Origin of the sequence: Flavobacterium celericrescens (genome assembly GCF_011392075.1) — a bacterium.
Lineage (GTDB): Bacteria > Bacteroidota > Bacteroidia > Flavobacteriales > Flavobacteriaceae > Flavobacterium > Flavobacterium celericrescens.
In genome coordinates this window covers 115,343-173,013 of record NZ_JAAJBV010000004.1, presented here as the reverse complement: position 1 = coordinate 173,013, position 57,671 = coordinate 115,343, and the positions used below count along the sequence as shown (strand labels likewise).

The window sequence follows — 57,671 nt, the reverse complement described above, 5'->3', positions numbered from 1 at the left end:
TTGTATGAATAAGCAAAGTCTTTAATCCAAGCTGTTGTATCAGGATAAATTTCGATAGGTGGCGCATCTTCGTAGAAGTTTTTACGACCTTTCTTTTTAACAGCTTTATTCAAATCAACTTGATTGTATTTGAATTTTAATTTAGAAGCATCAATAGTTTTTAAACCATTATATGATTCAGATTCTGGTAGGTACATAGAATCCATCACTTCAACATAAAATTCGTCAGGATATTTTCCTGGCTCTTTAATCAATTTGATTTTTTTGTTTAGCTTTCTTCCAGCATAGATATCGTCATCTGTACCAACACTATAATAGTTTTCGTACATATACTTATCATAAGGAGTCATTTTTTCTGGATCTACATCAGCAAATCCAAAATCACCAATACTTCCGCCTTTTCCACTTCCAGAACCTGGTTTCTGACCTTGTTCATCAGCTAAAATTGCTAAGCGAGTTCTGATTGTTGAATCTTTTACCCATTCAACAAATTGACGATACTCACTATTTGTGATTTCTGTTTCATCCATATAGAACGAACGAACAGTAACTGTTTTAGTAGGCGCGTCTTGAATATTAGCTAAATCATCATCTGATTTACCCATAATAAAGGCTCCTCCAGGAACTAATGTCATCCCATAAGGCTTCTCAGGATGCCATTTTCTTCCTTTAACTCCTACTACTTCTCCTTTATCGCCTTTACCACAACTGATAAATAATGACAAAATTGCTGAAAATGCAACAAACTTCTTCATATAAATTTGGGTTAAATGTAACTTCTTTTTAAGGGCGTAAACCTATTCAATAATTTTGAAAAAAACAATTTTTTTTTAAAAAACGTGAAAAAAATATCCATAATTTAAAAAATCATTATTAATTCATTCAACAAAACACAGTAAAACATGCTGATTTACAAGACATTTCTTCGCTGAGCTTTCCACCATCTTTCAGGAATTTCTTGCTCGCAAGCTGCTAAATAATCCTCATTTGTGCAAGGTAATAACGTAATTCTTTTTAATTTATTATTAACATTTGTTAAAAAAGGTATTTCTATCCACCAACGAGCTGTTTTATTGCTTTTATAAAACACTAATTCTTCATCATCAATTGGCACAATATATTTGATATAATTCTCTTTACTTCCAAATGGATATTCATTTGAACGAAAGCTAAATCCCTCAATAAAATACCAAATCATTTGTGCAATTAATACATTTTCTTGTGCTGTAGCATTAAAATTAAAAATTCCTAATGAAGAAACTTTATCACTAATTCCAGCATATCTTGTTAATGCACAAATTTCTTTTCCATTAAACCCATTAGGATTAAATTGTAAGAAATTTCCAGAAAAAGAAGATTGAACAGCCGTAACGTCAATACTAACTAAATCAGCATCTCTAAAAACAGGCTCTGCAACAGCTATATTGTTTGAAACTTCTCCCAAACGATAAGCTTCAAAATATAATTTTTCTATTAAATCAATTTCCTCTTGTGAATTATAATAAGTCTGATAACCCAAATTTGCATAATTAAATAAATTATTAGGTTCTTCAACGACAATTTTTGACAGAAAAGAATTTGACATTAACGAATTTTCTTTAGCAAAATCAAATTGATTATCAACAGCAACTAGATTTACCATTTGATCCAAATTGTCATATGCACGATACATCGCATAGGTTAGATCTTGGCTACCGCCAATTATGATAGGTGTAATCCTCTTCTTTATTAATTCTTCAACCAACTTTTTTACAACAAAATAGGTATCCTCAATACTAGCTCCTGCCTCAATTGTTCCTAAATCAACAATTGATACATTCCAATTTCCAGGATACAAACTATACAATTGTTTTCTGAAATCTTCAAAAGCAAAATCATTGTTTGATTTGTTTGCACCTCTATTTTCGTTAACCGTAATAATTGCCAAGGAAACATTATCTAGAACAGGAAAATCCGTTTGAGTATGCAACGCAACTTTTTTACCTAATGTTTGATTAGATAATTTTGAAATAAATTCTTCAACTGAAGCTGAAACGGGCTGTAAAAAATCAAAAACCATTGATTATTTCTTTTTTGCGGTTGTTTTCTTAGCTGGTGCTTTTTTTGTTGCTGTCTTTTTAGCTGGAGTTTTCTTTTCAATCATTTCTTGAACTTGCGCCAAGGTTAATTTTGAAGCGTCAACATCTTTACTTAATTCAATTTTGATTTTACCTTTGGTAATTACAGAACGACCCCAACGTGCTTTTTCCACTTTGATTCCTTCTTCCTTCCAATCGTGAAGTACTTTATCAATGTCTTTTTGTTGCTTTTCTTCGATTAACTCGTTTAAATCTGATTGCGATAAATTATCGAAATTGTATTTTTTATTTACATTGATGAACATTCCGTTCCATTTGATAAATGGCCCAAAACGCCCCACTCCTTTTTGAATTGGCAATCCATCATAAGTTCCAATTGGCGCATCAGCCTGAACTTTCTCATCAATTAAGCCCTGAGCCTTTTCCATAGTAACATCCATTGGATCTACTCCTTTTGGTAACGAAATAAACTGAGAACCAAAACGAACATAAGGACCAAAACGACCATTGTTTACTTCAATTTCTTCTCCTTTATAAGTACCTAATTGTTTTGGAAGTAAAAATAAGTTCAATACTTCTTCCAAAGTGATATTTCCAATATTTTGGTCTTGACGTAAACTTGCAAATTGTTTGTTTTCATCATCAATGTCTCCAATTTGAGCCATTGCTCCATATTTTCCTAAACGAACCGAAACTTGTTTTCCTGAAACCGGATGTACTCCTAAAATTCTTTCACCGCTTTCTCTGTCTGCATTTTTCTCTACATCAACTACATTTGGATGAAAGTGTTTGTAGAAATCATTCATCATTTTAGCCCAATCCACTTTTCCTTCTGCAATTTCGTCGAAATCTTGCTCCACTTTTGCCGTGAAATTGTAATCTAAAATCGTGTTGAAGTTCTTCACTAAGAAATCGTTCACGATAATTCCAATATCAGTTGGAACTAGCTTTCCTTTATCTGAACCAACATTTTCTGTTAAAACTTGTGATTTTACTTCACTATTTTTTAAAACGATTTGCGTGTATTTTCTTTCTTGACCTTCAAAACTTCCTTTTTCTACATAGGTTCTGGCGATAATCGTAGAAATAGTTGGCGCATAAGTTGACGGACGACCAATTCCTAATTCTTCTAATTTCTTAACCAAAGAGGCTTCAGTGTAGCGGCTTGGTGGACGCGAAAAACGTTCCGTAGCCGTGATATAATTATTGGTAAGTTTTTCGTTTACTTTTAAAGCAGGTAACATTCCTTCTTGTTCTTCATCGTCATCATCGTTTCCTTCTAAATACACTTTTAAGAAACCTTCAAATTTGATAACTTCTCCAGTTGCTGTAAATGTTTCAGAATGATTGCTTGCTTCGATTTTTACATTAGTTCTCTCTAATTCAGCATCGCTCATTTGAGAAGCTAATGTTCTTTTCCAAATCAAATCATACAAACGCGCTTGATCTCTATCAATATCTACTGTGTGACGCGACATATCCGTTGGACGAATCGCTTCGTGCGCCTCTTGTGCTCCTTTTGATTTGGTATTGAAATTTCTTGGTTTCGAAAATTCCTTTCCGTAGTAACTTGTAATTTCGGCTTGAGCTGCCACCATTGCTTCTTGAGATAAATTCACACTATCTGTTCTCATGTAAGTGATAAGTCCAGCTTCGTATAAACGTTGTGCAATTTGCATGGTAATTCCAACAGGCAAATACAATTTTCTAGCTGCTTCTTGTTGCAACGTTGATGTTGTGAAAGGTGCTGCTGGCGATTTTTTTGTTGGTTTGGTTTCTAAATCTCCTACTTTGTAAGATGAACCAATATTTTTAGCTAAGAAATCTTCTGCTTCTTTTTTAGTTGAGAAGTTCTTAGGTAATTTTGCTTTGAATGTTTTTCCAGCTTCGTTAGTGAATTCTGCCGTAATACTGTAAGAAGCTTCTGGTTTGAAATCCTGAATTTCTCTTTCACGTTCTACAATCAAACGAACTGAAACCGACTGTACACGACCTGCAGACAATCCCCCTTTTACTTTTTTCCAAAGCACTGGCGATAATTCATAACCTACTAATCTATCTAAAACTCTACGCGCTTGTTGTGCGTTTACTAAGTTATAATCAATTCCTCTCGGATTTTCGATTGCTTTTTGAATAGCGGTTTTCGTGATTTCATGAAAAACAATACGTTTTGTTTTTTCTGGCTTCAATTTTAATTCTTCAGATAAGTGCCAAGAAATTGCTTCTCCCTCTCGGTCCTCATCGGAAGCCAACCAAACCATTTCGGCATTTTTAGCTAATCCTTTTAATTTGGTTACCAATGCTTTTTTATCAGCCGAAACTTCATATTTCGGTTTAAAACCATTTTCTACATCTACTCCTATTTCTCTCGAAGGCAAGTCGGCAATATGTCCATAACTAGACTCAACTTGATACTCACTTCCTAGAAATTTCTCGATGGTTTTTGCTTTTGCAGGTGACTCAACGATTACTAAATTCTTTGCCATTTCACTTTTTGTTTGTTCGGCAAAAGTATAGGTTTTTTTTAAATTTTAACATCGTGAATATTTTTTTACCTATAATTAACCAAAATATCTGTCAAATTACTCCTATATATATAGGTGTAAAATCCAAGAAAAACGGCTACTTAGAAATAGAGAAAAAAATAATTTAAAATTTCATGTTAAACCTTTTCTGCCATCTTGTCAGATTTTATAATTTAGTATTATCTTTGCAGACTGATTTAATGGAAATCTTTGATATGGAAAAGGTAATTGATGAAAACAAACAAGGTCAAAGTTTAGTGCTTGACCAAAAAGAAGGAAATACAAAAAAACTTTTTATAGAGAGTTATGGTTGCCAAATGAATTTTTCGGACAGCGAAATTGTGGCTTCTATTCTTCATGAAAATGGATATAACACCACTCAAAATCTTGAAGATGCTGATTTAGTTTTGGTAAATACATGCTCTATTCGTGATAAAGCAGAACAAACCATTCGTAAACGTTTAGAAAAATACAACGCAGTTAAAAAAATCAATCCTTCAATGAAAGTTGGAGTTTTAGGCTGTATGGCGGAACGTTTGAAAAGTCAGTTTTTAGAGGAAGAGAAAATTGTAGACATGGTGGTTGGACCTGATGCTTACAAAGATTTACCAAATTTATTAGCCGAAGTTGAAGAAGGAAGAGATGCTATCAATGTAATTCTTTCGAAAGAAGAAACGTATGGCGATATTTCACCTGTTCGTTTGAACAGCAACGGCGTAAATGCTTTTGTATCGATTACAAGAGGTTGCGATAACATGTGTACGTTTTGCGTTGTTCCTTTTACACGTGGACGTGAGCGTAGTCGTGAACCACAAAGTATCTATGACGAAATCCAAGATTTATATGATAGAGGTTTCAAAGAAGTTACTTTACTGGGACAAAACGTAGACAGTTACCTTTGGTATGGTGGTGGTTTGAAAAAAGACTACGACAAAGCAACTGAAATGCAAAAAGCGACTGCGGTTGATTTTGCTCAATTACTAGACAAATGTGCTACGTTGTTTCCAAAGATGCGTTTTAGATTCTCGACTTCTAATCCGCAAGACATGCATGTAGAAGTGATTGAAACTATGGCGAAACACCATAACATTTGCAACTACATTCACTTACCAGTTCAAAGTGGAAGTACTCGAATTTTACAAGAAATGAATCGTCAACACACGCGTGAAGAATACATCGCGTTGATTGATAAAATATACTCGATTATCCCAGACATTTCATTATCGCAAGATATGATTGCTGGTTTTCCAACAGAAACTGAAGAAGATCATCAAGACACGTTAAGCCTGATGGAATATGTAAAATATGATTTCGGGTTTATGTTTGCGTATTCAGAACGTCCAGGAACTTTAGCTGCCAGAAAAATGGAAGACGACGTTCCAGAAGAAGTTAAGAAAAGACGTTTAAATGAAATCATCGACTTACAACAAAGAATTGGTTTAGAAAGAACGCAACGTTTCATTGGACAAGAAGTAGAAGTGCTAATTGAAAAAGAATCAAAACGTTCAGATGCTCATTGGAGTGGAAGAAATTCTCAAAATACTGTAGTGGTTTTCCCAAAAGAAAATTACAAAGTAGGTGAATTCGTAATGGTAAAAATCACAGATTGTACCGCTGCAACTTTAATTGGAGAAGCGGTTGGTTATTCTGAAATAATGAATTAAAAATATAAGCCACGGATTAAAGGATTAACACAGATTTCAATATGGGACTTTATAGAGAAGAAGAAACTTTTAAAATTATTGGAATTTGTATGGAAGTTCATAGAAATCTTGGCCCTGGATTACTTGAAGTAGTATATAAAGATGCGTTAGAAATAGAATTTAAAGCAAATAATATTCCTTTTGAAAGAGAAAAAGAATTTTCAATCGAATATAAAGGAATAATATTACCGCATAAATTTTATGCTGATTTCATTGTAAATGAAGATATTGTTTTAGAAGTAAAAGCAGTAAAAGAATTTTCAGGAGAACATACTGCACAAGTATTGAATTACATGAAACTTTCAGATTCAGAAATTGGATTATTAGTGAATTTTCAAAACAAATCATTACAACATAAAAGATTAGTTTTTTAATTAATCCGTGAAAATCCTTTAATCCGTGGCAAAAAAATAAAAAAAATGGAATCAGTACAAGCTATAAAACAACGATTTGAAATTATTGGGAATGACCCAAAGCTCAATCGTGCCGTGGAGAAAGCCATTCAGGTTGCTCCAACGGATATTTCGGTATTGGTAACAGGTGAAAGTGGTGTTGGAAAAGAAAGTATTCCAAAAATCATTCACGCACTTTCGCACAGAAAACATGGGAAATATATCGCCGTAAACTGTGGTGCAATTCCAGAAGGAACCATTGATAGTGAACTTTTTGGACATGAAAAAGGTTCGTTTACTGGAGCAACTAATACACGTGAAGGCTATTTTGAAGTTGCGGATGGCGGAACTATATTTTTGGACGAAGTTGGCGAATTACCTTTAACTACTCAAGTGCGTTTATTACGTGTTTTAGAAAATGGCGAATTTATCAAAGTAGGTTCATCGCAAGTACAAAAAACGAATGTTAGAATCGTAGCAGCTACGAATGTGAATATGTTTGATGCGATTGAAAAAGGTAAATTCCGTGAGGATTTATTTTATCGATTGAGTACAGTTGATATTATGTTGCCACCACTTCGCGAACGTAAAGATGACATCCATTTGTTGTTTAGAAAATTTGCTTCGGATTTTGCGCATAAATACAAAATGCCTGCTATCAAATTAGATGACAGCGCAGTCGAAATACTTTTAAAATATAGATGGAGCGGAAATATTCGTCAATTGCGAAATGTAGCCGAACAAATTTCTGTACTAGAAACGAAACGTGAGATTTCATCACAAACACTTCTCTCCTATTTACCAATGGAGAATCCGAATTTACCTTCGGTCATTGGAACTAAAAAATCGGAAAGTGATTTTAGTAACGAAAGAGAAATTTTGTACAAAGTTCTTTTTGACATGAAGAGCGATTTGAACGATTTGAAAAAGCTTACGATGGAATTAATGCAAAACGGAAGTTCAAAAGTTCAAGAAACGAATAAAGGATTAATTCAAAAAATTTACGGTAAACCAGAAGAAAATGCTATTTTTGAAGAAGAACCGCGAGTTGAAATGCTTCCAAATCAAAATAATCTGATTCAAGAAGAGTTTGAAGACGATGACGATGAAAATTATTTATTTGCCGAAACCGTTGACGAAGAAGAAACATTAAGTTTAGAAGCAAAAGAAATTGAATTAATCAAAAAATCGTTGGATCGAAACAAAGGAAAACGAAAAGCCGCGGCTGACGAATTAGGAATTTCAGAACGCACTTTATATAGAAAAATTAAACAATACGATTTATAATGAGATATTTAATAATCGCCTTTACTATCACCATTTCACTACTTGTAAATAGTTGCGGAGTTTATAATTTTACAGGTGCAAAACCAGTAGATGCTAAAACTTTTCAAGTCAATTATTTCCAAAATAATGCCGAATTAATAGAACCTGGAATTGAAAGAACATTCACTTTAGAATTGCAAGACATCATTCAAAACCAAACCAATTTGAATTTAGTTTCACAAAGCGGTGAATTATTATATGAAGGCGAAATTGTTGAATATCGAATTACACCTATGACAGCTACAGCTGACCAAAGAGCGGCTCAAAATAGATTAACAATAGCTGTAAATGTCCGTTTTGTCAATAAAAATAAAGAAGATGATAATTTTGAAAAACGTTTTTCTTTTTATTACGATTTTGATGCTAATCAACAATTAGTTGGCTCACAACTTTCATCAGCATTAGATGTAATTTTTGAACGAATTACTCAAGACGTTTTTAATGAATCATTAGCTAAATGGTAATTTTAAACAGCTTTAAATTTTGAATTTGAAGTTGTAATTGAACTTGAAAATGAATATAACCGATTTAACATATCTTTTAAATAAGCCCGAAGCTACTAACGAGAAACAAACGATAGCTTTAGAAAATATTGTCTTGCAGTTTCCATACTTTCAGGCAGCGCGTGCTTTGCATTTAAAAGGATTGTACAATCAGGAAAGTTTTAGATATAATTATGAATTAAAAAAAACAGCAGCTTATACAACGGATAGAACTGTTTTGTTTGAATTTATAACTTCTGAAAACTTTATTGCTATTCAACAGGATAAGATTGATGAAATCCAAAAAGCTCTATTAAATATAGAAGTTCATCAAATTGAAGAAATTGTAGTTTCGCCAAAAACTGAAATTCATTCAGCAGAAGAAACAATAATCACAGAATCTACAGATGAAAAATTAGAAATTGGCAAACCATTACCATTTACGCCAACAGAAAAACATTCGTTTCAAGAATGGTTACAATTGACAAAATTTGCTCCCATAGAGCGTAATTTTGAAGAAAATAAGCCAGAAATTGATTCCGATAAACAAAAAAAAATAGATATAATCGATAAATTTATCGAAGCCAATCCAAAAATTGCTCCAGTAAAAGACATAACCAAAGCACCTGCAAATATTACTAAAAGCGATGAAGAACCAACACACTTAATGACAGAAACATTAGCAAAAGTGTATTTGGAACAAAAAAAATATAACAAAGCAATTCAAGCTTATGAAATATTAATTTTGAAATATCCAGAAAAAAGTAGTTTCTTTGCAGACCGAATAAATGAAATCAAAAATTTACAACAAAATAATAATTAATTATGGGATTTACAGGTTTTTTAATTGCGATAACAATTGTTTGTTTTTTATTAATCTTAGCTATTATGGTTCAAAACCCTAAAGGTGGAGGTTTATCTTCTTCATTTGGTGGTTCTCAACAATTAGGTGGTGTGCAAAAAACAACAGACTTTTTAGATAAAAGTACTTGGACATTAGGAATAATATTAATTGCTTTAATTTTACTTTCTAGTTTGAGTTTTAATGGTGGAAATGCTGCTACAGATTCTAAAATTTTAGGTCAAGACAACGCTGCTCCTGCAACAACTATTCCTACAACACCAGAAGCAAACAAACAAGCTCCTGCAGCTACAACTGCTCCAGTTGCTCAAGATTCTGCAAAATAAGAATTCATGAACAATATAAAAAAATGCCAGCCTGTCAGTGCTGGCATTTTTTATTTCAGCAAAAATGTCAGAAAATTCAATTGGCATAATTTCTGAATATTTTGAAGACGAAAAATTAATCATTAAAAAAAATAAAAATATGTCATTAAACATTAAACCTATTTCAGACCGCGTTGTTATTGCGCCTTTAGCAGCAGAAACAACTACAGCTTCTGGAATTATTATTCCAGATACTGCAAAAGAAAAACCACAAAAAGGAACTGTTGTAGCCGTAGGAAATGGCAAAAAAGATTACACCATGACCGTAAAAATTGGAGATACAGTTTTATATGGCAAATATTCAGGAACTGAATTCAAATATGAAGGTAAAGACTACCTGATAATGCGTGAGGACGAAATTTACGCAATCTTATAGCAATAAGCATTAAGCTATAAGCAATAGGCGGATGAGGGATTTTAAAAAATACGATATTTGGCAATTAAGTCATGAATTAACTTTAGAAGTATATAAAATTACTTCAATTTTTCCAAAGGAAGAATTATTTGGAATAACAAGTCAATTAAGAAGAGCTACTTCGTCTATACCAACTAATATAAGTGAAGGTTGTGGTAGAAATAGCGACAAAGAATTTAACCAATTTCTCAATATTGCTTTAGGCTCAGCTTTAGAAACAGAATATCTTCTTATTCTCTCAAAAGATTTAAATTATCTCAATCAGGAAAAATTTCAAGATTTAGAATTAAAAATCAACAATATTAAAAGTAAAATTTACAAGTTAAAACAAAAATTAACATAGCTTAAAGCTTATTGCTTAAAGCCTAAAACTAAATAAAAATGGCAAAAGATATAAAATTCGATATTGAAGCTCGCGATGGTTTAAAACGTGGAGTTGACGCATTAGCAAATGCAGTAAAAGTAACTTTAGGACCAAAAGGAAGAAATGTAATTATTTCAAAATCATTTGGAGGACCAACAGTAACTAAAGATGGTGTTTCTGTAGCAAAAGAAATCGAATTACAAGATCCATTAGAAAATATGGGTGCTCAAATGGTAAAAGAAGTAGCTTCTAAAACCAATGATTTAGCAGGTGACGGAACAACAACTGCAACGGTTTTAGCACAAGCTATCGTCAAAGAAGGCTTGAAAAATGTAGCTGCTGGAGCAAACCCGATGGATCTAAAAAGAGGAATCGATAAAGCCGTTGAAACTATAGTTGCTGAATTAGGAAAACAATCGGTAGCTGTGGGTGATTCTTCTGAAAAAATCAAACAAGTAGCTTCTATATCTGCTAACAATGATGAAACTATTGGTGATTTAATCGCCGTAGCTTTTGGAAAAGTTGGAAAAGAAGGCGTTATTACTGTTGAAGAAGCAAAAGGTACAGATACTTATGTTGATGTTGTTGAAGGAATGCAGTTTGACAGAGGATACTTATCCCCATATTTCGTAACTGATGCAGACAAAATGGTTGCTGAATTAAGCAATCCATACGTTTTATTATACGATAAAAAAATATCTAACTTACAAGAATTATTACCCGTTTTAGAGCCAGTAGCACAATCTGGAAGACCATTATTAATTATTGCTGAAGACGTTGATGGACAAGCGTTAGCAACTTTAGTGGTAAATAAATTACGTGGTGGTTTAAAAATTGCTGCTGTAAAAGCACCAGGCTTTGGAGACAGAAGAAAAGCAATGCTAGAAGACATCGCAATTTTAACAGGAGGAACTGTAATTGCTGAAGAAAGTGGTTATTCATTAGAAAATACTACTTTAGACATGTTAGGAACTGCAGAAAACATTACTATTGACAAAGACAATACTACAATTGTAAATGGTTCTGGAGATGCAGAAAACATTAAAGCTAGAGTAAATCAAATCAAATCACAAATTGAAACTACAACTTCTGATTATGATAGAGAAAAATTGCAAGAACGCTTAGCTAAATTAGCTGGAGGTGTTGCCGTTTTATATGTTGGTGCTGCTTCTGAAGTAGAAATGAAAGAGAAAAAAGATCGTGTTGATGATGCTTTACATGCAACTCGTGCAGCTGTTGAAGAAGGAATTGTTGCTGGTGGTGGTGTTGCTTTAGTTAGAGCAAAAGCTACTTTAACAAGCATCAAAGCTGAAAATGCTGATGAAGCAACAGGAATTCAAATTGTAAACAAAGCGGTTGAAGCACCTTTAAGAACTATTGTTGAAAATGCAGGTGGTGAAGGTTCTGTAGTAATTGCAAAAGTTACTGAAGGAACTGGAGATTTTGGATTTAATGCAAAAACTGGAGAATACGTTCAAATGTTAGCTGCAGGAATTATTGATCCTAAGAAAGTAACTCGTGTAGCCTTAGAAAATGCTGCTTCAGTAGCAGGTATGATTTTAACTACCGAATGTGCTTTAATAGACATTAAAGAAGAATCATCAAGCATGCCTATGGGTGGAGGAATGCCAGGCATGATGTAATTCAAAATACTTATCATAAAAAAATCCGATTAGAAATTCTAATCGGATTTTTTATTAAAAACTAAACTCAAAAACTATTTACTAAAATCAAAATTTGTTATATATGACAACCTAACCGTTGGATTACTTTCTTGTAAGGTGTTTGAAAAATTCCAAATATTTTGATGAATATAACTCAACTGAATCTGATGATTTTTGTTAAAATTATAACCAACTCCACCAATTATTCTATTTTGATTTAAAAATGTTTTACCAGCATTAGACCCTAAATTCATAAAAACCTCATCTCCAAATAAAGCAAATAATTGTGTGGTTTCGGCATTTTTTATCAAAGGATAATTAAACAGTAACATATATCGCATTCTATTTCGATATTCATAATGATCAATTGCAAAATCACCGTTAGATTGCATTGCAGTAACACCTACATAACGAAACTCATCTCTCAATCGATGTGAAATTTTCAAATCGCCATGATTATAAACAAATGCTCCTTGAATCCAAAAATGATCTTCCGGTATTGCAATTTTGTTTAACGAAGGATTTCCGTATGAATAGGTATTATAATGACTATAACCCAAACTACCCATAAAACTTTTTGTAAATTGATAATCTACTGAAGGTCTAACAAAATATTGTTGCTTTTCAGAAAATCCATTAGCATAACGCATTGTTGCTTCAAAGGAAAATGAAAACTTTTCAGTTATCTTGTTTTTTCCAAAATAATGAAGCCAAATATCATTATTACTAGATTTTTCCTGTCCAAACATCAAAGACGAACAAATCAAGCTTAACATTAATAATAAAGCTAGCTTTTTTTTAGATATAATATTCATACAAATTAAGCTAATACATTTTTTCTAGAAGATTTTGGATGACTTGATAATGGTTTGTGATTATCCAAACCTATTATTGTAACAGAACCACCATCTGGATGCGCTTCATAATCATGCTTAAAATGCTCTAAGTTTTCCAAAACAGAATGATCTACTAATTTTGTTTTTTTCAAACAAATACTAACATGATGCCCTGGTGGAATTTCCTCTAACTTTCTTTTAATTCCTAAAAAATTTGAAAATATGGCTGCTTTATTAATCTCAACTTTATATTCATCACCTTCAAAGGAAACAACTGTTGGCGCTTTAAAGAATGAAGAAATTGGCGTACCATTATACATGTGAATGATCATTTTTAAAATCATTCCTACGGCAATACCAACTAATAAATCTTCAAATAATGTTACCAAAACTGTCACTGTAAAAATCAATAATTGTTCTTTACCAATATGAAGCATATGAATGAATTCTTTTGGATGAGCTAATTTAATTCCAACACTAATTAGCATAGCTGCTAAAGCTGCATTAGGAATCATTTCTAACAATGGGGCAGCTAACAATACAAAAAGTAAAACAAAAAAACCATGAAAAAAGTTAGCCCAACGCGTTTTAGCACCATTATTTACATTTGATGAACTACGCGCAACTTCCGAAATCATTGGCAATCCACCCAATAAACCTGCAAAAGTATTTCCTATTCCTACGGCAATCAAATCTTTATTTGCATTTGATTTTCTTTTGTATGGATCTAACAAATCAATTGCTTTAACAGTTAATAATGATTCTAAAGTTCCTACTAAAGCAAACATAATCACATACTTAATAAATAATCCTGTTTGACTAATTCCTGAAAAATCGGCATTTAGATTAATATTATCGATTAGGCTTCCAATTTTTACTAAAGCGTAAGGTGGTTCAGAATGCGCAAAATCCATGTATAATTCAGCAGGAATTGCAAAAAGCAACACAACTAAAGGCGCCGGAATCATTTTTATGGTTGTATTCTTAATATAGGGCCAACCCAGCATTATAGATAAACTTACTAGACCGATTATACTGGCTTTAGCATCTAAATTTAAAATAAACTTTGGAATATTAACCAATAATTCAATTGGCCCCATTCCTTTTGCTAATGCAGGATTATCATTTAACAAAACAGGAATTTGCTTAGCAATGATAATGATTCCAATGGCTGCCAACATCCCATGAATAGTTGAAAGCGGAAAAAAATCTGCTAATTTTCCTAGTTTAAAAATTCCAAATAGAATTTGAATAATTCCTGCTACAACCATAGCTCCAAGAGCCAATTTCCATCCAAGATTATTATCTCCTTGACCAAATTCTGCAACGGCACCAGCAACAATAACAATTAAACCAGCCGCAGGACCTTTAATAGTTAATCTAGATCCCATAAAAAAAGAAACCACAATACCACCAATAATTGCTGTTATCAACCCCATTATTGGAGGAAATTCAGATGCTTTTGCAATCCCTAAACTTAAAGGTAATGCCAATAAAAACACTACAAAACCAGAAATAGCATCTGTTTTAAAATTCTCTTTTAAGCCCGCTAATCCATCAGCAGGTATATATTTTTTTATTTTTGAATTCATATTTATATAAAATTTTAAGATGATTTATAAGGCAACTCATGATATGTTTTAACATGTGGCCCTAAAAATAAACGTGCATAAATTCGTATTCCTGCGATTCCTGAAACGATGAAACTTGAAGAAACAAAAAATGCTAAAAAAACTTGGTTACTACCTATGTGACTAAAAATCAAATCTTCACCAATAAATGTCGTAGTAATTGGAAAACCAGTAATTCCTAGTGTCGCCAATAAAAAGAAAAATGCAAAACTAGGATGCTCATAAATATGTCCTAAATACTGATTGATTAAAATTCGCATTTCCATCTTTTTCAGTTTTAGTAAAGCCACATATCCTATAATTCCAGCAATTACAATACCAGCTAAGTAAACTAAGATTTCACTAACACTAACCTTTTCATTAAAAACAATAGCTAGCGCAATCCAAAAATGATTTAACACAATTAAAATCCATGCTAAAAAAGGACTTTTTCGTTCTGAAAATGATTTAAAAACAAAAACTAACCCTATGAATGCAAATAGTTCTGGTAAAATAGAAATTAATTGTACTGGTAAATTCAATTTGAATTTATAGGCTAAAAAACCTAAAACATATAGTGGTACAAAGAAATAATACACTCGATTAATATTTAAAAAATCTAATGTTTTTCCAATTGTTTTCAAAGGTTTCCATAAAATTAAATTTTGAAAACTCTCTAAGTTAAATTCTTTTAAAGCTAAAATGTACAATGTGTTTTCAATTTTCTTTGGAAAGAAAAAAGTTGTTTTATTTTCTTTTGGTTGAAAATTATAAAACTGATCTCTGATTAAATAGCTAACAACAGAAGGCGAAACCAACAATTGATACGTTCTTAAAAACGCATTTCCTGCAAAATGAATCAAAGCTAATGTTTCTAAACCAAGTGCTATTTCAATAAATATAATTCCAATTTGAGAAATAGAACTATAAGCAACTTGACTTTTAACAGAAGATTGAACTCTTGCCATCAATGAAGCTGCTACACTAGTGACTAATCCCATCAAGCCAATTGCAATTCGCATTGACGTTTGGTGCTCCCAAAATGGATATGTTCTCAACATTAAGAAAACTCCTAAATGCACAGAGAGCGAACCATAAAAAATTGCAGACGAAGGTGTTGGTCCTTCCATAGCTCTTGGCAACCAAGATGAAAATGGAATTTGTGCAGATTTTGCCGCAGCAGCACAAGCCAAACTCAACGCTATAAAAACACCAATTAATGAATGACTTTGCAAGTGTTCGTTAACCAATTCATAGTTATTTAACTTCATGAATGTAATGTTTTCATGAAATAAATGATGACTTGCCCACATTGTCAAAATCAATCCTACATCGCCTATTCTATAAATTGAAAAAACTTTAAAAGCATTTTTTACAGGTAAATAACGTTCTCTATAAAAAGCAATTAATAGAAATGAAGAAATTCCGATGATTTCCCAACCTATAAAAAGTGTTTCAAAATTTCCAGATAGTATGGCTAAATTATACCCAAAAAAGAAAAATAAAACCGTGTTAAAAAATCGTTTATAACCTTTTTCTCTATGCAAATAATAACGACTATAGGTTGTTATCATTGATGTTAATAAAGCGCCGACAAATAAATAAACCGCAGAAATTTTATCAAAATAAAAATCAATAAAAAATTCATAATTTGCGGTTTTTAGAAAAGTAATTTCTTTTAAATTCAAATCATCTCCACCTTGAAAAATCCATATAAAAATAAAAATTACTAATCCTATTAATTGTATAAAAACTGTACCAAATGCCGTCCAAGAAATAGTTTTTTCTTTCGCTTCAGGTATCAGTAAACTTATTACAAACCCCAATAGAGGTAATAATAAAAAATATTGAAGTATATCGTTCATTGTATTAAGCATTAGTTAGAATTCCTATCGGAAGATTTTCTTTCGTTTTTTCAAATAACTCCTGTTCGTTTTTGATATAATGTGCCTCTTTTGAAACCGTTTTATACACTACAAACTCTTCTTCATTAAAAACAAATATCTCTTTCGATTCTGGATGAATAGCTATTAATTTTACCCAATCGTTCTTAAACCATTCATATGTTGCTGGGTTTTTACTTATCGCATATTTTACTTTATCTGGAAAATGTTCAGCAATAACTAACAATCGAACTGGGTCATGAACTTCAATCATTTGACTTGGCAATCCAGGTCGTAAATCACCGTCGATTCCATTTGCAACGCCGATTAGTCCCATAACATTATGTGGCAATTTTGAACCTGCTCCCAGCTTTTGATTATCAACTCTAGAAAAATAATATTCCAAGTTAATTCCTCCGCCAACTGGTGCAATCGCTCCTAGAATAACTGCTAAATAATCTCCCGATGGATCAACTTTATAATCAAACGAGTTTAAAAACGAGCGTCTATCTAAAAACAATTGTTTCGACAAATTTCTTCTTCCTACAATACACATGGCATTTGTAGCATGATTCAATTCTGGTCTTGGTTCAAATAATGAAAGTGAACGTTTTTTTACTTTCTCATGCACTTTTTCAAGTGACTCGTTCGTTTCTATGGTGTCAAATCGTCTTGAGCGTTCCTTTGCATTATGCTCTAAGGCTTTTGCGAATGTTATTACATTTTGTTGGTGCAATGCTTTATTGATGTCACTTAATGTATCTTCATCATAAAAAGCAATTTCATCACGAGTTGTATCATGTAAAGCCGGTAGAAACTGAGTAGTTGTAGGAATATCAATTCCTCTTAGCTTCAACAATTCTCTTACTTTTATATGATTAGCCGCAAACGAAGCTACTTTTGCATTTACAGAACTTGGTCTTCCACAACAAGCACCACAATCATAACCTGCATAATGGGTATTATTGATACTTGTAGCTCCATGACCAACTACATAAACTATGGGTGAAAAATTTTCAACTAGACCAATGCTCTTTAACAATCCTTCTACTCTATCTGCCATTTCTACTACAGAAAATCCAACTTGAAGATTATCTTCTTTTTTATCTATATCAAAATTTTCAATAATCAATTTTGATTTTTTATGTAAATGCTTAAAAGAAGCTGTAGTTGCAGGAGACATTGAAGGCTTGAAAATATTCAAAAACAACTTAAATGCAGCAGAAAAACCTAATGTTTGACTAATTATCCAACCAAAAAAAAGTGAATGTGATTGTTTGTGATAATGTAGATCTGTCGCTTGCTTTTTCTTTCTATACTCTTCTTTGATTAAATACTTTGGAGTTACCGGAGCTGGACATAATTTAGTATGAAATTTTCCGTTAACTGGTTGAAAATAAAATTCAAAGTTGAAAAATGCTGGTGTTCCAAATGTTGCTGCACTATTATCAAAATGTTCTATATGTCTTCTAAAAGAACATTCTCTATCATCCATACAAAATAATCCTTGAAAAGTTGGAACTTCTCTTGAATCATTTTCCTTAACATGTTGCACATTAGATAACACTTGATCATAAAAACTCCATTCAAATGCTTGTTGCCATAAAGAAAGAACGTCAAAAAGTTCATTATATCTTACGTTTTCAAACAAATTGAATTCTTCTGGTCTAACCTTTAAACCAAGTGGAGACCAATTGCTATTAAACTTTTTATCTAAGGCATCAATCTCTAAAAGCAGCTCAAATTTGACTAATTCTTCAAAAGTAATCGCCTTTGCATCTAGTAATGAACTTGGATTAGACTCAATAGTCGCAATCATTCCGCTCCATCCTGGATGTGAAAATTGCTGGTCAAAAAGATATTGTTCAAACAATTCTTCTTTTCCTACAATAATTTCTAATAATTGAGTTATTGAAGCATTACTATTTAATAATTCTTTGGCTCTTTTTGAAGTAAAAATTCCTTTTATAGAATTCTTTTCAATAGTAATAATTGATGCTAAAAATCCTTGATCGTGAATCGGGAAATTCCACATTGCAATTCCTTGATCCAAATAACTACACAATACACGAAACAGTATACTATGCGTTGATTTTTCTAAGTTAATTGCATATTCTTTTTTCCAATGTGAACGTAAACTTCCAATTCTTGGATTTATTGACTCATCGTAATTTTGATGTATCAATTTTTCCTTCCATAAGTCTAAATTAGATTGTCCTTTAGATTCAATTAAAATTTTATCTAAAACCTTTTCATTAATCTCCGAATTAGCATATCGTTGTCTAAAATCTTCTAAAGAAAGATAGGTTTTATATCCAAAAATTGTAGTCGCTTCTTGTAATGCTTTATGGAAATTTTTATGCTGAAAAGCATGCAAAGTATTGTGATGCACAAAATCTTTCAACGGATTTTGCGCTGGTAAAAAATGGGCTAAGTGATGAAGAACAGCATGTTCATCAAAACTTCCGTTATGTGTTTTCATTTTTAAATGAAATTGAATTAATACTTAATTTATTATCTCAAGAACTACTTGAAATTATTAAAATAACATTGTATTAAGACAGGTGAAACTTCCAATTACAGAATAAGTCATATAACGGAATAGTTTCTTTTGTAGAAAAATAAGGCTTATAAAAAAGTTTTGATTGATTTTGAATATTTAAAAACCCAACAAAACAAGTTGTAAATTCTGAATTATACCATTCTAATTCAACTTCAAATTCTGGTTCTAATTCAGTTATTACAAAGTCATTTTCTGCAACTTCTGTGGTAATAAAATGCGAAAACTCTTTTTCCGAATTTCCTTTTATAGCTATTTTATTATCAGAAGAAAATGTTTCTTTTTTTATGTTTGGAACAGCACCAATAGCCCACATTGATAATATGAGTAATGGGAATAAAAACATAAACTTCTTCAACTTGCTCAAAACGTATTGACTTTTTTACCTAAAAGTGAGACAAAAGTAATGGATTAATTCTTCCTAGAATGTATTTTAAGATTAATTTATAAAAAAAATCCCGAAATTAAATTTTCGGGATTTTTTAAAATTATAATCTTTCATAATTACAGCAACCATGAAGTCTTTCATAATCTTCATCTTTTGCTTTAACAATTTCTGTGTCATGTCCTACTTTTGCGATTGCTTTTGCTACATCTTCAACAGAGCATTTGTTTTCATCAATTATCAAATGAATATCTTGGTGATCAGCATGCCAATCTGCACTTTTTACTCCTTTTACAGAAAAAGCAGCTTTTTCAATACGTTTTTCACACATTTCACAATTTCCTGCTACTTTGATTTCAGCTTTTTTGTTTTTACTTTTTTTCTCTTGAGCTACTGCTGAAATTGAGAAAAAAGCTACTAAAATTGCAATTACAATATTTTTCATGTTATGGTATTTTTAAGTTAATTATTTAATTTTAAATCTTAATCCTGCATAGTACATAGCTCCAAATGTTGGTCCATATATCATACTACTATCAAAATATGAGCCAAATGGATTCTCATTTTGAACAATTCCGTTATTCTGTTTATAATTTCCAATATTTTCACCACCAATATACATTTCAAATGTACTTGAAAAAGTACGTGTAATTTGAGTATTCATAACCGCAAATGCAGGCGCATAATCTGCTAATTGATATACAGTTGGGTTCATTGATGTATTTGGTAAACGTTGTTCTCCTAACCAATTGTATGTAAAATCAAATTTCCATTGTTGTCCTTTGTCTTTGATGTGTGTTTCAAATGATAAATTTCCAAAAAATCGATGCTTTGCTTGTAATGCTTTTTGTAATTGTCCTGTCGAAAATTGCGTTTGAACATCATAGTATTTATATGCCGTTTTAAAATTCAAATGCTTAATCAACTCAATACTAAACTCGGCTTGAAACGAGTTAGCAAAACTTTTTCCATCTAAATTATAAAATAAAACTTGCTGTGCATTTGCATCAATATCAACCACTGCTTGATTTTGAAAATCTGTAACATAATAATCTAAAATTACTTCTGAGCTCATTCCTAAAAGTTTGAATTTTTGAATAAAACTTAATCCATAATTCCAAGCAATTTCAGGATTTAAACCATATAATTTTCCGTCAGAATTAAGTATTGAAAAATCTCTTGAAGAAGCAAAAAGTTGTTGATTTTCAGCAAAAATATTAGCTGCGCGTTTTCCTCTTCCGATAGAAGCTCTAATGACCGCTTGTTCCCATGGGTTATATCTAATGTGCAACCTTGGTGTTACAAAAGTTCCTAATCTGTTGTGATAATCAGCTCTAGCTCCAGCTACCAGACTAAAATTGTTTAAATTATCAAAAGTATATTCAAAAAAAGCACCAACAGAATTATCAATTCGAGAAAAATCTTGATCAAAATTCACATTTACTACCTCATCATATTTATCATAAGCAAAGTTGATTCCTGTTGTAAATTTATTCTTTGTATTTGATATGATTGAATTGAATAAAAGATTAGAATAGAAACTCGTTTGATGAATATTATATTGATTTAAACCAAAATATGATTCTTGCTTGTGTGATTGAAATGAATTTTGAAAACCAAAACTTTGATAAGGCATTTCAGGAAAAACATAACCTGTTTTATTTGATATCTCTATTTTTTCAGTATTTACTTCACTTCCCCAAGCATTTGTGGTTAATTTATCAGTATCTGGATTAAAATCGACTTCTCCAGCTTGTTTTTCATCATTCATATAACGAAGATTTAAAAAACTAACCCACCCTTTCTCGGTATCATTATATTGCCAACGATTTAAAATATTGACTTGTTTACCAATTGGATTGTCTAAAAAACCATCGTCATTCATATCGTTTCTACTTTGTCTTGTATTTCCGTGAAGGAATAAAGTAGTACTTAATTTATCTGAATATTTATGGTTGAAATGTGTATTCAATTCATATCTACTATCTTGAGAACCATAAACATTTAAGAAAAAAGGAATGTCGTTAACTGGTTTTAATACCTCATAATTAATTTGTCCAGAAATACTTTCGTAGCCATTAATAACGCTTCCAGCACCTTTGGTAATTTGAATACTTTCTACCCATGTACCAGGCACAAAAGACAATCCATATGCCTGAGAAGCACCACGAACAGAAGGAATATTTTCTTCCGCAATTAAAATGTATGGACTGGTTAAACCTAGCATTTTAATTTGTTTATTTCCAGTAACTGCATCCGAAAAATTGACATCTATGGATGGATTTGTACTAAAGCTTTCAGACAAATTACAACAAGCCGCTTTTAGTAATTCTTTTTGGCCCATTGTTTGAACATTGGTTACTTTATAAAGTGAATGTTCGGTACTTCGCTTGGTTTTTGAAATAGTAACTTCTTTAAGATTATTTACTTCTTTAAGAATAATTGTGAGGCTTTCTGTTGATGTAACTTCAATTTTTTGTGTTTCAAAACCTTCATAACTAATTTCTAAAATAGAAAATTCGGCAGGCTTTTCAATTGAAAAATTACCTTTTTCATCAGATGTTGTTCCTGAGGTTGATTTTTGCCAAATGATATTTGCACCTAATAATGGTTGTTTTTTTTCGTCTACAACTATTCCTTTAATTATTTCTTGAGCAGAAGCTACTGAAGAGATAAAGAATAGCACTAACGCTATTTTTTTATACATAATACTATTGTTTATTGTTAAAATTCAGTGATTTACAGAATAAAAAACAATAAACTTATGCGTAGAATACTAGCTGACAATACAACTCATAGAGTGGTGGTGCGTGAGAATCGCAATAAAAATCTACAGCTGTTGTTTGTGAAATATTTTTCTCAGTAGAAAAAAACTGTGGTTTCCAATTAGATACCAAGATTGAAGTATCTAAATCTAGTTGAAAGGTTTTTACCAATATATCATCGGTTTTCTTTTCAACTTTAATTACTTTATTAGAACAGCAAGAATCATGAGAAGATGCTTTTGCACAACAAGAAGTAACTTTTTCAATACAAGGCTCTCCTTTTTGATATTGAAAAGAAATAGATGCAATTTCATCTTTACAATAATGCACAGAAAAACTCAAACCTAAATTGGCCAGCAAAATAAGTGAAGCTAATACAATACTTATGTGTTTTCTAAAATTCATCATGGCAAAAGTAAGAAATCAAAAAGTATTTTTAATAAAAAAATCCTAAATTTCAATTATTTGACCTAAAAATGGTGCTTGAGAATCAAAATCATAGCGTTCTTTTATCTTTAATCGCAACTCATCAGCAGCTTCATTCTCGCCATGAACTAAGAATACTTTTTTTGGTTTTACTACTAATTCAGATAACCAATTTAATAAATCATTTTGATCTCCATGAGCCGACAAGCTTTCAATTAAAAGAATATTTGCTAAAACTGGATAATATTTTCCATAAATTTTAATTTCTGTAGCACCTTCTAATAATTTACGCCCACGAGTTCCTTCCGCTTGATAACCTACTAAAGTTACTGTAGTTTCGGGTTTGTCTATTAAATGTTCTAAATAAGATAAAACTCTTCCTCCAGTAATCATTCCGCTTGCTGCAATAACTACTTTTGGTCGTTTATCATATACTGCATTCATACTGTCTTGAAAATCAGAAATTAAAGTAAATATTTTACACATTTCATCACACTCTTCCATAGAAAGTTTGTGCCACATGCGATTGTCTTTAAAAACATCTAGGACACTAATTCCCATTGGAGTATCAATTATATATGGAATGTTTGGAATTCTATCTTCCTTTTTAAGTTGCCAAATCAAGTACATCATCGTTTGAACTCTTTCCACAGCAAAACTTGGGATTACGATTGTTCCGCCTTTGTTAAAAGTGTTATTAATAATTGTTTCTAATTCAAATAATGAATTTGTTTGTGGATGCAATCTATTGCCATAAGTGCTTTCTAAAAAAATGTAATCTGCTTTTTGAGGTTTTTGAGGAGGAAACATCAATACATCATCATCTTGACCAAGATCTCCAGAAAAAATTAAAATTTTCCCATCAATATGCAACTCTATTGAGCAAGCTCCTATGATATGTCCTGCATAAATAAATTTAAAAAAAACATTCTCATTTAATTGAATTTCCAAATCTCTTTCTACCACTCTAAACTTTGGAATTACAGCATCAACATCTTCAGTTGTGTATAAAGGCTCTGCTGGCAAATGTTTAGAATACTGTTCCTCATTAGCCTTTTTTGCTTCCTCTTCTTGAATTTTTGCGCTATCATATAAAATCAATCTCGAAATCTCTTTTGTAGGCCGTGTACAAAAAATTTTACCTTCAAAACCTTCTGCAACAAATTTAGGCAACCAACCACAATGATCTAAATGTCCATGAGTCAATAGCACATAATCTATTGTTTCAGGTAAAATGGCTAACGGTTCACGGTTTAACTCACGCAAAGATTTTATTCCTTGAAACATACCACAATCAATTAAAATTCGGAGATTGTTATGCTCTATTAACGTTTTTGAACCTGTTACAGTTCCTGCTCCACCTAAAAAATGAATTTTCATAACTTTCTATTTTGTAGTTAGTTGATTTGCTTCTTTTAAAACATTTTTAATCCGATTATGGCTTAGCTCAATTTTATTTAAAATAGACGAATTAGCAACCAAATCTTTTACCGTAATACAATCTAAAATTAATAATTTATCTTTCTCCGTTTGCGTCAATGTAGTTAAGCATGTAATTGGATAAACAGCGTATAAATCGATGATTTCTTTTATTCCTTTTTTTGGAGGATAATCCCAACTCAACATTTTTAATCCGGAACATTCTCCAAACTGTATAGCATCAGTAGTAAAACGATTATTGGTAACAATTATGCAGTCTGAAATAATTTCATTAGGCAAAAACAAATGATACTTTCTGTTTTTTACATCATTAAATCTTGACAAAATATACATTGGAACTTTTACATCCGTTTTGGCATCTTGACCCGAGTGAAACTTACATTCAATCATCGAAATTGTGTGTTCTTTTTTAAGTAAAACATCTATCTCATGCGAAATACAATTCCCTTTTAAAGAAACATTTGTCCTGGTCTGAAATTTTTGTTCTTGGTATATTTTGGCTATAAATTTTTCAAAGAAAAACCCTGCGGGGCCAAGACCCATCATAGCAGTTCTAAGATTATAACGAGCTGCATGTGCATTAGAAATATTCTTTAATAATTGATATGCTAATTTGTAAATTTTTTTTGAAGCAATTCCTTCATATAATTCGCTTTCAATTTTTTTTACAATGGCTTCGGCCACAGCTTTATCTGCCCCTGATTTTCGGAGCGAGTTTATTAGTTTTTGTTCATCATAATGAACCAATTCACCTGAATACTTAGTAACTTTCATCATTAGAAAGATTATTACATAAAGATACAAAAAATTAGCGAACTGTTTGCTGATAATAAAAAGCAGGTATAAAAAGGACTAAAAACAAAGGCTGTATTAAAAAACGTCTCAAATAAAACAACACCAAATAATCGGGTTGTTCAAAAAATTGTAGTATACCAAAAAATAGAAGCATGAATACCACAAATAAAACCACGAACAATAACGCGGAAAATTTTACTAACTGTAATTGTTTGAATAATAAATAAATAATTGCAAGAGAAAGGAAAGTATTCAATACATATCGGAAAAATAGCCCTAAAAACAATTTCATGGCATCAAAACTTGGCAATGGCTTATTTTGATAATCATACTTGAAAAATTGCAAAAAAGGATCGTAAAAAAGTTGATTTTCAAAAGCGCGAACAAACACTAATCCTAAAATGGCTAAAAAAAGTAATAAAACACGCTTTTTATCTTTACGAATTTCTTTTAGCATAGCCCGAAAATTTGGTTACCCACAAAATCCATAATAAAAAAACAACACCATATATAAATAATGGAAAAATAGTTCCATGTAAAATTTCCTCATATTGAGGATAATAATACAAGGCAAAAGACAACAATGCTATCCGAATAATATTTAAAATATGTATTAAGATAATTCCAAAAACAATATACAGACCCGTTTTTTTCCACTGTGTAGAAAAAGCAAAAATAAATGCCGCAAACAAAATCATTACACTAATTGCATTACATCCTTCAATTACTCGAGCAACATATTTATCATTATAAAAAATCTTAATTGAAGGTTCAAATTCATGTCGGAATGATTTTGTATTTTCTACAAATACACCCATTAATTTTTCTGTCTGATTTGCAACAGCTTCTGTAAAAGAATCAACCTCATTTTTAGCTATATCATATTGGTTTAAATACATTTTGTAAACAAATGTAAAAACCACATAAAATAGTAGAAACTTTAATAAAAAAGTAAAGAAAGGTCGATATTGAGAAAAATTATTTTTCAAATCTTGAATTTTTAACAAAAATATAGATTTTTTAATACGAAGGAATAAATACTTTTGTAAAAAAATAAAAAATGCTTTTTGAAAATTTAAAACCATTAGTTTCTGCAATTGTTTCTAAAGAAAACACAACTAGAGACGAAAAACTTTTATCCATTTGTCAATTATTAAGCGATTCAATTGAATATTATAATTGGGTAGGTTATTATTTTGCAAATCATGAAACTCAAACATTGCATTTAGGTCCATATGTTGGAGCGGAAACAGACCACACAGTAATTCCTTTTGGAAAAGGAATTTGCGGACAAGTTGCGGTTTCAAACAATAACTTTGTTGTTCCAGATGTAGCCGCTCAAGACAACTATATTGCTTGTAGTTTTACAGTAAAATCTGAAATTGTTGTACCTCTTTTTGTAAACGGAATTAACATCGGACAAATCGACATTGATTCACATGTTTTAGATCCATTTACCGAATCTGACGAAAGATTTTTAGAATTTGTCAATCTTGAAGTTTCTAAATTATTTTAGTGTAACAACAGCATCTCGACCTTAATTTAATATATTTGTTTAATTTTAACAAAAATAGACTTACCACCTTATGCCATTCAACGTTCAAAGTTTAGAACTTCCATTTTTTGCTAACCTACTAATATTATTAGTATTAGCAAGACTTTTTGGTGAAATAATGGAACGTTTTAAACAACCCGCAATGATTGGTGAAATCTTAGCTGGTGTTTTACTTGGACCAACAATCTTAAATTTCATTCATCGAACAGAAGAATTAAAGGTTATCTCTGAACTTGGAATATTTTTATTGGTAATCATAGCTGGATTAGAAATTCACTTAGATGAAATAGTAAAATCAATGAAAGGCAGAAATATTTTTATTTCAATTGCTGCTTTTTTCATTCCTTTATTTTCAGGCTATTTGGTAGGAATTTGCTTTGATCTTGATGTTATGTCAACGGTTTTCATAGGACTTTGTGTTGCTATTACTGCCTTACCAGTTAGTATTCGAATTCTAATGGATCTAGGAAAACTAAATTCTCATGTAGGGCAAAAAATTATTTCAGTAGCTATTTTTGATGATGTAATTGCTTTGACTATTTTAGGGATTTTATTAGACATAAAAGATGTTGAACCTACTTTTGCAAATATTACTCAGGCTACCATTTTTACAGTTTTAAAATTAACTTTCTTCTTACTAATAATCATTTTAACTTATAAAATGATTCAAAAATTAGCTCAAAAAGAGAATTTTATAGAGAATCAGTTAAATAACATTTTAAGCTTTTTAAAAGGTAAAGAATCTTTATTTGCAGTATTTTTTGTATTTATTCTAATTTTTGCGACAATTACTGAAAGTATTGGACTACATTTTATCATTGGCGCTTTCTTTGCTTCCATGCTGATTTCAAAAGAATTGGTTGGAGAAAAACATTTAGAAACGTTTCATAATACTACTAATAGTATGGCAATGGGGTTTTTAGCCCCTATATTTTTTGCCGGAATCGGATTAGAATTTCAATTTTCGTCTATTCAAAATTACCCATTATTATTGGCAATAATTGCAGTATCGTTCTTGTCAAAAATTATTGGAGGATATATTGGCGGTCGATTTGCACGTTTAAATCATAAAGTTTCTTTAGCCTTAGGAATTGGACTAAACGCAAGAGGAATCATGGAATTAGTAATTGCAAACATAGCTTACAAAGCGGGAATTATTAATACAGAAATCTTTTCAATGCTTGTGATTATGGGACTTATTACCACATTATCAACACCATTTTTATTAAAAAGAGCATTCAAATCGATTGACAAAGTTGCTTAAGTTTTAAATTAAGAAAAAATAATTTATAATTTATAATTCATAATTCACAATTATTATTACCTTTGCATCCGAATTGCAACCATACAATTCATACATAAAAATCATTTAAAATAATATTGGCATGTACTTGACAAAAGAAACTAAAGCTGAAATCTTCGCTAAACACGGAGGAAAAGCTGAAAACACTGGATCTGCTGAAGGGCAAATCGCATTATTTACATTTAGAATTTCTCACTTAACTGAGCACTTGAAAAAAAATCGTCATGATTTTAATACTGAGCGTTCGTTAGTACTTTTAGTAGGTAAAAGAAGAAGTCTTCTTGACTACTTAAAAAAGAAAGATATCAACAGATATCGTGAAATTATTAAAGAATTGAATATTAGAAAATAATCAACTAAAGGGGCTTCGTGCCCCTTTTTGTTTTATTTATATTGACAGAAAAAGTTTGGTTTTTCATTGGGTTACAAACAACTACACACACAACAACAACACAACTGACCCTTTGTTTAATTTAGAATTAAAAAATTATGATTCCAAAAGTATTTCAAGAAGTTATCGATTTAGGTGACGGAAGAAGCATCTCAATCGAAACTGGGAAATTAGCCAAACAAGCAGATGGATCTGTTGTTGTTCGTATGGGCGATGCCATGTTATTAGCAACAGCAGTTTCTGCAAAAACATCAAATCCTGGTGTTGATTTTTTACCTTTAACAGTTGATTATCGTGAAAAATTTGCAGCAGCAGGTCGTTTCCCTGGTGGTTTCTTCAAAAGAGAAGCACGTCCAAGTGACAGCGAAGTATTAACAATGAGATTAGTAGACCGTGTATTGCGTCCACTTTTCCCAGACGATTACCATGCTGAAACACAAGTTATGATTCAATTAATGAGTCACGACGAAAATGTTATGCCAGACGCATTAGCTGGATTAGCAGCTTCTGCAGCATTAGCGGTTTCAGACATTCCTTTTTATAACTTAATTTCTGAAGTTCGTGTTGCACGTATCGACGGAAAATTCGTTATCAACCCAAGCAGAGAAGAATTAGAGCAATCAGACATCGACATGATGATTGGAGCTTCTATGGATTCGGTTGCGATGGTAGAAGGAGAAATGAAAGAAATTTCAGAAGCAGAAATGGTAGAAGCTATCAAATTTGCTCACGAAGCTATCAAAATTCAAATTCAAGCTCAAGAGCGTTTAAGAACTGCTATCGGCTCTCCTGCTTATAGAGAATATGAAGGTGAAAAAGAAGATGAAGCTATCTATGCCAAAGTAAAAGCAGCCGCTTATGACAAATGTTATGCAATTGCTCAAGAGGCTTCAGGAAAAAGTGAAAGAGGCGAAAAATTTGCAGCTGTAAAAGAAGAAGTTAAAGCTTTATTTACAGAAGAAGAATTAGCTGAAAATGGAGATTTAGTAGGAAAATATTTCTACAAAACAAATAAAGAAGCAGTTCGTAATGTAATCCTAGAAAAAGGTTTACGTTTAGACGGAAGAAAAACAACAGAAATTAGACCAATTTGGTGTGAGACTGATTATTTACCTTCTGTTCACGGTTCAGCTTTATTTACACGTGGTGAAACTCAGGCTTTAGCTACGGTAACTTTAGGAACTTCAAGAGAAGCTAACCAAATAGATTCTCCATCTGAACAAGGTGAAGAAAAATTCTATTTACATTATAACTTCCCTCCTTTCTCAACTGGTGAAGCAAAACCATTAAGAGGAACCTCAAGAAGAGAAGTTGGTCACGGAAATTTAGCTCAAAGAGCTTTAAAAAATATGATTCCTGCTGATTGTCCTTATACAATTCGTGTGGTTTCTGAAGTATTAGAATCGAATGGCTCTTCTTCAATGGCTACGGTTTGTGCTGGTACAATGGCGTTAATGGATGCTGGAGTTCAAATGGTAAAACCAGTTTCTGGTATTGCTATGGGATTAATTACTGACGGTGAAAAATTTGCGGTATTGTCTGATATTTTAGGAGATGAAGATCACTTAGGAGACATGGACTTTAAAGTAACTGGAACTGCAGACGGTATTACAGCATGTCAAATGGACATCAAAATTGATGGTTTACGTTATGACATCATGGAACAAGCTTTAGGTCAAGCAAGAGATGGTCGTATGCATATTTTAGGGAAAATCACTGAAACTATTGCAAGTCCAAGAGCTGAAGTAAAACCAAAAGCACCAAAAATTATTACAAGAACAATCCCTGGAGCTTTCATTGGAGCCTTAATTGGTCCTGGTGGAAAAGTAATTCAAGAATTACAAAAAGCTACTGGAACTACTATCGTAATTAATGAAGTAGACGAGCAAGGTGTAGTTGAAATCTTAGGAACAAGTCCAGAAGGAATTGCAACTGTTTTAGCTAAAATTGACTCTATTATTTTCAAACCAGTAATGGGAGAAGCTTACGAAGTAAAAGTAATTAAAATGTTAGATTTTGGAGCGGTTGTAGAATACACACAAGCACCAGGAAACGAAGTTTTATTACACGTATCAGAGTTAGCATGGGAAAGAACAGAAAATGTTACTGATGTAGTAAATATGGGAGATGTGTTTATGGTAAAATATTTAGGTGTTGACCCAAAAACACGTAAAGAAAAAGTGTCAAGAAAAGCACTTTTACCAAGACCTCCGAGAGAAGAAAAACCAATTGAAAAAAAGGATAAACCACAAGGTTAATACTTTATTATTAGTTCATATAAAAACCCCAATTCTTGATTAAATTGGGGTTTTTTAATTTTATTAATTAAAAATTCCAACATCCAGATAAACCAAAATTTATTGATGAACCTCCAAAATTTCTTTCAATCTTTGAATTAAATAAATCATAAGGAGCATATTGATAATTACAATGCAACCCAAAACCATAAAATACAAGTTTAATCCCTTGACTAAATCCGATAGTGTTCAATGTGGGTTTTAAATCTAAATCTTCATAAATTTCATCTTCAGGTTTTGAATAATAAAGATACTTCCAGCCAATACCTGTATTTGATTCAATATGAAAATTTTCATTCTTAGATTGAATTAAAAATCGAGTATATCGAAACCCTAAGAAAAAAGCAGATTTGCTTCCATCTAATTGAATATTTTCATTTCCTACTTTATAATCAACACTTTTCCCATTAATAATTCCACTTAATTCTACACCAAAATCAATAAACTGTCGCTTTGCAATCTTTGTACGCATATAAAAAGCTGTCGTGATTGAACTTTTATATTTACTGGATAAATCTCCAAGTGGCTTTCCATAACTCACTTCTAAAATATTTCGCTTAAAAACATCTATTTTAGGAAAAACAATGGTGTCTTGAGCTTGTAATTGAAAAGCAATCAAAACAAAAAACAATAGCTTATTCATCTTTTATAATTTTAAAAATATACTCTTTTTTAAACGAATTTCCAGCACCAAAAAACAACATCATCCCTTCATTAGTATCAGCTCTCTTAATTAAAATAGACTCATCATTAGGAATTTCTACAACAAATTTTGTCATCTGTTTTGTTATAAAAATTACAGGAAAAGAAATTGTCTCGTAATTAGAATAAAAAACAAAACGCTTCCTTTTTCGTTTTCCACTCACTTTAATTACAAATTGCTTCTTTAATATATCTTGAAATTTAATATACAAATAGTCTTTCTGAAGTTTAAGTTCAATAGGTTTACTATAATCTACATTTTTTTTATCTGTAAATTCATTTATAAAACTTTTGGTAAAAAACTGATTTCCATACTGATGTTGAATAGTATCTAATTTGTCATAAAATCGAACAGACATCGCTTTTGGAACTCTTTTAAATTCTCCTTTATCAATTTGATTTTGCACACTACAGGAAACTAAAAAAAACACAAAAACAAAACGACACTTTCTTTTAAAATAATGATTTACAATTCTAGAATATTGCCTTAGATCTTTCTCCCGAAAAGATGATAAATGCTCTTTAATAATTTTTCTCATAAGTTTTAATTTGTGAGTCAAAATTATTTCATATTTCACAAAAAAATATGTGTTTAATAATAATATAATTTTATATTTTTGTGAAAATCGCAAAAAAAATGACACATCAAGAAATTCTTTTATCGACTATTAGAAGATTACTTCCTAAAAACATTTCATTAAACGATGAAATTGCAAAAGTATTAGACATTAGTTACGATGCGGCACACCGACGTATTTCGTTGAAAAGTAAATTTTCCATCGAAGAAACAATTTTGCTTTGCAAACATTATGCATTATCAATGGATACTTTATACAAAAAGCAAGAAAATATTCTTATTGAAAAAACTAAAAAAATTGAGTCAATGACTGATTTTAAATCTTATTTTGAAAAAACTAGAGAAATATTATCATATCTAAATCCTAAAGAAACTATCATTTATTATGCCGCAAAAGATATTCCTATGAACTATGCAGTTGCAGGAACATTATTTTCAAAATTCAAATTTTATATTTGGCTAACGTTACTTAAAAAAAAACAGAATGTGCATTTTGAAGAATTTTTATTTGAATCTTCTTTAATAAATGATGATTCTTATTTAAAGTCATTTTTTGACAATACAAATCGAATAGAAATATGGAATGACACCACAATTAATAGTTCACTTCAGCAAATCTTTTATTTTTTTGAATCGGGATTGTTAAATTATAAAAACGCAATAATCATCTTAAATGATATAAATTTAATAATTAAAAACATAGAACAAAAATGCGAAACCAATAGTTCTAATTTTCAAATCTACTATAATGAATTATTGATTTTAAATAATTCTGTTTTATTTTATTCAAAAGAAAAATCTGTTTTTTTCTTGCCATATAACGCTTTAGGCTATTACGCAACTTCAGATAAAGACGCATGTGAAGAGCAGCAAGAATACATTATAAATCAGTTATCAAATTCAAAATCATTAAACCAATCAGGGAAAAAAGACAGAAAAATTTTCTTCAACAAAATGTATCAAAAGATAGATTTTTACATTGCTAAAATTGAAAATTATGTAATTGAATAATTTTTTTAGTCATTTTGTAACTTTTTTGAAACTTCACACGTATAATAAACAGAACTTTTAAAAGTAAGGAGAAAATTAAATGAGACAACTTAAAATCACCAAGCAGGTTACAAATCGTGAAACTGCTTCTTTAGACAAATATTTACAAGAAATTGGAAAAGTTGACCTTATAACTGCAGACGAAGAAGTAGAATTAGCACAACGAATTAAAGCCGGTGATCAAAGAGCTTTAGAGAAATTAACAAAAGCTAATTTACGTTTCGTAGTTTCTGTAGCAAAACAATATCAAAATCAAGGACTTACACTTCCTGACTTAATTAACGAAGGAAATTTAGGACTAATAAAAGCAGCACAACGTTTTGACGAAACTCGTGGATTCAAATTTATTTCATACGCTGTATGGTGGATTCGTCAATCAATTCTACAAGCTTTAGCAGAACAATCTCGTATTGTGCGTTTACCGTTGAATAAAATTGGTTCTATCAATAAAATCAACAAAATGTATGCATTATTGGAGCAATCTCAAGAACGTGCTCCTTCTGCAGAAGAAATTGCAAAAGAATTAGACATGACAGTTAATGATGTAAAAGAGTCAATGAAAAACTCTGGTCGTCATTTATCTATGGATGCACCTTTAGTGGAAGGAGAAGATTCAAATTTATATGACGTTTTACGTTCAGGTGAATCTCCAAATCCAGATAGAGAATTAATTCACGAATCATTACAAACAGAAATCGAAAGAGCGTTAGAAACATTAACGCCAAGAGAAGCTGATGTTGTTCGTTTGTATTTCGGTTTAGGTGACCAACACCCAATGACGTTAGAAGAAATCGGAGAAACATTCGATTTAACTCGTGAGCGTGTACGCCAAATTAAAGAAAAAGCAATTAGAAGATTAAAACACACTTCTAGAAGTAAAATATTGAAAACATATTTAGGATAACACTTCGACAAGCTCTGTGTGACACTATAAAGACAACAACAGTCTAAGACTGTTCGTTTTTTGATTGATGATTGAAACTCCGGCTGATTACCGGAGTTTTATTTTTATATCTTACCCAAAAACAAGAGTTCCTAATGATAAAATTTGTTTGCGAACTTTGCAAAAAACCTTGCGAACCTTGCGGTTAAAATTTATCTTTGTCTAAACAACATAACTACATACAACAACATGAAAAATACACTTATTGCGCCATCAGTTCTTGCAGCCGACTTTGCCAATTTACAACGAGACATCGAAATGATTAATGCCAGTGAAGCCGATTGGTTTCACATTGATATTATGGATGGTGTTTTTGTTCCAAATATTTCTTTTGGAATGCCTGTCTTAGATGCTATCAACAAGCATGCAAAAAAAACTATTGATGTTCACTTAATGATTGTTGATCCTGACAGATATATTGCAACATTCAAAAAATTAGGAACCGATGTTCTAACAGTTCATTACGAAGCTTGCACGCATTTACACAGAACGCTTCAAGCCATTAAAGCGGAAGGAATGAAGGCTGGAGTTGCCTTAAATCCTCACACTAATATTGATGTGCTAGAAGACGTTATTCAAGATATTGATTTAGTTTGCATTATGAGTGTAAATCCTGGCTTTGGAGGACAATCATTTATAGAAAATACATATTCTAAAGTTGAAAAACTAAAAGCTTTAATTACCAAAAAAAACGCTTCAACATTAATAGAAATTGATGGTGGTGTGACCAATAAAAATGCAAAACAACTAGTTGATGCAGGAGCTGACGTATTAGTTGCTGGGAGTTACGTTTTTGGAGCTCAAGATCCAATTGCTACAATTGCTGACTTAAAGATGATTACGAAATAAAATATAAACCTGACAGGTTTTAAGTAACCTGTCGGGTTTTTCAATATTGCTCAATCAAATATTTTATTAAATCGGTAGTAGTTACGATTCCTACCAATAGGTCTCCTTCACATACTGGTAAAGCATGAAATTCTTTTGAGGCTAAAATTTCAGCCGCTTCTTTTATGGTAGTTTCTGGTGCAATAGAAATTAGTTTTTTTGCCATTACTTGCTCTACTGTAAACATATTGTAAACCGTTGTATCTACAACATCGTCATCATCATCTATAGCATCCGCAAAAGAAATTCTTAGCAAATCTGTATAACTTAACATCCCCACAATTTTATTTCCACCCACCACAGGAATGTGTCTTATATGATGCTTTTTAAACAACATTTCGGCTTTTGTTAAATCATCAGAAAGATTTAATTTAACAACATTTTTGGTCATTATGGTTGACACTGGAACTGACTTTTTCATGATTTATACATTTTACTGACATAAAGTTACTCATTAAAACGGCTCAAAAACATGATAGATATCAGTAATTTACTGAATTGTAGTAATAAAATATTTTTCGTTAAAATTAATCATATGCTTAACTTTTGCATATATCGTTGGAAATTTTGTTTTAAATTCATGTGGTGATTCAAAAAAATATTCCAACAAAACAGCTACAAATTCAAACTGATTTTCATAAGCATAATCACGAAGAAACCCAGAATTAATTAGGTGTTCTCTCATTTGTGGATTAGAAACCACTCGAAACAAATTTTGTAGTGACTCGTTAAACAATACAGAAGTTGCTTTATCACTTTTTGTCGCATGAATATGAAATGCGTGAGTAAATTCATGCAATCCTAAATTCAAATTATCGTTTGAAATTTCAATTCCTTCTTTAAAATGTTTCCACGAGAAAACGATACTTTCTAATTTTGGATTAAATTCTCCTTTATGATAATTTTCTGTTTGCTCAGAATAATAAATATCTGGAAAAATAATAATTCGTTTGAATAATGGATTAAGATAATCTCTCATTCCAAAAGTCAACATAATTGCGGTTCCAGCCACAGTAATCTTCATTTCTTCTGTAACTGAAATATCTCTTCCAACAAACTCGTATCGATTGACAAAACTAGCAACTCTGTGCTCAAAATAACGTTTGTATTTAGGCTTAAGTCTTGTATAAAAATGAAAATTATTTGATAATATTTGCTTCTGAGAATCATTTATTTTAAAAAAACTAACATTTGCAAAAACCACCAATGGCTTTTTATAATTTCGCAAATAAAGAATTTCAATTACATAAAACCCAAAAAACAAAAACAACCCAACTAAAGGCGCCAATAGCAAAAACATTCCGATATAATCGGCTAAAAACAATTCGTACTTATCCTCAGGATTTAATGCAATTAAATTACTAGTCATATTTACAAATAACGTGAAAATTTGCGTGATACAAAATAAAAAACGCCAAGAAATCTTGACGCTTATGAGTGACCTCGAAGGGAGTCGAACCCCCAACCGCTGGAGCCGAAATCCAGTGCTCTATCCAGTTGAGCTACGAAGCCTTTTTTAAGATAATAGAGCAAAGAAGACAGATGAAAGCTCCATCTTTTTCTTTGCTCTTTTAACTAGTTCTTATTTTATGCTAGTAATTTCTTTACTATTCCAGAAATAACTTTTCCTTCAGATTGACCTCCAATTTGTGCCGATGCTAACCCCATAACTTTACCCATAGAAGCAATACCTGAAGCGCCAGTTTCTGCAATAATTTTAGCAATAATTGCTTCTACTTCTGCTTCTGATAATTGTGCTGGCAAGAATTTTTCTATAACAGCAATTTGTGCTAATTCTGGCTCCGCTAAATCTGGACGATTTTGTGTGGTAAATATTTCAGCACTATCCTTACGCATTTTCACCAAACGCTGTAACATTTTGATTTCGTCTGCTTCAGATAAACCATCTGCTGCTCCAGCTTCAGTTTTTGCTAAAATAATAGCCGATTTAATAGCTCTTAAAGCCTCTAATGCTACACTGTCTTTTGCTTTCATGGCTTCTTTCATGTGATCCATGATTTTTACTTCTAAACTCATATATTTATGCTTATTGTTTGTGAATTATTGTTTTGCAAAGGTAACAAAAAAACCCGAAAATTGCTCTTCGGGTTTTGTAGGGTAGGTTAGTTTATTATAGATTAATCTACGTTATCGTGAAGAAATGAATTGTTTGAACGAAGTTGAATATCGTCGTTACTATCGATTCCTAATGACATACGAGATTGATTATTGTTTGCAGGTGTTGATGTTACATCAATTCCCATTCTTTTATAAGCTGGTTCTCTTTCAAACTCATCAATTTGTGCATTACTATTGTTGAATTTGTGATTGAATTCTTTCATTTTTCTTTTACGTTCTTCTGCTCTAAACTTTAATGTTTCTTCGATTGACATTTCAAGAGGAGAAACCGCATCAAATTGAATATTATCTTCTAATTTTTCCACTTCTTTTTTCATAGTAAAATTTAGTTCCTCGTCTACAGGCTCAGCAACAATTTCTACTGGTTTAGAAGCAACTAATTCTTCCTCTTTTTCTAAATAATCTTCTAATGAATATTTAATAATTCCATTTTGATTTACTTCAGTAACAGGAACCACATTAATAGGATCTTTTACTTCCATTGAACGTGTTTCAGGTGATAAATCAAATACAATTGTGTTTTCAGCTTTAGTCTCAACTTTTGTTTCAAATAAATCCAATGAAAAACTAAAATCGTCTTTTGCTACTACAAACTCTGGTTCTTTAACTTCAATTTCTCTGATTTGTGGCGTAATGATTTCAAACGTTGGCGCTACATTTGGGCTAACCACTTCAAAAGTTACATCAATATTTTTTAAAAAATCGGTTGTAGGCACTAAATCAATCGCTGCTACTGGTGTATGAATTTCAAAAACTGGTGCTTCTTCTTCTTCTAAAGTAAAAACCACTTTTTGTTCAACAACTTCATCACAAATTGGATTGATGATATCTGCTTTAATTTCTGACTCAATTGGTGATTCAAAAATTGGCTCATTAACCGGAAGACTTGCAATAGTTTTATTCAATAATTCGTGAACAATTTTTTGTTCATCTTCTAACGAATGAATAATTTTTTTAGGCTCAGTATTAACGATTTCAGCTTGTTGTTCAATATTAAAACCTGTAGCAATTACTGTTACCGAAATAGCTTCACCTAAAGCTTCTTCTTCACCAACTCCCATGATGATGTTTGCATTGTAACCAGCCTCAGACTGAATGAAATCATTGATTTCTCCGATTTCATCGATTGTGATTTCATTTGCTTCATCAGTTCCCGAAACGATTAACAACAATACGTTTTTCGCGCCAGTAATTTTGTTATCATTTAATAATGGAGAATCTAAAGCACTTGAAATGGCTTGTTTTGCTCTATCTGAACCTGATGCAGTTGCAGAACCCATGATTGCCGTTCCGCTGTTTGACAATACGGTTTTAGCATCTTTAAGGTCGATATTTTGAGTATAGTGGTGCGTAATTACTTCAGCAATTCCTCTTGATGCAGTAGCTAACACTTCATCCGCTTTAGAGAAACCTGCTTTGAAACCTAAGTTTCCGTAAACTTCACGTAATTTATTATTATTGATAACTACTAAAGAATCCACTTGTTTACGTAAACGTTCAACTCCAGCTAACGCTTGCTCAGAGCGAACTTTTCCTTCAAATTGAAAAGGAATCGTAACAATACCCACTGTTAAAATGTCGCGCTCTTTTGCCAATTGCGCAATTACAGGAGCCGCACCAGTTCCAGTTCCTCCACCCATACCTGCGGTGATGAAAACCATTTTGGTGTTGCTGTCCAACATTTTTTCAATTTCGGCAATACTTTCTATAGCAGATTGTTGACCTACTTCAGGATTTGCACCAGCACCTAAGCCTTCGGTTAAGCTTACACCCAACTGAATTTTATTTGGTACAGGACTGTTTTGTAATGCCTGAGAATCAGTATTACAAACTACAAAATCAACACCTTTAATGCCTTGTTTAAACATGTGGTTAATGGCATTACTACCTCCACCACCAACGCCAATTACTTTAATTACGTTAGATTGGTTTTTAGGTAAATCGAATGAAATGTTTCCAAATTCTGACATAGTATCTCCTTTTATTCTGCGTTATCTAAAAATTCTTTAATCTTATCAATATATTTATCAAAAAACGAACGTTTGATTTTGTCATCAGTTGTTTCGTGTTTGATAGGTTGAGTTGCTTTTGGCTCCTCTTTTTCCTCTTCAACAACAGGCTCTTCTGTTACTGCTTGCGGGCGAACCACCACTACTGGCTCTTCTTTTTTCATTTCTACAAACGGCGTAGCACTTTTAGTATTATTTCTAATACTGTTCATTACTAAACCAACCGCTGTAGCATATAATGGACTTGACAATTCTTCGTTTGAATCTCCTGCTAAATGCTCGTTTGGATATCCAATTCTAGTATCCATTCCAGTTATGTACTCAACAAGTTGTTTTATGTGTTGCAATTGCGCTCCACCTCCTGTTAATACTATACCTGCAATTAGTTTTTTCTTAGGATCTTCATGCCCGTATAATTTAATTTCAGCATATACTTGCTCAATGATTTCCACTACTCTTGCGTGAATAATTTTTGACAAGTTTTTTAGCGAAATTTCTTTTGGCTCTCTACCTCTTAATCCTGGAATAGAAACAATTTCGTTGTCTTTATTTTCTCCTGGCCAAGCTGAACCAAAACGAGTTTTTAATAACTCTGCTTGTTTTTCAATAATCGAACATCCTTCTTTAATATCTTCCGTAATTACATTTCCTCCGAAAGGAATAACAGCTGTATGACGAATGATTCCATCTTTAAAAATGGCTAAATCGGTTGTTCCACCACCTATATCTATCAAAGCAACTCCTGCTTCTTTTTCTTCCTGACTCAATACTGCATCTGCTGATGCTAATGGCTCTAATGTTAGTCCAGACAATTCTAATCCAGCACTTTTAACACATCTTCCCAAATTTCGAATCGAAGCCGCTTGACCAACTACGACGTGAAAACTAGACTCTAATCTTCCACCGTACATTCCGATTGGTTCTTTAATTTCGGCTTGACCATCTATTTTAAATTCTTGTGGCAAAACATGGATAATTTCTTCCCCTGGCAACATTGCCAATTTATGAACTTGGCCAATTAATGTATCAATATCAGCATCACCAATTACCTCTTCCGCATTTGGGCGGCTGATATAATCACTGTGTTGAATGCTACGAATATGTTGTCCTGCAATACCTACAACAACATCATTTATTTTATAACCCGAATCATTTTCAGCATCAGTTACCGCCTGCTGAATAGATTGTATGGTTTGTGTAATATTGTTTACAACACCCCTATGAACACCTAAGCTTTTAGATTTTCCTACTCCAAGAATTTCTAGCTTTCCGTATTCATTCTTCTTCCCTATCATTGCTACAATTTTAGTTGTACCAATGTCTAATCCTACTGCAATGTTGTCTTTGTTCATAACTCGTTCTATTTCTTACAAACCACTTGTTGTGTAAACATCAAGTTTACCTCTTTATAACTTTTAATCAATGTATCTTTTACAGCATGATGAAAAAATGCTTTGTAATTTTTTAGCTTTTTTTCAACATTTATTGGTTTCCCAAATGCTATTTTATAATCATAACTTCTGTTGGTTAAAACCACATTACCAGAAGGCATAATTTTGGCACCTGTAATGTTTTTACTCAAGAAATCATCTTTTTTGATTTCATTGAATAACAACAAATAGGGTTTTTCAGTTCCTTTACTCATTTCGCCAGATACTAGCGGAACTCGTGCCGAAAAATTTTGCGACAATGACATCTTATCACCTTTTGAATCAAGATAATAATTTTCACTATCTGTAATAACTCTTACGATTGGGGCCTTTTGAGTAATACGCGTATTTAGAAAACCATCTATTGTTGAAAAAACTTGTGCTTTTTCAATCATCTCGTGATCATCGAGAATAGTTTCTAAAGTATTCAAATCTACTTTATCTTTTTGTATTCTTGAAGTACCTCCCAAATTTTGTATTAACAAGTTATTAACCATTTCATGTGTTAAAAACATATTCTCATTAGACTCAAATTTGATATCTATCTTGCTGATTTTACGCTCACTATTTCTCTTTGAAGAAAAAGAGTACAGAAAAATCATCACAAAAATGATTAACACTAATCGAATATTATGCCAATTAATTCTTCTCATGAAGCGCTTTTTTTAAGTCTTTTACTAGCTCTCCAATATCACCTGCGCCAATAGTTATAAACACATCGGCATTTGAATTTTCAAAAGCTCTAAACAATTCATCTTTGCTCACTAATTTTTTATTTGGATTGTTAATCTTATTTAACAACCAAGTCGAGTTCACACCTTCCATAGGCAACTCGCGAGCGGGATAAATTTCCAATAATAAAATCTCGTCGAATTGACTTAAGCTTTCTGCAAAACCATCCACAAAATCTTTCGTTCTACTGAACAAATGCGGTTGAAATGCTGCGATGATCTTTTTACCCGGATACAATTCTCGAACCGCTTGATGCACCGCGTTAATTTCTGTTGGATGATGCGCATAATCATCAATATAAACCAATTCTTCTTCTCTAATTTGAAAAGAAAAACGTCTTCTTACACCTTTAAAACTTGCTAAAGCTGCACTGATTTTCTCATTAGAAACACCATAAGATTTCGCCATAGCAAAAGCTAATAGTGCGTTAGTCAAATTATGATGACCTGGTAATCCAAATTTTACATTTTGAACTACTTCGGCTGGAGTTTTCACATCGAATACATAAAATCCATTTTCAATTCGGATGTTTTGAGCTGAAAAATCAGCATCGTTATTAACACCAATAGTATTTCCTTCTAATGGCAATCCATTGATAATATATAAATTTTCACTAGGCGTTTTAGCTGCAAATTCTCTAAATGACTCTTCAATATGTGCTGCATCTCCATAAATATCTAAATGATCAGCATCCATAGAGGTTACACAAGAAACATTAGGATGCAAATGCAAAAATGAACGATCAAATTCATCAGCTTCCACGACCGTAACCGTTTTTCCAGATCCTATTAAATTGGAATTATAGTTTTCAACAATTCCTCCTAAAAAAGCCGTTACATCTACACCACTTTCATACAAAACATGCCCTAAAATGCTTGATGTTGTTGTCTTTCCATGTGTTCCTGCAACTGCAAAACAATACGTGTCTTTGGTAATAATCCCTAAAACTTCTGCACGTTTTTTAATATTGTATTCTCTCTCTACGAAATAATTCCACTCCGAATGCGAAACCGGAACAGCTGGCGTAACAACAACTAGTGTATTTTCTCTATAAAAATCAGAAGGGATAAGATTGATATTATCCTCAAAATGAATTTCTAAACCTATTTCTTGTAATTCATCCGTTAACTGCGTTGGTGTTTTGTCATAACCCACTACTTTTTTTCCAATGTATTGAAAATAGCGTGCTAAAGCACTCATTCCGATGCCTCCGATGCCGATGAAATAAACGTTATGTATTTGATTTAGATTCATTTCTTTAGTTAAATTGTTTAACTGTTAATTTGTTTAGTTGATTAGCTTAACTATTTCTTCAACAATATCTTTTGTCGCGTTTGGTTTGGCTAATTTCTTTATGTTTTGAATTAATTCAGCTTGTTTATTTTCGCTTGAAATTAAATCGGAAAAAACCGTTTCAAATTGAGCTTCTAATTCTGATTCTCTGATTAAGATGGCTCCGTTTTTATCTGAAATTGCTTTAGCATTTTTAGTTTGATGATCTTCGGCAACATTTGGTGACGGAATAAAAATCGTTGGTTTTCCCACAATACATAATTCCGAAACAGATGATGCTCCTGAACGAGAAATTACGACATCCGCAGCAGCGTAAACCAAATCCATCCTATCAATAAAAGCTACTACTTGAACGTTTTCTTTTTCATTATATTTTGAGTAATCGTTCAAATATAATTTTCCGCATTGCCAGATGATTTGAATGTTTTGACTCAATAGAAAATCCAATTCTTTTTCAATCAATTGATTAATTCTTCTAGCGCCTAAACTTCCGCCTAAAACTAGCAAGGTTTTTTTATTTGCATCTAATTTAAAATATGAAATAGCTTCACTTTTACTTGCTTCATTAATCAAATCTTGACGTACTGGATTTCCAGTTAAAATCATTTTATCTTTTGGAAAAAATCGTTCCAAATTTTCGTAAGCCACACAAATTTTATTCGCTTTTTTAGCCAATAATTTATTTGTTATTCCAGGATATGAATTTTGTTCTTGAATAACCGTTGGAATTTTCAACATTGAAGCTACTTTCAAAACTGCTCCGCTTGCAAAACCTCCAGTTCCAATTACTACATCAGGTTTAAAACTTTTGATAATTCGGAATGAATTCCACATACTTGAAAATAATTTGAATGGAAACATCGCGTTATCTAAAGTCAATTTTCTTTGAATTCCTAAAATCCATAATCCTTTGATGGCGTAACCTGCTTGTGGTACTTTTTGCATTTCCATTTTATCTTTGGCACCAACAAAAAGAAACTCCGCTTCTGGAAAACGAGATTTTAATTCGTTTGCAATTGCAACAGCTGGATAGATATGTCCGCCAGTTCCGCCTCCGCTAATTATGAATCTTGGTTTTTTCATTACTTTTTATTTAAAACTGCGTTCATTGGATTTTGTCCGTTTACTAACACATCTCCATTTTCATCTTCAATTAAAGATTCTCTAATCGAACTTTTAATATCGTTTATTTTTTGCTGATTTTCATCGGCATCTTTCTCTTCATTTAAGGCTACTTGCGCATCGATAATTTGCTGTAAAGCTTCATCACGTTTGCGTTTTTCTTCTAAATCTAATGCGACTTCTTCTTCTTTCTTGGTAACACTTAAAATAATTCCAATAGCAATACAAGTCATCCAAATCGAAGTTCCTCCACTACTAATTAACGGCAAAGGTTGGCCTGTTACCGGAAGCAATTCTACAGCAACTCCCATATTGATAAATGCTTGAAATATGATTGGAAATCCAAGTCCAATGATTAAGAGTTTTCCAAATAATGTGGTTGCTTTTTGCGCATCGATAATGAATCGAATAAACAACAACAAATACAAAAATATAATTCCGACAGCACCGATTAATCCATATTCTTCCACGATAATTGCGAAAATGAAATCAGAAGAAGATTGTGGTAAAAAGTTTTTCTGAACACTTTTTCCTGGTCCTAAGCCATATATTTTTCCGGATGCAATAGCAATTTTTGCTTTTTCAATTTGGTAATCATCTTCGTTTGGTTTATCGTCAAAGAAACTATCAATACGACTCATCCATGTATCCACGCGATTAGGCATTGCATCTGGAAATGCTTTTGCGACCAAAACAAACATCAACAAACTAGCAAAACCTGCTCCAATAATAAAACCTAAATATTTTAATGGATATTGACCGATGAAAACCAACATACACACCATTGAAAAAATCAAAGCCGTTGTGGAAAGATTCGCTGGAAGTACTAATGCTAAGACAGCAAAAACAGGCACCCATAATTCTAATAATGAATCTTTGAACGAATATTCTTTATCACTGACTTTTGCTAAATAACGCGCTACATAAATCATCAAAACAATAAATGCTAACGTAGATGTTTGAAAACTGATACCTACAAACGGAATTTGAATCCAACGACTGGCATTTGCACCATCAATAACTGTTCCTTTGAACAAGGTATATACTAAGAGTAAAATTACCAACGGAATTCCGAAGATAGACAATGCTTTGAAGTAATGGTAAGGTGTTTTATGCACAAAATATATAATCATAAAACCTAGCATTACATGCACAAAATGCTTGAATAAATAACCAATTGTAGTACCTTTCCCAATAACGTAAACTAAGTTAGTACTTGCGCTATATACTGGTAAAAAAGAGATTAGTGCCAATAGAAAAACTATTGCCCAAATGGTTTTATCTCCCCTTATTTTACCAATGATATCGAACATTTTATTGTTTATTGTTTGTTATAAATTATAAATTGCTTGTTTGAATTGTTTTCCTCTATCTTCATAATTTTCAAACAAATCAAAACTTGCGCATGCTGGTGATAATAATACGCTATCACCTTTTTCAGCCAAACGTTGTGCTAATTGAACTGCTTCAGACATAGAAGTAGTTTCTACCATTACATCTACAACATTATTAAATGCATTGATTATTTTTGTATTATCAACACCTAAACACACGATTGCTTTTACTTTTTCACGAACTAATGGCATTAATTCATCATAATCGTTTCCTTTATCAACACCTCCTACAATCCAAACCGTTGGAGTTGTCATACTATCCAAAGCATAAAAAACCGAATTCACATTCGTAGCCTTAGAATCGTTAATATATTGCACGCCTTGAATTTTTAATACTTTTTCTAATCGGTGTTCAGCACCTTGAAAATTAGTTAAACTTTCTCTGATGGTTTGTTTTCTAATATTCAACAATTGCGCTACGGCAGTTGCAGCCATTGCATTCTTAATATTGTGCTTTCCTTCTAAAGCTAGTTCGTTGATTGGCATAGTAAATAGTTCTTTATTAATTGTGCTGTTAATGTTGTTATCTTCTAAAAACGCTCCTTGATTTTCTGATTTTGTTATCAGTGAAAAAGGAACTTTGTTTGCTTTAATCTCATTATTATTTAACCAATTTTGAATCGCTTCATCTTCATTATCATAAATCAAATAATCGGCTTCTGTTTGATTCTTTGTAATTCTAAATTTAGAATCGATGTATAAATTGTAATCGTAATTATATCTATCTAAATGATCTGGGCTAATATTTGTAATAATTGCAATGTGTGGTTTGTAATTGATGATTCCATCTAATTGAAAACTACTCAATTCTAGTACATAAATATCGTGTTTGTTTTCCGCTACTTGCCAAGCGAAGCTCTTTCCAATATTTCCAGCTAATCCTACATTTAAACCACCTTGTTTTAACAAATGATATGTCAAAAGTGTTGTGGTTGTTTTTCCATTACTTCCTGTAATTCCAACAGTTGTTGCATCGGTAAATTGAATGGCAAATTCGATTTCAGAAATTACTGGAATTCCTTTCTCGATTAGCTTTTTTACGATTGGTGCTTTTTCAGGAATTCCTGGACTTTTCATTACTACATCGGCATTCAGAATTAATTCTTCTGAGTGCTTTTCATCTTCCCAAGCGATTCCATTAATGGTAAGAACTTCTTTATAATTTTCTTTTATTTTTCCAAAATCCGACACAAAAACATCGTATCCTTTTTTCTTCCCTAAAATAGCGGTTCCAACTCCACTTTCGCCTCCGCCCAAAACTACCAGTCGCATCTTATCTCAATTTTAAAGAAACAAGTGAGAAAATCGCTAATAAAATTCCAACAATCCAAAAGCGGGTTACAATTCTACTTTCATGATAGCCTTTTTTCTGATAATGGTGATGTAACGGTGACATTAAGAAAATTCGTCGTCCTTCACCAAATTTCTTTTTAGTATATTTGAAATAACTCACTTGTAGAATTACGGATAAATTTTCGGCCAAGAAAATTCCACAAACTACTGGAATCATTAATTCTTTACGAATTGCAATGGCAATTACAGCGATAATTCCACCAATAGTTAAACTTCCGGTATCACCCATGAATACAGATGCTGGATAAGCGTTGTACCAAAGAAATCCTACTAAAGCTCCAACAAATGCTGCGATATAAACCGTCATTTCACCCGAATTTGGAATATACATGATGTTCAAATAATCAGAAAAAATAATATTTCCTGAAACGAACGTGAACAGCCCAAGCGTTAGCACTGAAATAGCGGAAGTTCCTGCGGCTAAACCATCAATTCCATCCGTAAGATTAGCTCCGTTAGAAACAGCTGTGATTACAATAATTACCATCGGGATAAAAATCAACCAGGCATAATTTTCATAACCATCTCCCATAAAAGAAAGTACTTCGGCATAATCAAATTCGTTATTTTTCATAAATGGAATTGTAGTAGCGGTAGATTTTTCTTCTAAATCTGCTGGTTTGATATTGTTTTCGATTTTAATTCTTGAAGCCACTGTATCTTTACGAACTGTTACATCTGGACTCAGATACAAAACCGTTCCTACAATTAACCCTAAACCAACTTGTCCTATTACTTTGAAGATTCCTTTTAAACCTTGTTTGTCTTTCTTGAAAATCTTAATATAATCATCAATAAAACCAATTGTTCCCATCCAAAGCGTGGTCATAATTAATAAAATGATGTAAATGTTATTCAATTTTGCCAACAACAAAACTGGAATTAATGTCGCCAAAATAATGATTATTCCACCCATTGTTGGTGTTCCGGCTTTTGCTGTTTGTCCTTCTAAACCTAGTTCACGAACGGTTTCACCAACTTGTTGGTTTCTCAAATAGTTGATGATTTTTTTACCATAAATAGTAGCTATCAATATTGACAAAATAAAAGCTAACGCTGAGCGAAATGTAATGTATTGAAACACTCCTGCTCCTGGAACATCAAATGCTTTATCTAAGTATTGGAAAATATAATATAACATCTTTTTTCTTAGTTTTAAGGGTTAGTGATTGGCTTTTATTTGTTTAATTGTTGCAATAAATCGGTTACTATTTTTAAATCGTCAAAGTCATGACGCACTCCATTAATTTCTTGATAAGTTTCGTGTCCTTTCCCTGCAATTAGAATAATATCATTTGGATTTGCCAATTGACAAGCCGTTTTTATGGCTTGTTTTCTATCTAAAATGGAAACCGTTTTCTTGAAATTTTGAGGTTCTACTCCTTTTTCCATTTCTTCGATAATCGTTTCTGGATTTTCGGTTCTTGGATTATCTGATGTAAAAATGGCTTTGTCGCTCATTGATGACGCGATGTTTGCCATAATTGGTCTTTTCGTTTTATCTCTGTCACCACCACAACCTACAACTGTAATCAATTGTTCGTTTTTAGTGCGGATATCTTCGATGGTTTTTAACACATTTTCTAATGCATCTGGTGTGTGAGCGTAATCAACAATTGCTGTAATTTTCGAATCAGAAACAATAAATTGAAAACGCCCAGAAACACTTTCTAATTCAGAAAGTAATCGTAATGCTTCAACTTTTTCGATTCCTAATTCGACTGCTACTCCGTAAATGGCTAATAAATTATAAGCATTGAATGAACCAATTAATTTTACCCAAACTTCATTATCGTTGATTTTTAATAATAATCCTGATAATTGATTTTCTAAAATTTGTGCTTTGTAATCGGCGTACGATTTTAAGGCATAAGACAATTTCTTAGCTTTTGTATTTTGAAGCATTATGGCTCCGTTTTTATCATCAATATTAGTAATAGCAAAAGCTGATTTTGGTAAATTATCAAAGAATATCTTTTTAACATCACGATATTCTGCAAACGTATTGTGGTAATCTAAATGATCGTGTGACAAGTTTGTAAAAACGCCTCCAGCAAAATGCAAAGCTTCTGTTCTTTTCTGATGAATACCATGCGAAGAAACTTCCATGAAGCAAAATTCGCAACCCTCTTGCACCATTAAATCTAAATACTTGTTGATAGTTAAAGAATCTGGTGTTGTATGTGTTGCTTTGAATTCTTGATTATCTACCATTATTTTTACGGTTGATAACAAACCAACTTTATAACCTGCTTTTTTGAATAATTGATATAATAATGAAGCAATCGTTGTTTTACCATTTGTTCCTGTTACACCGACTAATCTGATATTTTCAGAAGGATTTTCGTAGTAATTAGCCGCTAAAAAAGCTAATGCTTCGTTAGAATCTATTACCTTAATATAAGTAACGCCGTTTACAATTACACTAGGAAATTCTTCACAAATTACCGCAACAGCACCCAAACTTAATGCTTTTTCGATATAATCATGGCCATCAGAAAGCGTTCCTCTGATTGCTACAAAAACATCGTTCAATTCAATTTTTCTTGAATCAAATTCAATTTTTGAAATAGCAATATCCGTAGCTCCATGAACTGCTTCAATGCGTACTTTATATAATATGTCTTTTAAATTTTTCAAGATAATTCGATTATTATAGTTTGATTTTTGTTAAAAGCTTGCCCTGATGAAATCGATTGTTTTTTTACTTTTCCAATACCAATGACTTTAACTTTTAATCCTAAATTTTCTAATAATGCTACCGCATCCATTCCATCCATCCCTTTTACGTTTGGAACTATCTGAACTTCTTTTTCAACAGCTTTATAATAGTTTCCATAGCTTTTTTCTTGCGAAACAACCTTAGCATCAATATTTTTCACATGATTGGTTGAAGGAGAATCGGTAAATATTTTTTGTGCGATTCTTTTAAAAACTGGTCCAGCGACATCAGCTCCGTAATATCCAGCGGCAACATTAGGTTTGTGAACTACCACAATGCAAGAATATTTAGGCTCATCTGCAGGAAAATAACCCACAAAAGAAGAAGCATAATATAATTTTGATTTGTCTTTATAATTTACTTGAGCAGTTCCTGTTTTTCCTGCCATTGAAAAATCTTTAGAATACAATTTTGAACCCGTTCCTTTCTTTACTACATTTTGTAATACAGCTCTTACTTTATTTAGTGTCTCTTGGGAACAGATTTTTGGATTGATTACTTCAGTATTATACTTTTTGATGGTTTTATTCCATTCTTTAATTTCACTAACAAAAATTGGTTTCACCATTACTCCATCATTTGCAACTGCATTATACAAAGTCAATGTTTGCAATGGAGTTATCGAAACACCATAACCAAATGCCATCCAAGGCAAAGAAACTCCAGACCATTTATCTGTTCCAGGCTGTGGAATAACAGGAATTCCTTCTCCTTTAATTGGCAATCCTAATGGTTTATTTAAGCCATAACTATTGATTCGGTCTACAAATTGTTTTGGATTGTCTTTATAACTATTATAAACTGATTGTACAAGAATTGTGTTTGAAGAAACTTCAAAACCTCTTGCTAACGAAATTTTACCATAACCACCTTTATGCGAATCTCTAACTTTACGTTTATAATACTGAATTTCACCTCCATTAGAGTTATAGACTGTACTTGTATCTGCTTTTTTATCATCTAAAACCGCAATCAAATCCACTAGTTTAAAAGTTGACCCTGGTTCATGTGATTCTGCAATAGCATAATTTTGTGTTTCATAATACGAACCGTCATCTGCTCTTCCTAAATTTGAAATCGCTTTGATGTGACCTGTTTTTGTTTCCATTACCACCACACAACCATGATCTGCGCTATAATACTCTAACTGTTTTAACAAAGCGTGATGTGCAATATCTTGTATGTAAACATCAATAGTTGAAATAATGTCATAACCATCTTGAGGTTCTTTTTCATTAATATCACTAATAGGTTTCCATTGATTTTTAGCAATTTTTTGCATCATGCGGTGACCATTTTTACCATTCAAATAATCACGGAAAGCATATTCCAAACCTTTCCCATCTTCGTTTGAGCGCTCGTAACCAATAGTTCTTTTTGCTACCAAGCCAATTGGATGCTCTCTCACAATTTTTTGTTCGATAATTAATCCGCCTTTGTTTGCTCCTTTATTAAATAATGGAAATGTTTTTAAACGCATTTGCTCAGTATAACTCAACTTTTTTGCAATAAAAACGTATCGGCTTTTATTAGCTCTTGCTTTTTGTAATTTAGCCTGATAATGTCCCGCAGATTTTCCAAACATCACTGATAATGAATCGGAAAGCGCTTCTACATTTTCTTTGAAATTTTCATCAGAAGGCGCCACAGCATCAAAATAAATTGCATATTCTGGAATTGAAGTTGCTAACAAACTTCCATCAGCAGAATACACGTTTCCTTTGTTGGCTGGAATTGGAAAATTTTTTACCGTTCTTTCATTTCCTAATTTGCGATAATATTTCCCTTCAACCCATTGAATATTATTTAGTTTAATCAAAACAAAAACGGCCATCATGAAAAACATGAAGGCTACAAAATACATGCGATACGATATTTTTTTATCTTCTATTGCCATATTTTTAATTTGTCCCAAAAACTTTTTTTATCTTCTTTACTTTCTACTACTATTTTTACCGGAGGTACTTCTGAAGGTAGAATTTGTCGTACTTCCATTTTTTTTGCTACCGTAGATTCCATTCTCAACTTCATCAATTCTGAACGACGATCTACAAATTCAGAACGCAACTCTTTTACTTGGTTAGTTAATTCGGTAATTCTATAATTTTTTGCATCATATTGGTGATTATTAGCAATCATGATCATTCCTAAAATCACTAAAAAAACTATAAACTTCCAGTTCTTAAGAGCGTCATCACTAATAAGAAATTTGGCTTTTAATAAACTGTAAACTCCGTTTTTCATGTGATTATATTTTTTCTGCTACTCTTAATTTTGCACTTCGAGCTCTATTATTGATTGCAATTTCTTCCTCGGTTGGTACAATTAGTTTTTCGATGGTTTTAAAAGGAACTTCAAAATTCCCAAAAAAATCACGTTCTGGTTCTCCTTCAAACATGCCGTTTTTCACAAAACGTTTTACCAATCGATCTTCTAATGAATGATATGAAATCACACTCAATCTTCCGCCTGGTTTTAGAATTTCTAATGATTGCTCTAAAAACTCTTTTAAAACTTCCATTTCTTGATTCACTTCAATACGAATGGCTTGGTATATTTGAGCTAAAATTTTATTGCTTTTATGCGCTGGTAAAAATTTTGCCAACACTTGCTTTAGTTGTTCAGAATTCTTGATTTCTTTGTCTTTTCGAGCCATAACAATTACGTTTGCCATTGCTCTAGCATTTTTTAATTCGCCATAACTGAACAACACACGAGAAATTTCTTGTTCATCATATTCGTTTACTACGTGATACGCACTAATGTCTCCTTTTTGATTCATTCTCATATCCAATTCAGCATCAAAACGAGTTGAAAAACCTCTTTCTGCAACATCAAATTGATGTGATGAAACGCCTAAATCAGCCAATATTCCATCCACTTGCTTGATTCCGTGAAAACGCAAAAATCGTTTTATGAATCTGAAATTTTCGTTGATTAAAGTAAATCGCTCGTCATTAATAGCGTTTTTCAACGCGTCTAAATCCTGGTCAAAAGCGAATAATTTTCCATTTTCACCTAAACGACTCATAATTTCTCTCGAGTGTCCGCCACCACCAAAAGTAACATCTACATAAACACCATCAGGACGAATATTCAATCCATCAACTGTTTCTTTTAACAATACTGGATTATGATATTCCATCTTCATCGTCATTAAAATTACCCATTACTTCTTCTGCCAAATCTGCAAAATCATCCGTAGCGTTTTCAATTGCATTTTCGTATTTATCTTTATCCCAAATTTCAATAATATTGATAGCTGAATTCAAGACAATGTCTTTATCTATTTGAGCAAAAACCACTAAATCTTTCGGAATTAAAAGTCGTCCTGTTGCATCAATCTCAATCATTTTAACTCCCGCTGTAAATCTTCTAATAAAATCGTTATTCTTTTTAACGAAACGATTTAATTTATTGATTTTCAACATCATTTTATTCCACTCACTCATTGGAAACAACTCTAAACAAGGCTGAAAAACTGAACGCTTCAACACGAAACCTTCCTCCAAAGAACCCAATTGTTTCTTTAGTGACGTAGGCAGCATCAGCCTTCCTTTGGCATCCACTTTACATTCGTATGTTCCGATTAATGTTTTCAATTTTTTATTTCTATTAGAATAAGGACAAATTTAAAAAAAAATTACCACTTTTTACCACAAAATACCACTTTGTTAATAAGTTTTTAGATTCAAAAACTAAAAAACCCACTTTTAACAAAAGTTTATTTGCAAAAACAAGGAAATTGAGAACTTTAGAAATAATATAGAAAAATAAATATGAGTCAATAACTCTTTAAATTAGGCTTAAAATTGTTGATAACTAACAAATTAGATAAAAACAACAAACTAAAATTTGTTCGCGATTTTTTTCTTTACATTCGTTAATAAAATAGTATATTTGTCGAACATGAGAACTAACACATTAAGTGGAATTTATGTTAAAAAAAGAAAAGAAATATACCTATTTTGAAGCCGGAGAAGGAACCCCTATAATTATTCTACATGGATTAATGGGAGGTTTAAGTAATTTTGATGGTGTAGCAAATTTTTTTCCGCCAAAAGGTTACAAAGTTGTTATTCCTGAATTACCGATATACACGCAAAATATTTTAAAGACAAACGTTAAAGCTTTTTCAAAATTTGTAAAAGACTTTATCCTTTTCAAAGGATTTGACCAAGTAATTCTTGTTGGAAATTCATTAGGAGGCCACATAGGGTTGTATCACACAAAAATGTATCCAGAGCTAGTGAAAGCATTAGTAATTACAGGAAGTTCAGGTTTATATGAAAGTGGAATGGGCGAAAGTTACCCAAAACGAGGCGACTATGAATACATCAAGAAGAAAGCCGAAGATGTATTTTATGATCCAAAAATTGCCACAAAAGAAATAGTAGATGAAGTTTTTGCAACAGTTAACGATAGAATCAAATTGATTAAAACTTTAACCATTGCAAAGAGTGCTATTCGTCATAATATGGCAAAAGATTTACCAAAAATGACTACACCAACATGCATTATTTGGGGCAAAAACGACAAAGTTACTCCGCCAAATGTAGCTGAAGAATTTGATAAATTATTACCGAATTCTGAGTTATTTTGGATTGATAAATGTGGACACGCTGCCATGATGGAACATCCAGATGAATTTAACCAAATTTTATTTGATTGGTTACAAAAGAACAATTTATAATAGTTCCCCTTATTGGGGAATTTTATTTTAATACCATATGAAAATTAATACCGCCGAATTTGTAATTAGTAATTCAGAAGTAGATAAATGTCCAAAAGAACGTTTACCTGAATACGCTTTTATTGGTCGTTCAAACGTGGGAAAATCATCTTTGATTAACATGTTAACGAATCATAAAAATTTAGCCAAAACATCTTCAAAACCAGGAAAAACCCAATTGATTAATCACTTTAAAATCAACAGTAATTGGTTTTTAGTGGATTTACCAGGTTATGGTTATGCAAGAGTTTCAAAGAAAACTAAAGCGGTTTTCCAACAATTTATTATGGATTATTTTGAACAAAGAGAACAATTAGTTTGTGCCTTTGTCTTAATTGACATCCGACTAGAAGCTCAAAAAATTGATTTGGAATTCATGGAATATTTAGGCGAAAGCGAAATTCCATTTGCCATTATTTTTACCAAATCTGATAAACTTGGAAAAAACAAAGTTAACAACCATGTGGAAGCATACAAAAAACAATTACTAGCTGGTGACTGGGCTGAAATGCCACCGTATTTTGTAACTTCATCATTAGAAGCTATTGGTAGAGAAGGAATTTTAGAGTATATCAATCAAATCAATGAAGATATTTTTAAAAATGAAGGGTTTATTTAACAACCTTTAATTAATTTTAAAAAGCCGCTAACTATTCAGTTAACGGCTTTTAATTATGCTTTCAAATCCATTTTTTCTGCAAAATAATCACAAAAATCACGCATCGTATCCGACATTTTCTCGTCGGCAGTTGCACGCTGAAAAGTATCTGCCATCGCTACAAGGGTTTGATGAAAAAATTGCTTCATTTCATCAACCGGCATGTCTTTTGTCCATAAATCAATACGTAAGGTTTCTTTTGCTTTGCTATCCCAAACAGACAACAACATAGCTTTTGCTTCTTCTTGCTCTATTCCACCATCTTGTGCCGTCCATAACAATTTATCTGGAACGTTATTCTCGTCTAAACCTACGGTTATTTTGATATCTGATTTTTTCATCTTAAACTTATTGTTTCTTAGGTTTATATTTAGAATTTTCAAAAATAGTTTTTGCATCCATAGCCATTAATTGCTCTAAAGTAACATCATCATTATTCTCCATATAACTTCTTACAATTTGCCAACCTAACCATTGTCCAACCCTACCTGGAGATTGATTGTCAATTTCTAAATAAAATCTTGAAAAAGGCGCTGGAGAAATAAAACGCTGTTCGTTTTTTGGATTGGTATCATACAACAACTTGTTTTCAACTAAATTACTCCACATAAAATATTCATTCTCTTGACACCATTTAATTTGTAAATCAGTATAACCTATTTTATTAGCATCTGAATAATCAGGAATTAATTTATCTTTTATATACAATTCTTTTCCATAATAAATCATCGCAGAAAGTAGCGTTCTATCTGTTGGCGTTGCAATTTTTCCATAACAAAAATTAGAAACTAAGTTTGGCAAAATTTGATTTTCTTCTAACTCGATTTTTTTATATTCTGGAAAATCAACATAAAAACGATGGTCTTTCCCTAAATAACAATCCAACGAAACAAGTGCTAAAGTATCAACATAAAAAACTTTTCCTTCCATATCCACTTCATTAATTAAAGTGATTACACGCGGTGTTTTATATTTTGGAAAATAATATTGCACATGAGCAAACAATTTTTCCATATCCGACTCTACTTTGCCCAAAGTAGGATATTTTGACTGCACTTCTCTATACAATTCTTTCAATAATGGATTCTTCAATTTATTTACCCATACAGAATCGGGATTTCCAGCAGGAAAAAAGAAAGGATATTTGGCTTTTATTTGCTGTAATTCCTCCGGTTTTGAACCATAAAAAACTTGATCAAAGCGTTCTACTTTAAATTCTACAGGGATTTGAGCTACAGCTTCTTCAATTTTACTTTCTTCTTTACAAGAAAATAAAGAAACTGCAATAAGTATGAATAATAATTGCTTCATATAGCGTATTTTTTATATTTTTATCAAAACTAAATTTGGTTGCAAATATACAGTTATCGACTCATAAATTTTCATAAAAAAATGACAAATTCTATTACATTTCATTCTGAAAAAATAAATCAACATATTGTAAAATGGTTACTTGATTATGCTACAAACGCAAAAGTTAAAGGTTTTGTTGTTGGAATCTCTGGAGGAATTGATAGTGCTTTAACCTCAACGCTTTGTGCACAAACCGGTCTACCAACATTATGTGTTGAAATGCCAATTCATCAAGCCGAAAGCCATGTAAATAGAGCTAACGAACATATTGACCAACTAAAAAAACGTTTCCCAAATGTTTTTAACGAAAGAGCTGACTTAACTCCCGTTTTTGAAACTTTTAAAAATCAAGTTCCGTCCTCTGAAAATGAAGCTGTTTTGAATTTATCTTTAGCGAATACCAGAGCAAGGCTAAGAATGACAACGTTATATTATTTTGCAGGTTTGCATGGTTTTTTAGTGGTTGGAACTGGAAATAAAGTAGAAGACTTTGGTGTAGGATTTTTTACAAAATATGGTGATGGTGGTGTAGACATTAGTCCAATAGCAGATTTAATGAAAAGCGAAGTACGCCAACTTGCTACATTTTTAAATGTTCCTGAAAGTATTTTAAAAGCGAAACCAACTGATGGCTTGTTTGGCGATGACCGAAGCGATGAAGATCAAATTGGTGCTAACTATGATGAGCTAGAATGGGCAATGCAACAATTTGAAAACGGAAAAACAGTAGAAGATTTTTCTGGAAGAGAAGCTCATGTTTTTTCTATCTACAAAAGACTAAATACGATCAATCAACACAAGATGAATCCTATTCCTGTTTGTGAAATTCCTAAAAATTTTAAACAATTATCAATCTAATTAACAAGTAATTACGTTTTTTTTACTAACTTTGATAAGTTGTTATCAGTAATGTAATTTTTTAGTTATGATTAAAGTATGTATTGCAGATAGTTTACCGGTTGTTTCCTATGGCTTACAATCGTATTTTAAAGGAAATTCTAAAATAGAAATTGTAGCTGTTGCAAGAAATTTAGAATCTCTTTTACAAGAACTAAACTCAAAAAAAGTAGCAATACTTTTACTTGATGTAGAACTTGTTGGCCTGTCTAGTATTAGAGACATCAAAAGTTTACTCAAAGATTATCCTGAAACTAAAATTGTTTTATACACTTCTGTTTCAGAACAAATGTATGCTCCAACTGCTATAAAAGCTGGAGTTTCTGGTTATATTTCTAAAAACACCGAGTTAAAAGATTTAGAGAACACTATTCTTAGAGCAGCAGAAGGTACCGTTATTTTTAGCGATTCTGTTAAAAAAAGCATAGACCTTTTAAGTAAAGGAAAAAAATCGGAACGCTTGTTTAAAAAATTATCAACTCGAGAAATTGAAGTACTTCGTTATCTAAATGAAGGTAAAAAAAACAAAGAAGTTGCTCAAATTTTAGGCTTAGACGAAAAAACAATCAGCACATACAAATTGAGACTTTTGGCAAAATTAAATGTAACCAACCTAGTTGATTTATTGAAAAAAGCTAAGGATTTGGATGTGATTTAATTTTTTTAAACGCTAAGTTTCTTTATCTTTTAATTATATCTTGATAAAACTCTACCTAGGTTTTTTGAAAAAATGTGTGTTAGCCCGAGGTAAGCCATAACCATTTCCAACGCTTCTCTGTTGTCCGGTTCCTCATCAGTAGATAAATTGTTTTTTAATTCATCTATGATATTATTTACTAAATACCAACGAAGCGTAATAATTGTTTCTGTAACGTATTGACTTATAGTTGCCTCTTTTTGTTTTACATAAATTTGTTGTACTTCCCAATTATGTAATACCTCACGCTCTTCATTCATTAAAATTGTGGTAACTTCTTGCGCCAATTCTTCTGGAAGATGCATCAAATATTTATCCAATTCAAAAGCTTCATTTTCATTAAAATAAGCTATCAAATGATTATAAATTGCTTTAAAAACTGGATTGGCTAACTCCACTTCATCTTCTTGCAAACTAAGGTAGATACGTTGAAAAACTTTATAATTATTTTGTTCTTTAACTTCAACCATTTCACCATCTTCATTTTGAGCTAAAATAGTATCTTCAAAATCCACTTCTTTATCGCCGTACAACAATAAAATTTGGATAATCTTATGT

56 protein-coding genes, 1 tRNA gene and 1 pseudogene (2 of these 58 running past the window's edge) are annotated in these 57,671 nt (G+C 31.8%); 20 read left to right on the top strand and 38 right to left on the bottom strand.

Annotated elements, in window-relative coordinates; genetic code table 11:
• The 3 genes from porK to topA form a co-directional block, all read right to left on the bottom strand.
• Positions 1–755 carry the 5' portion of a T9SS ring complex lipoprotein PorK/GldK gene (porK, locus tag G4L40_RS07195; RefSeq protein WP_166236526.1) on the bottom strand. Its footprint begins 628 nt before the window's first position, so 755 of the gene's 1,383 nt are visible here — the first part of the coding sequence; it begins with the start codon at positions 753–755; its stop codon lies beyond the left edge, outside the window.
• Between the two features lie 155 nt (positions 756–910).
• Positions 911–2,059, bottom strand: coding sequence for a formimidoylglutamase (locus G4L40_RS07190; RefSeq protein WP_166236525.1), 1,149 nt, complete (start codon positions 2,057–2,059; stop codon positions 911–913).
• 3 nt (positions 2,060–2,062) lie between these two features.
• Positions 2,063–4,564, bottom strand: a complete 2,502-nt coding sequence (topA, locus tag G4L40_RS07185) for a type I DNA topoisomerase (protein ID WP_166236524.1) — start codon at positions 4,562–4,564, stop codon at positions 2,063–2,065.
• Positions 4,565–4,818: 254 nt separating this feature from the next.
• On the opposite strand from topA, the gene miaB reads away from it, so the two are divergent.
• The 9 genes from miaB (at position 4,819) to groL (ending at position 12,155) form a co-directional block, all read left to right on the top strand.
• Positions 4,819–6,267 (top strand): tRNA (N6-isopentenyl adenosine(37)-C2)-methylthiotransferase MiaB, encoded by a 1,449-nt coding sequence (miaB, locus tag G4L40_RS07180; protein WP_166236523.1) that lies wholly within the window; start codon positions 4,819–4,821, stop codon positions 6,265–6,267.
• Between the two features lie 41 nt (positions 6,268–6,308).
• On the top strand, positions 6,309–6,680 hold the full coding sequence (locus G4L40_RS07175; RefSeq protein ID WP_166236522.1) for a GxxExxY protein: 372 nt from the start codon (positions 6,309–6,311) through the stop codon (positions 6,678–6,680).
• Positions 6,681–6,725: 45 nt separating this feature from the next.
• On the top strand, positions 6,726–7,985 hold the full coding sequence (locus G4L40_RS07170) for a sigma-54 interaction domain-containing protein (protein WP_166236521.1): 1,260 nt from the start codon (positions 6,726–6,728) through the stop codon (positions 7,983–7,985).
• The gene (locus G4L40_RS07165) at positions 7,985–8,488 is read left to right on the top strand and encodes an LptE family protein (protein WP_166236520.1); all 504 of its coding nucleotides are present in this window, start codon (positions 7,985–7,987) and stop codon (positions 8,486–8,488) included. The genes G4L40_RS07170 and G4L40_RS07165 overlap by 1 nt, the downstream gene beginning before the upstream one ends.
• A 49-nt stretch (positions 8,489–8,537) precedes the next feature.
• Entirely contained in the window at positions 8,538–9,329 is a 792-nt protein-coding gene (locus G4L40_RS07160; protein WP_166236519.1) for a tetratricopeptide repeat protein, read from the top strand.
• On the top strand, positions 9,329–9,694 hold the full coding sequence (secG, locus tag G4L40_RS07155; RefSeq protein WP_166236626.1) for a preprotein translocase subunit SecG: 366 nt from the start codon (positions 9,329–9,331) through the stop codon (positions 9,692–9,694). Before G4L40_RS07160 ends, secG begins: the two co-directional genes overlap by 1 nt.
• A 139-nt stretch (positions 9,695–9,833) precedes the next feature.
• Positions 9,834–10,109, top strand: coding sequence for a co-chaperone GroES (locus tag G4L40_RS07150; protein WP_166236625.1), 276 nt, complete (start codon positions 9,834–9,836; stop codon positions 10,107–10,109).
• A 31-nt stretch (positions 10,110–10,140) separates the two neighbouring features.
• Positions 10,141–10,491, top strand: coding sequence for a four helix bundle protein (locus tag G4L40_RS07145; protein WP_166236518.1), 351 nt, complete (start codon positions 10,141–10,143; stop codon positions 10,489–10,491).
• 38 nt (positions 10,492–10,529) lie between these two features.
• Entirely contained in the window at positions 10,530–12,155 is a 1,626-nt protein-coding gene (gene groL, locus G4L40_RS07140; RefSeq protein WP_166236517.1) for a chaperonin GroEL, read from the top strand.
• Positions 12,156–12,229: 74 nt separating this feature from the next.
• Here groL and G4L40_RS07135 read toward each other — a convergent pair whose 3' ends face one another.
• The 13 genes and pseudogenes from G4L40_RS07135 to xrtF form a co-directional block, all read right to left on the bottom strand.
• Positions 12,230–12,991 (bottom strand): DUF2490 domain-containing protein, encoded by a 762-nt coding sequence (locus tag G4L40_RS07135; RefSeq protein WP_166236516.1) that lies wholly within the window; start codon positions 12,989–12,991, stop codon positions 12,230–12,232.
• Positions 12,992–12,996: 5 nt separating this feature from the next.
• Entirely contained in the window at positions 12,997–14,604 is a 1,608-nt protein-coding gene (locus G4L40_RS07130; RefSeq protein ID WP_166236515.1) for a SulP family inorganic anion transporter, read from the bottom strand.
• 14 nt (positions 14,605–14,618) lie between these two features.
• Positions 14,619–16,487 carry a proton-conducting transporter transmembrane domain-containing protein gene (locus G4L40_RS07125; RefSeq protein ID WP_166236514.1) on the bottom strand — a complete coding sequence of 623 codons (1,869 nt, stop codon included), beginning with the start codon at positions 16,485–16,487 and terminating at the stop codon, positions 14,619–14,621.
• A gap of 4 nt (positions 16,488–16,491) precedes the next feature.
• Positions 16,492–18,987, bottom strand: a complete 2,496-nt coding sequence (locus G4L40_RS07120; RefSeq protein ID WP_166236513.1) for a YbcC family protein — start codon at positions 18,985–18,987, stop codon at positions 16,492–16,494.
• A gap of 73 nt (positions 18,988–19,060) precedes the next feature.
• Positions 19,061–19,432 carry a hypothetical protein gene (locus G4L40_RS07115; RefSeq protein WP_166236512.1) on the bottom strand — a complete coding sequence of 124 codons (372 nt, stop codon included), beginning with the start codon at positions 19,430–19,432 and terminating at the stop codon, positions 19,061–19,063.
• A gap of 121 nt (positions 19,433–19,553) precedes the next feature.
• Positions 19,554–19,895, bottom strand: a complete 342-nt coding sequence (locus G4L40_RS07110) for a heavy-metal-associated domain-containing protein (RefSeq protein ID WP_166236511.1) — start codon at positions 19,893–19,895, stop codon at positions 19,554–19,556.
• A gap of 21 nt (positions 19,896–19,916) precedes the next feature.
• A complete protein-coding gene (locus tag G4L40_RS07105; protein ID WP_166236510.1) occupies positions 19,917–22,157 on the bottom strand; it encodes a TonB-dependent receptor in 2,241 nt (746 codons plus the stop codon).
• A gap of 55 nt (positions 22,158–22,212) precedes the next feature.
• Positions 22,213–22,623 (bottom strand): HYC_CC_PP family protein, encoded by a 411-nt coding sequence (locus G4L40_RS07100; protein WP_166236509.1) that lies wholly within the window; start codon positions 22,621–22,623, stop codon positions 22,213–22,215.
• 42 nt (positions 22,624–22,665) lie between these two features.
• Positions 22,666–23,271, bottom strand: a complete 606-nt coding sequence (locus G4L40_RS13190; RefSeq protein WP_394367765.1) for an MBL fold metallo-hydrolase RNA specificity domain-containing protein — start codon at positions 23,269–23,271, stop codon at positions 22,666–22,668.
• Between the two features lie 180 nt (positions 23,272–23,451).
• A pseudogene (locus tag G4L40_RS13185) lies at positions 23,452–24,021 on the bottom strand (MBL fold metallo-hydrolase); the annotation flags it as partial.
• A 6-nt stretch (positions 24,022–24,027) separates the two neighbouring features.
• Positions 24,028–24,858: an ATP cone domain-containing protein gene (locus G4L40_RS07090; protein ID WP_235922607.1), complete on the bottom strand. Its 831-nt coding sequence runs from the start codon at positions 24,856–24,858 to the stop codon at positions 24,028–24,030.
• Between the two features lie 31 nt (positions 24,859–24,889).
• A complete protein-coding gene (locus tag G4L40_RS07085) occupies positions 24,890–25,333 on the bottom strand; it encodes an exosortase F system-associated membrane protein (RefSeq protein ID WP_166236507.1) in 444 nt (147 codons plus the stop codon).
• Entirely contained in the window at positions 25,314–25,865 is a 552-nt protein-coding gene (gene xrtF, locus G4L40_RS07080; RefSeq protein WP_235922605.1) for an exosortase family protein XrtF, read from the bottom strand. The genes G4L40_RS07085 and xrtF overlap by 20 nt, the downstream gene beginning before the upstream one ends.
• Before the next feature lie 71 nt (positions 25,866–25,936).
• Between xrtF and G4L40_RS07075 the strand changes: the two genes are divergently transcribed.
• The 4 genes from G4L40_RS07075 (at position 25,937) to G4L40_RS07060 (ending at position 30,383) form a co-directional block, all read left to right on the top strand.
• Complete coding sequence (locus G4L40_RS07075) at positions 25,937–26,392, top strand: GAF domain-containing protein (RefSeq protein WP_166236505.1); 456 nt, start codon at positions 25,937–25,939, stop codon at positions 26,390–26,392.
• A gap of 70 nt (positions 26,393–26,462) precedes the next feature.
• Positions 26,463–27,695, top strand: coding sequence for a cation:proton antiporter (locus G4L40_RS07070; RefSeq protein WP_166236504.1), 1,233 nt, complete (start codon positions 26,463–26,465; stop codon positions 27,693–27,695).
• Between the two features lie 121 nt (positions 27,696–27,816).
• Complete coding sequence (gene rpsO, locus G4L40_RS07065) at positions 27,817–28,086, top strand: 30S ribosomal protein S15 (RefSeq protein ID WP_166236503.1); 270 nt, start codon at positions 27,817–27,819, stop codon at positions 28,084–28,086.
• Between the two features lie 137 nt (positions 28,087–28,223).
• On the top strand, positions 28,224–30,383 hold the full coding sequence (locus G4L40_RS07060) for a polyribonucleotide nucleotidyltransferase (RefSeq protein ID WP_166236502.1): 2,160 nt from the start codon (positions 28,224–28,226) through the stop codon (positions 30,381–30,383).
• 67 nt (positions 30,384–30,450) lie between these two features.
• Here the strand turns inward: G4L40_RS07060 and G4L40_RS07055 are convergent, their stop codons facing one another.
• Positions 30,451–31,065: a hypothetical protein gene (locus G4L40_RS07055; protein ID WP_166236501.1), complete on the bottom strand. Its 615-nt coding sequence runs from the start codon at positions 31,063–31,065 to the stop codon at positions 30,451–30,453.
• Positions 31,058–31,663, bottom strand: coding sequence for a hypothetical protein (locus tag G4L40_RS07050; RefSeq protein ID WP_166236500.1), 606 nt, complete (start codon positions 31,661–31,663; stop codon positions 31,058–31,060). The genes G4L40_RS07055 and G4L40_RS07050 overlap by 8 nt, the downstream gene beginning before the upstream one ends.
• Positions 31,664–31,761: 98 nt before the next feature.
• Here G4L40_RS07050 and G4L40_RS07045 point away from each other — a divergent pair, with 98 nt between their 5' ends.
• The 3 genes from G4L40_RS07045 (at position 31,762) to rpe (ending at position 34,543) form a co-directional block, all read left to right on the top strand.
• The gene (locus G4L40_RS07045) at positions 31,762–32,712 is read left to right on the top strand and encodes a hypothetical protein (RefSeq protein ID WP_166236499.1); all 951 of its coding nucleotides are present in this window, start codon (positions 31,762–31,764) and stop codon (positions 32,710–32,712) included.
• A gap of 79 nt (positions 32,713–32,791) precedes the next feature.
• Complete coding sequence (locus tag G4L40_RS07040; protein WP_166236498.1) at positions 32,792–33,655, top strand: sigma-70 family RNA polymerase sigma factor; 864 nt, start codon at positions 32,792–32,794, stop codon at positions 33,653–33,655.
• Positions 33,656–33,883: 228 nt separating this feature from the next.
• On the top strand, positions 33,884–34,543 hold the full coding sequence (gene rpe, locus G4L40_RS07035; RefSeq protein ID WP_166236497.1) for a ribulose-phosphate 3-epimerase: 660 nt from the start codon (positions 33,884–33,886) through the stop codon (positions 34,541–34,543).
• A gap of 40 nt (positions 34,544–34,583) precedes the next feature.
• On the opposite strand, the gene G4L40_RS07030 is transcribed toward rpe, so the two are convergent.
• The 17 genes from G4L40_RS07030 to mraZ form a co-directional block, all read right to left on the bottom strand.
• Entirely contained in the window at positions 34,584–35,003 is a 420-nt protein-coding gene (locus tag G4L40_RS07030; protein WP_166236496.1) for a CBS domain-containing protein, read from the bottom strand.
• 69 nt (positions 35,004–35,072) lie between these two features.
• Positions 35,073–35,951, bottom strand: coding sequence for a zinc-dependent peptidase (locus tag G4L40_RS07025; RefSeq protein WP_166236495.1), 879 nt, complete (start codon positions 35,949–35,951; stop codon positions 35,073–35,075).
• 69 nt (positions 35,952–36,020) lie between these two features.
• Positions 36,021–36,094 (bottom strand) — tRNA-Arg (locus G4L40_RS07020).
• 75 nt (positions 36,095–36,169) lie between these two features.
• The gene (locus G4L40_RS07015; protein ID WP_166236494.1) at positions 36,170–36,619 is read right to left on the bottom strand and encodes a GatB/YqeY domain-containing protein; all 450 of its coding nucleotides are present in this window, start codon (positions 36,617–36,619) and stop codon (positions 36,170–36,172) included.
• 101 nt (positions 36,620–36,720) lie between these two features.
• The gene (gene ftsZ / locus G4L40_RS07010) at positions 36,721–38,691 is read right to left on the bottom strand and encodes a cell division protein FtsZ (RefSeq protein WP_166236493.1); all 1,971 of its coding nucleotides are present in this window, start codon (positions 38,689–38,691) and stop codon (positions 36,721–36,723) included.
• Between the two features lie 11 nt (positions 38,692–38,702).
• Positions 38,703–40,082: a cell division protein FtsA gene (gene ftsA / locus G4L40_RS07005; protein ID WP_166236492.1), complete on the bottom strand. Its 1,380-nt coding sequence runs from the start codon at positions 40,080–40,082 to the stop codon at positions 38,703–38,705.
• A gap of 8 nt (positions 40,083–40,090) precedes the next feature.
• The gene (locus G4L40_RS07000) at positions 40,091–40,813 is read right to left on the bottom strand and encodes a cell division protein FtsQ/DivIB (protein WP_166236491.1); all 723 of its coding nucleotides are present in this window, start codon (positions 40,811–40,813) and stop codon (positions 40,091–40,093) included.
• A complete protein-coding gene (gene murC, locus G4L40_RS06995) occupies positions 40,800–42,146 on the bottom strand; it encodes a UDP-N-acetylmuramate--L-alanine ligase (protein ID WP_166236490.1) in 1,347 nt (448 codons plus the stop codon). The genes G4L40_RS07000 and murC overlap by 14 nt, the downstream gene beginning before the upstream one ends.
• Positions 42,147–42,179: 33 nt before the next feature.
• Positions 42,180–43,268, bottom strand: a complete 1,089-nt coding sequence (gene murG / locus G4L40_RS06990; RefSeq protein ID WP_166236489.1) for an undecaprenyldiphospho-muramoylpentapeptide beta-N-acetylglucosaminyltransferase — start codon at positions 43,266–43,268, stop codon at positions 42,180–42,182.
• On the bottom strand, positions 43,268–44,620 hold the full coding sequence (locus G4L40_RS06985) for an FtsW/RodA/SpoVE family cell cycle protein (protein WP_166236488.1): 1,353 nt from the start codon (positions 44,618–44,620) through the stop codon (positions 43,268–43,270). The genes murG and G4L40_RS06985 overlap by 1 nt, the downstream gene beginning before the upstream one ends.
• 18 nt (positions 44,621–44,638) lie before the next feature.
• The gene (gene murD, locus G4L40_RS06980) at positions 44,639–45,973 is read right to left on the bottom strand and encodes a UDP-N-acetylmuramoyl-L-alanine--D-glutamate ligase (RefSeq protein ID WP_166236487.1); all 1,335 of its coding nucleotides are present in this window, start codon (positions 45,971–45,973) and stop codon (positions 44,639–44,641) included.
• 1 nt (position 45,974) lies between these two features.
• Complete coding sequence (gene mraY / locus G4L40_RS06975; RefSeq protein ID WP_166236486.1) at positions 45,975–47,195, bottom strand: phospho-N-acetylmuramoyl-pentapeptide-transferase; 1,221 nt, start codon at positions 47,193–47,195, stop codon at positions 45,975–45,977.
• Positions 47,196–47,230: 35 nt separating this feature from the next.
• A complete protein-coding gene (locus G4L40_RS06970; RefSeq protein ID WP_166236485.1) occupies positions 47,231–48,694 on the bottom strand; it encodes a UDP-N-acetylmuramoyl-L-alanyl-D-glutamate--2,6-diaminopimelate ligase in 1,464 nt (487 codons plus the stop codon).
• Positions 48,691–50,673 carry a penicillin-binding protein gene (locus G4L40_RS06965; RefSeq protein WP_166236484.1) on the bottom strand — a complete coding sequence of 661 codons (1,983 nt, stop codon included), beginning with the start codon at positions 50,671–50,673 and terminating at the stop codon, positions 48,691–48,693. The genes G4L40_RS06970 and G4L40_RS06965 overlap by 4 nt, the downstream gene beginning before the upstream one ends.
• Entirely contained in the window at positions 50,664–51,020 is a 357-nt protein-coding gene (locus G4L40_RS06960; protein ID WP_166236483.1) for an FtsL-like putative cell division protein, read from the bottom strand. The genes G4L40_RS06965 and G4L40_RS06960 overlap by 10 nt, the downstream gene beginning before the upstream one ends.
• Before the next feature lie 4 nt (positions 51,021–51,024).
• Positions 51,025–51,933, bottom strand: a complete 909-nt coding sequence (gene rsmH / locus G4L40_RS06955; protein WP_207785344.1) for a 16S rRNA (cytosine(1402)-N(4))-methyltransferase RsmH — start codon at positions 51,931–51,933, stop codon at positions 51,025–51,027.
• Positions 51,908–52,378 (bottom strand): division/cell wall cluster transcriptional repressor MraZ, encoded by a 471-nt coding sequence (mraZ, locus tag G4L40_RS06950; protein ID WP_166236481.1) that lies wholly within the window; start codon positions 52,376–52,378, stop codon positions 51,908–51,910. Before mraZ ends, rsmH begins: the two co-directional genes overlap by 26 nt.
• Before the next feature lie 335 nt (positions 52,379–52,713).
• Between mraZ and G4L40_RS06945 the strand changes: the two genes are divergently transcribed.
• Together G4L40_RS06945 and yihA are read left to right on the top strand one after the other, a co-directional pair.
• Entirely contained in the window at positions 52,714–53,469 is a 756-nt protein-coding gene (locus tag G4L40_RS06945; protein WP_207785343.1) for an alpha/beta fold hydrolase, read from the top strand.
• Between the two features lie 37 nt (positions 53,470–53,506).
• Positions 53,507–54,127 carry a ribosome biogenesis GTP-binding protein YihA/YsxC gene (yihA, locus tag G4L40_RS06940; protein ID WP_166236479.1) on the top strand — a complete coding sequence of 207 codons (621 nt, stop codon included), beginning with the start codon at positions 53,507–53,509 and terminating at the stop codon, positions 54,125–54,127.
• Between the two features lie 53 nt (positions 54,128–54,180).
• On the opposite strand, the gene gldC is transcribed toward yihA, so the two are convergent.
• Both gldC and gldB read right to left on the bottom strand, forming a co-directional pair.
• Entirely contained in the window at positions 54,181–54,507 is a 327-nt protein-coding gene (gldC, locus tag G4L40_RS06935; RefSeq protein ID WP_166236478.1) for a gliding motility protein GldC, read from the bottom strand.
• Positions 54,508–54,514: 7 nt separating this feature from the next.
• Positions 54,515–55,477 (bottom strand): gliding motility lipoprotein GldB, encoded by a 963-nt coding sequence (gene gldB, locus G4L40_RS06930; RefSeq protein ID WP_166236477.1) that lies wholly within the window; start codon positions 55,475–55,477, stop codon positions 54,515–54,517.
• Between the two features lie 81 nt (positions 55,478–55,558).
• Between gldB and nadE the strand changes: the two genes are divergently transcribed.
• Both nadE and G4L40_RS06920 read left to right on the top strand, forming a co-directional pair.
• On the top strand, positions 55,559–56,377 hold the full coding sequence (nadE, locus tag G4L40_RS06925; protein WP_166236476.1) for an NAD(+) synthase: 819 nt from the start codon (positions 55,559–55,561) through the stop codon (positions 56,375–56,377).
• Positions 56,378–56,444: 67 nt separating this feature from the next.
• The gene (locus G4L40_RS06920; protein WP_166236475.1) at positions 56,445–57,074 is read left to right on the top strand and encodes a response regulator transcription factor; all 630 of its coding nucleotides are present in this window, start codon (positions 56,445–56,447) and stop codon (positions 57,072–57,074) included.
• 29 nt (positions 57,075–57,103) lie between these two features.
• Here the strand turns inward: G4L40_RS06920 and dnaG are convergent, their stop codons facing one another.
• Positions 57,104–57,671, bottom strand: the 3' end of a protein-coding gene (gene dnaG, locus G4L40_RS06915; RefSeq protein ID WP_166236474.1) for a DNA primase. The gene runs 1,409 nt beyond the window's last position; only the last 568 of its 1,977 coding nucleotides appear in the window; the start codon falls outside the window, past its right edge; its stop codon occupies positions 57,104–57,106.

Bases quoted from the DNA above. Each gene is read 5' to 3' on its own strand.
- G4L40_RS07190 (WP_166236525.1), bottom strand. From the start codon at position 2,059: ATGGTTTTTGATTTTTTACAGCCCGTTTCAGCTTCAGTTGAAGAATTT.
- topA (WP_166236524.1), bottom strand. From the start codon at position 4,564: ATGGCAAAGAATTTAGTAATCGTTGAGTCACCTGCAAAAGCAAAAACC.
- miaB (WP_166236523.1), top strand. From the start codon at position 4,819: ATGGAAAAGGTAATTGATGAAAACAAACAAGGTCAAAGTTTAGTGCTT.
- G4L40_RS07175 (WP_166236522.1), top strand. From the start codon at position 6,309: ATGGGACTTTATAGAGAAGAAGAAACTTTTAAAATTATTGGAATTTGT.
- G4L40_RS07170 (WP_166236521.1), top strand. From the start codon at position 6,726: ATGGAATCAGTACAAGCTATAAAACAACGATTTGAAATTATTGGGAAT.
- G4L40_RS07165 (WP_166236520.1), top strand. From the start codon at position 7,985: ATGAGATATTTAATAATCGCCTTTACTATCACCATTTCACTACTTGTA.
- G4L40_RS07160 (WP_166236519.1), top strand. From the start codon at position 8,538: ATGAATATAACCGATTTAACATATCTTTTAAATAAGCCCGAAGCTACT.
- G4L40_RS07150 (WP_166236625.1), top strand. From the start codon at position 9,834: ATGTCATTAAACATTAAACCTATTTCAGACCGCGTTGTTATTGCGCCT.
- G4L40_RS07145 (WP_166236518.1), top strand. From the start codon at position 10,141: ATGAGGGATTTTAAAAAATACGATATTTGGCAATTAAGTCATGAATTA.
- groL (WP_166236517.1), top strand. From the start codon at position 10,530: ATGGCAAAAGATATAAAATTCGATATTGAAGCTCGCGATGGTTTAAAA.
- G4L40_RS07135 (WP_166236516.1), bottom strand. From the start codon at position 12,991: ATGAATATTATATCTAAAAAAAAGCTAGCTTTATTATTAATGTTAAGC.
- G4L40_RS07130 (WP_166236515.1), bottom strand. From the start codon at position 14,604: ATGAATTCAAAAATAAAAAAATATATACCTGCTGATGGATTAGCGGGC.
- G4L40_RS07125 (WP_166236514.1), bottom strand. From the start codon at position 16,487: ATGAACGATATACTTCAATATTTTTTATTATTACCTCTATTGGGGTTT.
- G4L40_RS07120 (WP_166236513.1), bottom strand. From the start codon at position 18,987: ATGAAAACACATAACGGAAGTTTTGATGAACATGCTGTTCTTCATCAC.
- G4L40_RS07110 (WP_166236511.1), bottom strand. From the start codon at position 19,895: ATGAAAAATATTGTAATTGCAATTTTAGTAGCTTTTTTCTCAATTTCA.
- G4L40_RS07105 (WP_166236510.1), bottom strand. From the start codon at position 22,157: ATGTATAAAAAAATAGCGTTAGTGCTATTCTTTATCTCTTCAGTAGCT.
- G4L40_RS07100 (WP_166236509.1), bottom strand. From the start codon at position 22,623: ATGATGAATTTTAGAAAACACATAAGTATTGTATTAGCTTCACTTATT.
- G4L40_RS13190 (WP_394367765.1), bottom strand. From the start codon at position 23,271: ATGTACTTGATTTGGCAACTTAAAAAGGAAGATAGAATTCCAAACATT.
- G4L40_RS07090 (WP_235922607.1), bottom strand. From the start codon at position 24,858: ATGATGAAAGTTACTAAGTATTCAGGTGAATTGGTTCATTATGATGAA.
- G4L40_RS07085 (WP_166236507.1), bottom strand. From the start codon at position 25,333: ATGCTAAAAGAAATTCGTAAAGATAAAAAGCGTGTTTTATTACTTTTT.
- G4L40_RS07075 (WP_166236505.1), top strand. From the start codon at position 25,937: ATGCTTTTTGAAAATTTAAAACCATTAGTTTCTGCAATTGTTTCTAAA.
- G4L40_RS07070 (WP_166236504.1), top strand. From the start codon at position 26,463: ATGCCATTCAACGTTCAAAGTTTAGAACTTCCATTTTTTGCTAACCTA.
- rpsO (WP_166236503.1), top strand. From the start codon at position 27,817: ATGTACTTGACAAAAGAAACTAAAGCTGAAATCTTCGCTAAACACGGA.
- G4L40_RS07060 (WP_166236502.1), top strand. From the start codon at position 28,224: ATGATTCCAAAAGTATTTCAAGAAGTTATCGATTTAGGTGACGGAAGA.
- G4L40_RS07055 (WP_166236501.1), bottom strand. From the start codon at position 31,065: ATGAATAAGCTATTGTTTTTTGTTTTGATTGCTTTTCAATTACAAGCT.
- G4L40_RS07050 (WP_166236500.1), bottom strand. From the start codon at position 31,663: ATGAGAAAAATTATTAAAGAGCATTTATCATCTTTTCGGGAGAAAGAT.
- G4L40_RS07045 (WP_166236499.1), top strand. From the start codon at position 31,762: ATGACACATCAAGAAATTCTTTTATCGACTATTAGAAGATTACTTCCT.
- G4L40_RS07040 (WP_166236498.1), top strand. From the start codon at position 32,792: ATGAGACAACTTAAAATCACCAAGCAGGTTACAAATCGTGAAACTGCT.
- rpe (WP_166236497.1), top strand. From the start codon at position 33,884: ATGAAAAATACACTTATTGCGCCATCAGTTCTTGCAGCCGACTTTGCC.
- G4L40_RS07030 (WP_166236496.1), bottom strand. From the start codon at position 35,003: ATGAAAAAGTCAGTTCCAGTGTCAACCATAATGACCAAAAATGTTGTT.
- G4L40_RS07025 (WP_166236495.1), bottom strand. From the start codon at position 35,951: ATGACTAGTAATTTAATTGCATTAAATCCTGAGGATAAGTACGAATTG.
- G4L40_RS07015 (WP_166236494.1), bottom strand. From the start codon at position 36,619: ATGAGTTTAGAAGTAAAAATCATGGATCACATGAAAGAAGCCATGAAA.
- ftsZ (WP_166236493.1), bottom strand. From the start codon at position 38,691: ATGTCAGAATTTGGAAACATTTCATTCGATTTACCTAAAAACCAATCT.
- ftsA (WP_166236492.1), bottom strand. From the start codon at position 40,082: ATGAACAAAGACAACATTGCAGTAGGATTAGACATTGGTACAACTAAA.
- G4L40_RS07000 (WP_166236491.1), bottom strand. From the start codon at position 40,813: ATGAGAAGAATTAATTGGCATAATATTCGATTAGTGTTAATCATTTTT.
- murC (WP_166236490.1), bottom strand. From the start codon at position 42,146: ATGAATCTAAATCAAATACATAACGTTTATTTCATCGGCATCGGAGGC.
- murG (WP_166236489.1), bottom strand. From the start codon at position 43,268: ATGAAAAAACCAAGATTCATAATTAGCGGAGGCGGAACTGGCGGACAT.
- G4L40_RS06985 (WP_166236488.1), bottom strand. From the start codon at position 44,620: ATGTTCGATATCATTGGTAAAATAAGGGGAGATAAAACCATTTGGGCA.
- murD (WP_166236487.1), bottom strand. From the start codon at position 45,973: ATGCGACTGGTAGTTTTGGGCGGAGGCGAAAGTGGAGTTGGAACCGCT.
- mraY (WP_166236486.1), bottom strand. From the start codon at position 47,195: ATGTTATATTATATTTTCCAATACTTAGATAAAGCATTTGATGTTCCA.
- G4L40_RS06965 (WP_166236484.1), bottom strand. From the start codon at position 50,673: ATGGCAATAGAAGATAAAAAAATATCGTATCGCATGTATTTTGTAGCC.
- G4L40_RS06960 (WP_166236483.1), bottom strand. From the start codon at position 51,020: ATGAAAAACGGAGTTTACAGTTTATTAAAAGCCAAATTTCTTATTAGT.
- rsmH (WP_207785344.1), bottom strand. From the start codon at position 51,933: ATGACGATGAAGATGGAATATCATAATCCAGTATTGTTAAAAGAAACA.
- G4L40_RS06945 (WP_207785343.1), top strand. From the start codon at position 52,714: ATGTTAAAAAAAGAAAAGAAATATACCTATTTTGAAGCCGGAGAAGGA.
- yihA (WP_166236479.1), top strand. From the start codon at position 53,507: ATGAAAATTAATACCGCCGAATTTGTAATTAGTAATTCAGAAGTAGAT.
- gldC (WP_166236478.1), bottom strand. From the start codon at position 54,507: ATGAAAAAATCAGATATCAAAATAACCGTAGGTTTAGACGAGAATAAC.
- gldB (WP_166236477.1), bottom strand. From the start codon at position 55,477: ATGAAGCAATTATTATTCATACTTATTGCAGTTTCTTTATTTTCTTGT.
- nadE (WP_166236476.1), top strand. From the start codon at position 55,559: ATGACAAATTCTATTACATTTCATTCTGAAAAAATAAATCAACATATT.
- G4L40_RS06920 (WP_166236475.1), top strand. From the start codon at position 56,445: ATGATTAAAGTATGTATTGCAGATAGTTTACCGGTTGTTTCCTATGGC.